The following is a 57,047-nucleotide window of genomic DNA, read 5'->3' as shown; positions in this document are numbered from 1 at the left end:
GCACTGTCGTGGCTGGAGGACAGGACCACCGACCTGGTGGAGGAATTTATCGGCATCGTCCGCGGGCGGACCGTCAACAGCACTCGGGGCCGCCCCCCGACCCCGCCGCAGCCGAAGACCAAGCGCGCCGGTGCGGACAGCACACGGCAGAAGCCCGCCGCCGGCAAGTCGGCCGGCAAGAACCCTCGGGGCGGTTCCGGCGGCCCCAAGGGCGGCAAGAGCGGCAAGCCCCGCCGCCGTCCGTAGCCCCGGCGACGCGCGCCCCTGAGACGGCGCAGGGCCGCGCGCTGCCCTGCGCCGTGGCCGGATCTCGCTCTGGCCGCCGGCGGCGGTGACACGTGAGGATGCTCTGCGGCCGGGACACCGGATACCCCGGATGTCTCGCCGTGCAACGTGCGGGCGGCCACGCGTGGACCACGGCGCGGCCGTTCGGCCTGGCGCCCGGCCCGTACATGGGAGGTGTGGTGCTGTTCAAGAAGGCGGACGGCAGCATCGACGCCTTCGCGTCCTCCAGGACGCCCGGCCGCTCGATGGAGGTGCGCCGCCGGCAGAGCCCCGGTGATATGTGGGGGCCGGTGGAGTCGCTGGGGCAGGTCCCCGAGGCCAACATCGGGCTGAGCCGGCCCAAGACGGTCACCGAACTGCCCGACGGGCGGCTGAGTCTGACGGTTCATGAGCGGAACCGGGACACCCGCTACTGGCAGATCACCCAGGCGTCGCCGCAGGGCCCCTGGGGCCCGTGGCAGCTGTGCTCGGTGCCCCAGTGCGCCTGAGCAGCGTGCGTGCGACGGCGCCCGCCGGCCCCCGTCACACCACTCCCCCGGGGCCCGCGGCGGGCGCCCGTGACCGGGCGCGCCACGGTGAGTGCCCGGGACGGGGGCCGACGCCTCGATGTGGCCCGCCCAGCGCGCCGAACCGGGGTGAGATGCTGGTGTGGTGTCTTTCACGTGGCTCGTTCCTGAACCGATTTCGGCCGACCCACCCCACTCGACCGTCAACCCTCTATTGACCCAGTCGTGGCTGGACCTGGCGTTCCTGCATTGGGCGGTGGACCCGGCCGAGGTGGCTCCGCTGCTGCCGCCCGGAACCGTTCCCGACACCTTCGACGGTGTGACCTACGTGGGACTCGTCGCCTTCCGCATGCACCGCGTCGGCTGGTTCGCCCTCCCCGGGGTGCCGTACCTGGGCACCTTTCCCGAGACCAACGTCCGGCTGTACTCGGTGGACGCCCAGGGGCGGCGGGGCGTGGTCTTCCGTTCGCTCGACGCGTCCCGTCTGATACCGGTGGCGGTCGCGCGGGCCCTGTTCCGGCTGCCGTACCTGTGGTCCGGGATGACCGTCCGGCACGGCGAGGACACCGTGACGTACACCAGCACCCGGCGCTGGCCGGGGCCGCGCGGCGCGTACAGCAGGATCACCGTCCGCCCGGGCGAGCAGGTCGAGGAGCCCACTCCTCTGGAGGATTTCCTGACCGCCCGCTGGGGCATGCACAACACGTTCTTCGGGCGGCAGATGTACCTCCCGAACACGCACCCGCGCTGGCCCCTGCACCGGGCCGATCTGCTCGAATGCGACCAGGACCTCATCCGGGCCGCCGGTCTGACCGCGCCGGTCGGCGAGCCGGTGAGCGTCCTGTACTCGCCCGGTGTGGCCGTGCGCTTCGGGCGGCCCGCCCGCCCGGGAGGCATCCCGACCCCCTGACCCGCTGCGGCCGAGGACAGGAGCAAGGGCAAGGGGCAGGGATTTTGTTGATCTTCTCCAGGTACGCCGGCCCGGGGACGTCAGCGGGCGCCGAAGACCTGCGTCCACCACGGGCCGCCGGAGGCGTCGTGCACGCCGAGGCCGATCTCCTTGAAGGAGCAGTTGAGTATGTTCGCGCGGTGGCCGGGGCTGTCCATCCACCCCTGCATCACCAGGCCGGGGGTCTGCTGACCGCGGGCTATGTTCTCGCCGTACGTGCTCCAGGTGTACCCGGCGGCGGTGACGCGTTCCCCGGGGCCCCGACCGTCCGGGTCGCTGTGGTCGAAGTAGTCGCGGGCGGCCATGTCCTCGGAGTGGCGCTGGCCGGCCGTGTCCAGGCGGGCGTTCTGGGTGACCGGGGCGCAGCCGCTCTTGCGCCGCTCGGTGTTGACCAGGGCGGTCACCTGCTGGGCGAAGGAGGAGGGTGCGGCGCCCGGCTGCGCGCTGGGGCGGGGATCGGGTGTTGACACCGGTCGGGGAGGGGCCTTGCTCGGCGCCGGCTTCGGCTTCGGCCTGGGCTTCGCCTTGGCGGTCTTCTTGACCGGGGTGGCCGAGGCGCTCGGGGCCTTGGACGGCGAGGCCGACGCTTTCGGAGAGGGCGACTTCGTCGAGGGGGCGGCGGTCGGCACGGCCGCGCCGACGGCGGCCTGTGCGGGGGCCACCTTCCGGGCCTCGTCCGGCTTCAGCAGGGTCAGGCCGGCGTATGCCCCGCCCCCCACCAGAAGCACGGCCGCCGAGGCCGCCACGGCCCGCCGACGTCGTATCGCCCGTCGGCTGACCCGCTCCTGGCGGCGGCCCGAGGACGCGAGCTGGACGGGGAGGTCGTCACCGTACGCGGCAAGGGCGGGCGAATCGTGGCCGCCGGGAGCGACCGCGTCGGCGAGCGCGGCGGACACGGGCAGCAGCCCCAGACCCACCAGCAGCCGTTCGGCCGGTACCAGTCCGGCGCCGTAGCCGGAGCAGACCGTGCAGTCGCGGGCGTGCCGCGCAAGCCGCTTGCGCCAGAGCGTCGACGGGTCCCCGCCCCACGGCACGATGGCATCGCCCAGCAGCGCGCACCGCGGTTCGGCCGACAGTGCCCGTACGACCACCCGCGCCGTCTCCAACTGCGCCTTCACCCGCTGTATTCGTACCGCCGTGTGCTGGGGTGACAGTTCCATCGCCGCGGCCACCTCGGCCCGGGTGAGCTCGCCCGCCGCCTCCAGCCACCAGAGCGACAGCAACGCCCGGTCGTCGGCGTCCAGCCAGCGGGTCGCCTCCGCGACTTCGCGGCGCTGGCCCGACAGGCCGAGCCGCAGGATCGTCAGGTCCACGAAATCCGCGCCGGGGTCGGCCATGTCGCGGGCGTCCGGCAGCTCACCGCTGACGGGGGCCGTGCGATGGGACTGCCAGTGGTCACGTATCTGATTCATGGTGATGGCCACCAGCCAAGACCGGAAGCTGCCCGGGTCGCGCAACGTGCCGAGGCCGCTCAGCGCGCGGATCAGCGTCTCCTGCACCACGTCGTCGACGTCGGCGTGCCCGCTCAGCGCCCGGCCCACGATGTTGTAGACGAGCGGCAGGTACGCGGCGACAAGCTCGTCCTGCGCCCGCTGATCCCCACCCTGCGCCGCCTCGATCACTGCGGTTTCGCGTTCGCTGCCCACGCTCGACACTCCTCCTCGGGCTGTGCCCGGTCCCGACTGTTCCATCCGACACAGAGGGAGACCGGTCGCTGGGGCCGCGATAACGAAAATTCCGGGACCCGATGCTGCCGGATGCTACGTCGCCGCCCGCGCATCTGCCGCCCGTCGAGTACGTGACTTGTGCGACTCCCCGGGCCGAAGGTCGATTTGCCCCCGAACATGGGTGTGGCGTGCCGCGGCTGGATTGCCGTGGCACGCCGTGCGGGTGACTGCGGGGGTTTCACTCCCTCAGGGCGTTGCCCTCAGGAATGTGACCGCCTGCTCGAATCAGCGGTGGTGACCGCGCCCCCAGGACTCGGTGTCGATGACCCGGCCGCGGTCGTTGCGCAGGATGGCCTTGTCCGAGCGGTTGTCCCAGACGTAGTCGCGACGGTCCTGGAAGACATCGTGGCGGCTGTCACGGCCGAAGCCGGTGTGGACCTTGATGGCGGAGCGGCCGTGCAGCCGGACGTTGGTGAAGCGGTAGCGCTGGCCGTCACGGTTGGTGAGCGTGAAGTTCCGCAGGTTCACGGTGTGGCGGCCCTTGTTCTTCACCTCGATCCACTCGTTGTTCAGGCTGCGGTTGGACTGGTCGTCGTGGCCGGGGCTGTCGTACTGGACATCTCCGATGACGACGGCCGACCGGTCCCGGTCCCAGTCCCTGTCCCTGTGGTCGGCCGAGGCCGGCAGGGCTGCTGCGCCGATGACGGCGCCGGCGGCCAGGACTGCGGCGGCGATACGGCGGGCGTTACGAGAAGCAGACATGGAATTGCCCCCTCTGAGCGTGCCGCCGGCACTCAGGAAGCGAACCGGCGGGCAGTGCAGGTTCCCGGCTTGTTGCCGAGGAGCCACACTTTGGCCCCACGGCCGGGGTGTCTGCGGGCGTACCGGCTTGCGTTACTGAAGGCGGACATTTCCGTAACCCTCTTCTGTATCGCGCACGAATCCGGAACGAGCACCAACCAAAGGTTCGCTGGGAGTTACACCTACCCGTTGAGCGCTCAACAACAACCGCTTTCCAGCACCGCTCACTCCCTCCGCTCACTCCCCCCGCGCCGGTCTGCGCAGCCCGGAAGTATTGGTAACAGACACGGAGGCCGATCTCTCGTACGCAGAGGAGCAAAGTCGCTCTGACGTGCGGTTTCATGGGGCCGCAGGGAAGTCCGGGGCGTGGGCAAGGCGGTGCCCACGCCCCGGACCAACCGCGCCGGGTTCATTGCCTCGGGGCGGCGCCGATCGACGGCCCGCCCGCCCAGAGCCCGCGGTTTCCGGATGTACGACTCAGGCCCACTCGGCGTCATGGACGCTGCGGGCGGTCAGGGCAGCGGAATACCGCGGGCCGTGATCCACAGTTCGTACCACTCCTCGTGGGAGAGGGCGGGTTCCTGCAGCGCCGCGTCACGGCAGGCGCGGATGCGTTCGGGGCGCGCGCTGCCGATGACCGGGGCAATCCTCGCCGGGTGGCACTGGAGCCACCACAGCAGAATGCTCTCCGGCGTGGTGCTCTTCGCCTCGGCGAGCGAGGCGACGAGGCGGGCGGTCGCGTGTTCGCTCGGCGCTTCCTGGCGGCCGGTGAAGCGGCCCTGCGCGAGTGATCCCCACGCCTGGAGGCGGATCCCGTTCGCCCGGCAGTACTCGATCGTCCCGAAAGGAAAGCCGTTGGCCGCACCTTCGGGGGTGTTCACCAGGACACCGGATTCGACCCAGTCCCTGCTCCGCAGGCTCATTTCCAGCTGATTCTCGACCAGCGGGAAGTCGATATGTCGCTGAAGGTGCGCGATCTGTTCCGCGCCCATGTTCGACACGCCGAACCGTCGGACCAGGCCCTGCTGATGCAACGCCGTCAGCGCTTTTCCGGTGTCCTGCGGATCGGCCAGGGGATCGGGACGGTGCAGCAGCAATACGTCGATGACATCGGTGCGCAGCCGCGTCAGGCTCTCCTCGACGCGCTGGACGATGCTCGGGCCGCGCAGGTCGTAGTGGCCGGGGCGCTTGCCGTCCGCGAGGCGGATGCCGCACTTGGTCTGCACCGTGACGCGCTCACGAAGCCCTGGTGTGCGGGCGAGTACCTCACCGAAGACGGCCTCGGACTTCCCGTGCCGATAGATGTCGGCGTGGTCGAACGTGGTGATGCCGATGTCCAGCGCCGCTTCGATCGCCGCCTCGGCCTCGGCGATGTCCGCCGCACCATAGGGCGTGGTGTCCCAGCTGCCGCCCAGACCCATGCACCCGTACATCAACCGATCGCTGCCTGCGCCCGCCACATCCCTGGTCGTCACGCCGTCACCCTACGGCGCGCCGGACGGGCGGCCCTCCTCACGGGGCACCGGGACAGGCCCCGACTCCCACCGCCGCGATGAAACGGTGGGAGTCGGGGCCTGCCACGCAGCGACTACCTTCCCCTCGCGCTGCCCGCGGTCGCCAGCGGCATCTGGTCCGACGGGGGCGGGCCGTCCGCGCCGTTGTGCTGTGCGGCCCAGCTGTCGAGAGCCGTGCGGCAGGCGTGGTCCAGGTGGCGGAGCTCGGACAGGTCCAGTTCCACGGGCCTGTCCGCGGGCAGCGCCTCCAGTGCGTCGAGGATCTTGGGGAGCCGGAGGAAGGTCGCGTTGCCGGTGACCGCGACGACCAGGCGTCCCCCGGTCAACTCGCGTACGTCGAGGTTGACATGGGAGGTCTCCCAGGCGGTCTTCACCACAGCGAGCAGCAGCCCCAGCAGGACGCCCTCGAACATGTTGGTGACGACGATGGCGACCGCGGTCACCCCGAGGATCAGAGCCTCTCCGCGGTGCTCGCGCCACAGCGGTCGCAGCTGACGTACGGGCACCAGCTTGGCCCCGGCGTACACCAGGACACCCGCGAGCGCCGCGAGGGGGACGACGCCGAGAGCAGCCGGGAGCAGCGCCGCGAACAGCAGCAGCCAGAAGCCGTGGAGGATACGCGAGAGCTTGGTTTGGGCACCGGCCTGGACGTTCGCCGCGCTGCGTACGATCACCGCGGTCATCGGCAGGGCACCGAGGGCGCCGCACACGGCGTTGCCCACGCCCTGGGCCATGAGTTCCTTGTCGTAGTCCGTGCGCGATCCGTCCGTCATACGGTCGACCGCCGCGGCACTGAAGAGGCTCTCCGCCGACGCGATGAGGGTGAACGCGAGCACCGTACCGATGACCGACACCTGGGCGAGAGCGCCGAGTTCGCCGAGGCCGGGCGGCTGGATGGACTCCAGCAGGCCCCGCACCTCCACCTTGGCGATGGGCAGTCCGAACGCCGCCGTGGCGATGGTCGCGAAGGCGATGGCCGCGAGCGGGCCCGGCACCAGCCGCACCTTCGCGGGCATCCGGGGCCACAGCACAAGGATGGCGAGGGTGCCCGCGCCGACGGCGAACGCCGCGAGCGCCCCGGGGCTTCCCAGGATGTGGGCGACCAGACCGGGCAGCCCGGCGAGCTTCCCCGGGCCACTGTCCGGCTGGTCGGCGTCCGCCATCGCGTAGACCTGGCCCAGGACGAGGATGAGGCCGATCCCGGCCAGCATGCCCTGGACCACGGCCACGGAGATCGCGCGGAACCAGCGCCCCCAGCGCAGCGCGCCGAATGCGAGCTGGAGGAGGCCCGCGGCCAGCACGATTACGCCGAGGGATGCGAGCCCGTACTCCTGAACGGCCTCGTGCACCAGGACGGTGAGTCCTGCCGCGGGGCCGCTGACCTGGAAGGAACTGCCGGGCAGGCAACCGACGACGAGCCCGCCGACGATGCCGGTGATCAGGCCGAGTTCGGCGGGCACACCGGAGGCGACGGCGACACCGACGCAGAGTGGGACAGCGACGAGAAAGACAACGAGGGACGCGAGGACATCACGCCGGACAACGGTGGGGCTGAGGTTACTGATCTTGCCGAGCATAAAGTTCTTGCGGAGCACGAATTCTCCGGTTCGTCGACATTGGTGAGCGAGAGCTGCGCCGAGGGGCGCGGGCCGTGGGGACGCCGCGCCGCGCCTACAGCGGCTGGAAGGTTCCGGTCTCCGGGCGGTGGCGACGTACAGCTCCGGTGTGCACTTCGTAGAACCAGGCGTCCAAGGAGAGCTGCCCGGCCGTGATGCCTTCGCGTACGCAGGGGTAGGCCCGTAGCCGCTCCAGCTGGGCAAGCGCGTGCCGCTGCACGGGGTCGGTGAGATCGGGTGCTGCGGCGACCGCGGCGTCGTCGCTGTTGCGCAGCCGCTCCGGCGCGGCGTTGTCGAGCCAGTCGCGCACCGCCGGTACGGCACGCAGGTCGTCGTCGCGCACCATGGCGCCAACGGCTCCGCAGTGGGAGTGCCCGCAGACGACGACGTGGCGTACGCCCAGGACGCGTACCGCGTACTCGATGGTCGCGGTCTCGCCGGCGGGCTGTTCATTGCCGTATTCGGGGACGATATTGCCGGCGGTGCGCAGCTCGAACAGGTCGCCGGGGCCCGCCCCGGTGATCAGCGACGGCACGACGCGCGAGTCGGAGCACGTGATGAAGAGGACCTCCGGTGTCTGCCCGCTCGCGAGCCCGCTGAGGTCTTCGCTGCGGGTTCCGAAGGAACGGGCGTGCGCGATGAGTTGCTGCAAGGTGGCCTGCCTCCTACACGCCGATGAGCGCGTGGTGTGGTCGGGTCATGGGTGGTCTCGGTGCAGGCAGGGCTGCCGCTTCATCGACATTGACGAGGCGGGGGCGTCGGCCGGTGCGGGGCGGACCCACTGGCGACGGGTGCCCGGCGAGCACTTGATCCACACCATGAACCAATGATCCTGAAGCGAACCTGAAGCGCAGTCGAACAGATAGGAAATGCGCCGCGAAGAGCGGTTTGGCGTTGTTCAGCTCAGGTATCGGCAGATCACGGCATAAAGGGCCCTGGCTTCCTCGCCCGGCTCATTGCCGATGTCCGCGAGGCGGACGGGCTCGGGCCCCTGCGGGGACGGGAACACGGTGTGGTGCCAGGAGCGGTCCCTGGTCACGATGACGGGGTCCCGGCCGGGGAACTGGTCGGCGGTGATGTCCACCAGGACTCCGTCGCGCTCCAGCCAGGCGTGGGTCTGCCGGTCCGTGCGCGCGCCGCGGTACTGGCCCCACCGGCCGAGTCCGCACTGGGCGAAGTAGTCGGCCAGCAGCACGGTCGTGGGCCAGCACGTCCCGGCGGGGAAGCTCCTGAACGGCAGATACACGAGGTCCGGCCAGTTGTCCCGGGAGGCCTCGATGCCATGGCGGAAGCGCTCGGCGGCGCTGCATACGTCGTCCACAGCTCTCATCGTCCACCGCGTACGCCGACCGCGCCCGGCGGGAGCCTCCCACCGGGTGAGCACTCGGCCCGCACCGTCCCCCACAGCCCCGGACCAGTCCCGCACAGCCCGGCACAGAACGAAGGGGCCGGCTCACGACTGGATGGTCGCGGGCCGGCCCCTTCGGCGGTACGGGTCGGGCTACTTCTTGAAGCCGTAGTCCATCAGCTTCTTCGCGTCCGCCGTGCGGTTCGCCGACGAGGAAGAGGTGAGGACCGTGCCGATGACGGTCTTGCTGCCACGGGTGGCGGCGAAGACCAGGCAGTACTTGGCCTGCGGGCCGGAGCCGGTCTTGACGCCGATGGCGCCCGAGTAGGTGCCGAGCAGGTTGTTGGTGTTGGTCCACGACATGTAGCGGTATCCGCCGCTCTTCGTCGTGACCTTCTGCTTGGTCGACTTGGCCTTCACGATCGTACGGAACGTGGAGTACTTCATCGCACTGCTGGCCAGCTTCGTCAGCTCACGCGGCGTCGAGTAGTTCGAGCCGTTCCCGATGCCGTCGAACGAGTCGAAGTGGCTGTTGTTCATACCGAGGCTCTTGGCCGTGGTGTTCATCTTGCCGATGAACGACTTCACCCGCGCGGCCCGCGTGGAACCGCTGCCGAACTTGTCAGCCAGTGCGTACGCCGCGTCACAGCCGGACGGGAGCATCAGCCCGTACAGCAGCTGACGCACCGTGACCTTGTCGCCGACGATCAGACGTGCCGACGACGCGGTGTTCGCGACGATGTAGTCGCTGTACGCCTTCTGGACCGTGACCTTGGCGTCAAGGTTGAGGTTCGGCTGCGCGAGCACCACCCTGGCCGTCAGGATCTTGGTGGTGGAGCCGGTGGAGCGACGGGTGTCCGCGGCCTTGCCGAAGAGAGTCTTGCCCGTGCCGTTGTTCATCACAAAGCCGCCCTTGGCGACAATGCTCGGCGCCGGGACCGCGGCGGCCTGCGCCGGAGTGGTCAATACCCCGGCCGACAGAACGGCCCCCGTGGTAATCGCCACTGCGGACGCACGACGCATGCTCATAGCGCTAATTTTCAAGATGAATACCCCAAATACCCCTGTGGTGCGGTCACATGAGAGTGCCCCTGGCTCAATGAACGCACGAAACGGCACAATAGATGCGCGTTCTGCCATGACATCTTCACCCTGCCCGCACAATGATCCGGCGCCCAGGAGTTTAAGCCCGCCCTGGACCGGGTCCTCCCGCGCACCTGCTCTGTAGCGGGAATGTGACGGCCCGGAGGAGAGTGCGGGGGCCTGACACCTCGGCGGACGGCATCGGCGACGAGGCACGCGCGCGCAGGGGGATCCTGGGAGCCGCCGAGCGCTGTACGCACCTGTGCCGGGGGCGGCGATGTCTCGCCGCCCCCGGCACAGGTGAATCCGGCAGGAGCTGGTCAGAGCGCCCCGGAGTCAGCGATGGTGATCTTGGCGCTGGTCTTGCCGTTCGAGGAGCCGTAGCCCTCGATCTTCTTGACCAGCTTCAGGCTGTCCTCGTCGGCGACCTCACCGAAGACGACGTGCTTGCCGTCGAGCCACGAGGTCACGATGGTGGTGATGAAGAACTGGGAGCCGTTGGAGTTCGGCCCACTGTTCGCCATCGACAGCTGGCCCGGCTTGGTGTGCTTGAGCTTGAAGTTCTCGTCGTCGAACTTCTCGCCGTAGATGCTCTTGCCGCCGGTGCCGTTGCCCCGGGTGAAGTCGCCACCCTGGAGCATGAAGTCCGGAATGACACGGTGGAAGGACGAGCCCTTGAAGCCGAAGCCCTTCTCGCCGGTCGCCAGCGCGCGGAAGTTCTCCGCCGTCAGCGGGACCACGTCGTCGAACAGGTCGAAGGTGATCCGCCCGGCGGGCTCGTCGTTGATGGTGATGTCGAAGTAAACCTTGCTCGTCATACCGACATCCTGACACTTCCCGGACGCCCAAGTCTCCTCGGGGGACTCGGCGGGCGTCCCGTGTCCCGCCGAGCGCGTAACCCGTATTGGCGTGTACACGGTCTGGACCTCTGTGCCCTCCGGGTCCACTGTGGTCCCTGATAGCCGGACGGAGGGAGCTGCTGTGAGGCGTGGACGGGTTGCGGCACTGGTGGTACTGGCGCTGGTCTGGGTGACCGGCTGCTCGGATCCCTCGGACGGCCCCACCGCTCCCCCGGCAGCCGCTCCCAGTCCGCCGGCCGCCGGGCGGTCCGCGGAATCCGGGCCGGGCACGCCCGCCCCGAAGGCATCGAAGCAGCGGGAACAGCGGCCTCGGGAGAAGTCCAGCGTCCTGTACCTCGGGGACTCCCTGGCCATGGAGAGCCAGGCGGCCCTGGCCGACCGGGTCTCCGCCACCGGGCGGGCGACCGTACACAGTGCGCCGCATTCCGGTACGACCCTGTGCGACTACCTGACCGAGACGCAGCACGATTCCCTGGTGCCGCCCCGGGACAAGGCGGCCGCCCTGGTCGGGGCCGAGCGGCCGAGCGTCGTGGTGTTGCAGTTCTGGGGAAACTCCTGGGGCTACACGCCGTGCATGGGCTCGATCCCGCAGGGCGGCAACGCGCGGTACTACACGCGGTACGCGGCCGACGCGAAGGCTCTCACCCGACAGATCGCGGCGGCGGCGCGCGACGCCGGGATCCCCCGTCCCGGGATCGTGTGGGTGCTACAGGCCCCGGACGCCTTCTCGCCGGACCGGGTCCGCCGGGTCAACGACATCTACCGGGCCCAGGCCGCGTCAGGTCCGGACACCGTGGCGGACGCGGGACGGCGGGTGAGCCCGGCGGGCGACCGCTACACCTGGACACGACAGGTGCCCTGCAACGACGAGGAACGGGCCCGCGCGCGAGACTGCGCGGGCGGGCTCACCGCCCTGCACCGCGAGGACGATCATCTGCACTTCTGTCTCGCCCCGACCACGAAGAATTCCCGCCCGTGTCCGGTGCGCTCGCCGGGCATCGTGCGCTATACCAACGCGATCGCCGAGGTCGTCGACGTATCTCTGCGCGGCAAGACCTGACCGTTTCCGCGCGGCAGGACCCGACCGGAAAAATTCTTGGGCAGACTGTCGATCCGCCCGCACCTCGATCGACGCAGGGGTGAGAGCGAGCCTATCGGCGGTCCCGCGCATGGGCTCCGCAGGCCAGATTCCGGACGCACCAAGGAGAACACCGTGCCCAAGCTGCGCGTACACAACCTCACGATCTCCCTGGACGGTTACGCCGTCGGCACCAATCAGCGTCTGGAAGCGCCCTTCGGCGACGGTGTCGAGGACCTGCACGCGTGGATGTTCGCCGCGATGAGCGACCGTGCCGAGGGCAAGACGGGGATCGACATCGACCACCTCGACCGGAGCGAGCAGAACATCGGTGCCACTGTCATGGGGCGCAATATGTTCGGGCCGCAGCGGGGTCCGTGGGACGACGAGTCATGGACGGGGTGGTGGGGCCCCAACCCGCCTTACCACCATGAGGTGTTCGTCCTGACGCACCATCTGCGCCCGTCGGTGCCGATGGAGGGCGGGACCACCTTCCATTTCACCGACGAGCCCATCGAGACCGTGCGGCAAAGGGCGTTCGAGGCGGCCGCGGGCCAGGACGTACGGATCGGGGGCGGTCCGACCACCGTTCAGCAGTTCCTGCGTGCCGGGCTCGTCGATGAGCTGCACCTGGCCATCGTCCCGATCCTCGCCGGCGGGGGCGAGCGGCTGCTCGACAACCTGGGGGCCGGTATCGACGGCTACCGCGTCGCGGATCAGGTCAGCTCAGCGGCCGCGACCCATGTCCGGCTGATCCGCCGCTGACCCCACCGCCACCTTGCGCACGACGTTCACCAGCGGGAGTACATCCCATCGCCGCCCCGGGAGGCAATCGAATTTATTGCCCGGGGCGGCCCTTCGGGCGATCAGGTGGGCCGGCGCCGGGCGCTCACGCGCTCACGCGCTCACGCGGCGGATTTTCAGGGTGTTGTCCGTGCGAGTGCCCGGCTCCCCGTCGGGAGCGGTCTGGATCCGCTGGTGTTCTTCGCTGATGAGCACCTCCCACTGTCCTTCGGGGAGTTCAAGCGCTTCGAGGACCTCCTTCGTCATCGGGAAGTGCACACCGGGTTGAGGGTTGTCCTCCCAGGAGGGCCATCCCGCGTGCCCGACGACCAGGAGCATCCCGCCGGGCGCGACGGCCGAGGCGGCGGACCGCAGGATCTCCTCGCGCGGCATGTCGCCCAGGGAGTGCAGGAATTGGGCCGATACGAGTTCGAAGGCGCCCTTGGGGAAGGACGCTCCGAGATCGTGCTGCTGCCAGTCGATACGGTCGGCGACCTCCTCCGCTGCCGCATGCCGGGCCGCACGGGCCAGGGCGACCCCGGAGATGTCGGTGGCGGTGACGCGCCAACCCTGCCGCGCGAGCCAGATCGCGTCGGCCCCTTCACCGCACCCCAGGTCGAGGGCCTTGCCCGGCCGCACTCCGGTGACTTCGCGGACCAGGGCGGTATTGGGGTTCCCGCTCCAGATCCGGTCGCTCTGCTCATAGCGGCTGTCCCAGAACGCCTCGTCAGAGGTGCTGGTTTCGTCGTCGGCCATCGAGGTCTCCTGGTCGGGGTCGGGGTCGGGGTTGAGGTTGAGGTTGAGGTTGAGGTTGGGGTCGCTCATGACTCGGTCTTCGTTCCACTGCGGCGTGCGACAGCCCGGCGGGTGTCGTCGACGGTCAGGTCGGCGTTGACCGCCGCAGCGGCACGCACACCCGCGGCGGCGGCGCCGATGACCGTTTCGGTCAGGTTGGCCACATTGCCTGCGACCCACACCCCGGGCACCTGTGTCGCCCCGGAGGCGTCGGAGGCGACGTAACTACCGAGCGCGTAACCGTCCTTGTCCAGTTCCGTCGTGCCGAGGCCCAGGCTGGTGAAGATGCCTGCGCGGGCGATGGAGCGCGGGAGGACCACCACGGCCCGGCTCGGGATCACCCGACCGCCTTTCAGGGTCACGCCGGTGAGCCGGTCGTCCGTCACCTCCAGGCCGGTCACCTCGCCCTCGACGACGGCGATGTCGCGGGCGGCGAGCTGTTCGTACTCCGCGTCGCCCGGCTCGGGTCCGGTGTGCAGGAAGAGGGTCACCTCACGGCTCCACTGCCGCCACATCAGTGCCTGGTGCACCGCGAGCGGGCCGGTGGCCAGGATGCCGATCGGCTGATCGCGGACCTCCCAGCCGTGGCAGTACGGGCAGTGCAGGACGTCGCGTCCCCACCGCTCGGCCATGCCCGGCAGCCGGGGCAGCTCGTCGATCAGGCCGGTGGTCACCAGCAGCCGGCTCGCGGCGACCGTGGATCCGTCCGCGAGTACGACGCGAAAGCCCCCGGCGTCGACGCGCTTGGCCTCGACCACATGGCCCTCGACGAACTCGGCCCCGTAACCGGTGACTTCGGCACGGCCCGTGGCCAACAGCTTCAAGGGCGCGGCTCCTTCGTGTGCCAGGTAGTTGTGGATGTGCGAGGCGGGGGCGTTGCGCGGCCGGCCCGCGTCGATCACGAGCACCGAGCGGCGGGCGCGGGCCAGGGTGAGCGCACCGCTCAGCCCGGCAGCCCCGCCACCGATCACCACGACGTCGTAGTGCCGCTCGGATTCTGTGTATGCGGTCATGCGAAGTACCTCCATCCGTCGTCCAGGGGAGATGCTCCGCCCTGTCCACGCCCGACGGCAAACGTTCTTGCCGAAACGGCAAGTGAATCGTGTGGTCCGCGGAAGTGACCCGTCCGTACACCAGTACGCTGACGTACCTATGCGCCGCTTCCCCCACACCGGCCCCCCTGACCGCGGGCGGCTCCTCCTGACCGCCCTGGCCGCCGGTGCGGCCCTGGTGGGGCTGACGGCCTGCGCGTCGGAGACCGGAGCGCGCGACGATGGCGTGGCACCCCGCCTCTCCCCACCGGTCAGCGCGTCGCCGCTGTGGCCGGACTACGCGCCGCCGGTTCCGCCCAACGCGGGCGGGCCCACTCCCCCGACCCCCCAGTACCCGGTCCTCGAAGGTGTCACCGTGCCCACGGGCGGGCTGCGCAAGGTGCCGGTGAAGGAACTGCTGGAGAAGGATCCCAGCGTGCCGCGACTGGTACGGGACGCGCTGACGGACTGCCCCGGCACGGACTGCGGCCTGCGTCGGCCCGTGTACCGGGACGTGACGGGCGACGGGCACGACGAGGTCGTGGTGGCATGGGACGAGACGTCCGCGGGGCTGACCCTGATCCACGTCTACCGGGCCTCGGGCAGCACGGTCCGGCCGGTGCTGACCAGCTTGGGGTCGCTCGGGCTCACCGGGGAGACCCTGGGCCACGACCTGGTGATCACCTCCACCGCCGACAACGGCCGCTTCACCGTCCGCTACCGCTGGAACGGCACGGTGCTGGCCGCCGTCACACCGCAGGGCGGGGCCGGTACCCCGTCCGGTGCGGTCTCGACGCCGAGCCCGGCCGTGACCACGACCCCGCACACAGGCCCCCAGCCGAGCCCGCAATCAAGGACGCCCCAATGACGATCTCCTTCGCCCCGCCCGGCTCCGCGGCCGAGGCGCACCTGTTGCTCGTCGAGGACGACGAGGTGATCCGTAACACCGTCCGCATGCTGCTGGAGCGCTACGGCTTCACCGTGTCCACCGCAGGCGACGGACTGACCGGTCTGGAGATCTTCCGCGACACCAATCCGGACCTGCTGCTGCTGGATGTGATGCTCCCCGACCTGGACGGAATCGGGCTGTGCCGCCGGGTCCGCGAACTGAGTCTGGCGCCGATCCTGATGATGTCCGCGCGGGGTGACACCCTCGACATCGTGTCCGGTCTGGAGGCGGGCGCCGACGACTACGTCGTCAAGCCGTGCGAGAGCGCGGTCCTCGTCGCCCGCATCCGCTCCCTGCTGCGCCGCGCCTCGTTCGCCCCCGCCGCCGAGGCGGACCGGGAGGCTTCGGGCCACGACGGGATGCTGGTATTCGGCGACCTGACCATCGACACCCGTGGGATGGAGGTACGACGTGCGGGACAGGTGGTCGCCCTCACGCCGACCGAGCTGCGGCTGCTGCTGGAATTCGCCGCCTCGCCCAGTGTCGTACTGGAGCGAAGGACCCTCCTCAGCCGAGTGTGGGACCACGCCTGGCACGGCGACACCCGGGTGGTCGACCTCCATGTCCAGCGTCTGCGCGCCAAGATAGGCGCCGACCGGATCGAGACGGTCCGCGGCTTCGGCTACAAGCTGCGGCGCTGATCATGGCCCTGAGATGGCGGATCGTGGCCCTGGTCGCCGCGGCCGTCTGCGCCGTCGCCGCGACCGTAGGGGTGCTCGTGCACCACGCGTCGCGCGAGCGGGAACTGTCCCAGGCGCGCGACGCAGCCCGCACCACACTGGACCGGGCCGCCGCCACCTACGCCCGCACCGGCTCGGTCCAGGGCTCCGGTGCCGAACTGGGCGCGCCCGGCCTGCCCGAGGACCTGCGGGGGCTGGTGGCGAAGGGGCGCCGGGGCACCGAGTTCACGGCCGGACCGGGCGGTCCCGCGATGTGGTCGGCGCGCCCGGCCGGCGGCCAAGTCCTTTCCGTACGCGTCGACATGACCACCACGATGCGCGACATCGGCGCGCTCGACACGAACATGGTCCTGGCCGGGGTGACGACCACCGCGGTGGTGCTGCCCCTGGGCGTGCTGACCGCCGGACGGATGAGCCGCAGGCTGCGGACCGCCGCCAGGACCGCGCGTCGCATCGCGGCCGGGGACCTGGACGCCAGGATCTCCGCGGCGCCCCGCCCGCACGACGAGATCGCCGAGATCTCCACGGCCGTGGACACGATGGCGGCCGCCCTTCAAGAACGGCTGCGCGGCGAGCAGCGCTTCACCGCCGATGTGGCCCACGAACTGCGCACCCCGCTCATGGGGCTGGTCACCTCCGCCGAGCTGCTGCCCGAGGGGGAAGCGGCCGGGTACGTACGTGACCGGGTACGCGTCCTGAGCGCCCTGGTCGAGGAGCTCCTGGAGATCTCCCGGCTGGACGCGGGAGCGGAGCAGGCCGATCTGTCACCGTGCGCCCTCGGCCCGCTGCTGGAGGAGATTGTCACCCGGACCGGCCTGCCCGCCCGGCTCAGCTTCGAGGGTGCTGAGAAGCCGGTGGGTGCTGTGGATGCTGTGGGTGGTGCGGGTGGTGCGGGTGGTGCGGGTGGTGCGGGTGAGCCTGCCGCGTACGGATCCGAGGGGGCCGTAACGGTCTGGACGGACCCGCGCAGGCTGGAGCGGATCATCACCAATCTGGTCGTCAACGCGCACCGGCACGGCCGCTCTCCGGTGACGGTCACCGTCACCGTCACCGTGCCGGGCGGGACTGCACGCACCGGAAGGACCGTGACCGTACGCGATCACGGTCCCGGCTACCCGGACACGCTGCTCAAGGACGGCCCGCAGCGGTTTCGTACCGGCGCCCGCGAACGCGGAACGGGCCACGGCCTGGGCCTCACCATCGCGCTCGGCCAGTCCGAAGTCATTGGCGCCGAGCTGACCTTCACCAACGCGCCCGACGGGGGCGCCCTCGCCACCCTCCGACTGCCCGGCGGCCCCTCCTGTGCCGAGGCAGAGCCGATACACCGCTGATACACCTCCGCGCGGCGACCGATGCATCCCTTGCGGTTGACCAAGATCTTCGGCCCCGAGGATGGCGCCATGGGTATCAGGCGGAGTCCGGAGCGGACGGCGGAGCGGCGGAGGGCGGACGAAGCCGGCGAGACCGGCGAAGCCGATGGGGTCGGCGAAGTCGGTGGGGTCGGCGAAGTCGGTGGGGTCGGCGAAGTAGATGGGGTCGGCGAAGTAGATGGGGTCGGCGAAGTAGATGGAATCGATAAGGCTGGAGCGAACAGAGAGGTCGTCGCGACGCGAGAAGTCGGCGACCAGAACTCGGGCAAGCACCGACGACGACGGCCGAAAGCCGCCAGGCGGTCCGGGAGACGCCGTCTCGTCACCTGGCGCAAGGCACTCGCCGCAGTCCTCACCGTGTGTGTCCTGGTGGGCGCGGCCTTCACCTTCCTGTACATCGCCATCGACATCCCCCAGGCGAACGCGCAGGCGAAGGCCCAGAGCAACGTCTACCTGTTCAGCGACGGCACCCGCCTCGCCCGTACCGGCGACGTGAACCGGGAGAGCGTCCCGATCGGCCGCGTCCCCAAGGACGTACAGCGTGCCTTCGTCGCGGCGGAGAACCGGGGCTTCTACAGCGACTCGGGCATCTCCCTGACGGGCACCGCCCGCGGCATCGCCAACACGGTGACGGGCCAGGGCAAGCAGGGCGGGTCGACCATCACTCAGCAGTACGTCAAGAACTACTACCTCAGCCAGGAGCAGACCGTCAGCCGCAAGGTGAAGGAGCTGGTCATCTCCCTCAAGGTCGACCGGCAGAACTCCAAGGACGACATCCTCGCCGGCTATCTGAACAGCAGTTACTACGGGCGGCTCGCGTACGGCGTGCAGGCGGCGGCCCGCGCGTACTACAACGCGGAGGTCGAGGACCTCACCGTCGAGCAGGGCGCGTACCTCGCGGCACTACTGCAGGCGCCCAGCCAGTACGACTGGGCGGTCGCGGCCCCCGCGGGCAAGCGGCTGGTGAAGGCGCGCTGGGGTTACGTGCTCGACAACATGGTCGAGGAGGGCTGGCTGAAGCAGGCGGAACGCAAGCGGATGACATTCCCCGTGCCGGCGGCCCCCAAGCCCGGCGCGGGCCTTTCGGGGCAGGCGGGTTATCTGGTGGACACCGCCAGGCGAGAGCTGACCGACGCGGGCGTCAGTGAGCAAGAACTGGCGGGCGGCGGCTGGACGATCACCCTCAATGTGGATCCGGCCAAGCAGCGCGCACTGGAGCGTGCGGTCACGACGGGACTCGCCGCCGCGGGCCCGAAGCCCAAGTCCGTCGCGCGGAAGCCGAAGCCGGATCCCGACCGGCAGGCCGGGGCGGTCTCGGTGGATCCGAGGAACGGGCGCATTCTGGCGCTCTACGGCGGTCGCGACTACACGCAGCACTACCTCAACAACGCGACCCGCTCCGACTACCAGGCAGGCGTCACCTTTGAACCGGTCGTCCTTGCCACCTCGGTGGACGGCAAGGTGGACGGCAAGCACAACATCGGCCCCGCCGCCATCAGGCGGACCGCGACAAGCCTGGGCATGCGTACGGACCCGAGCGCCTTCGCGTCGGCGCAGGCGACGTCGCTCGGGTTGATGGGGGCCGCTCCGCTGGAAATGGCCGGTGTGTACGCCTCGTTCAGCAACCAGGGCAAGAAGGTCACCCCGTCGATCGTGAAATCGGCGCAGCGCGGTGACGAGCGCACGCGTCTGCCAGCGGCAGTGGGTGGCCGGGCAATCACTCCCCAGGCTGCCGAACTGGTCAACTCCCACCTCGCCACCGCCTTGACCCGCGGCGTGGACGGGAGCGACGCCGTCGTCGCCACGAGGGTGGACAGGAGTGGACAGTTCGTCGCAGGGACTTCCGGTCTGTCCGACGACGGGAAGGCGGAGTGGTTCATCGGCGGCACACCGGACCTGATCACCTCGATCGGGCTCTTCGGTGAGGACGCCAAAACCCAGAAGCAGGTCACCCTCAAGAACGTCGGTGCCGGCCACCCCGCCCAGATCTGGGCGATGTACACCGAAGCCGCGTCGGGAGGCGTGCCGCCCACGGCCTGGCCCGTGACCCGCCGCTGACTCATCACGCTGGACACGCCCCGAGGACGCTCTCGCGGGGTCACCCCGGCCTGCCTGGGGTGGGAGTTTCGAATGCGTGGCGTGCAGTCGGGCTCCGTGACAGCGCGCGCACAATAGCCCGCGCATGCAATTATACGCGTACGCAACTAGTGCGGGCGCATCCCTGGGGACCAGCCTCGGCGCCGAATCATCCTCGGCGCCGGGTCGCCCGTTGGTTCGCCTCGCGGATCACTCGCCGGTCGGCCCACGGGGCCGCCCCTCCGTACCGAAGGCGTGATCACGCCATGGCACCGTCTCCCACCGCCCTCGACCGCCTGGTCTCCTCCGACGGCCGCCTCACAGTCGGGCTGGAGCTTCCCCTGGACAGCGACTGGGGAACGTCCCGGCTGCTCACCGACCGGGCGGCGGGCCGATCCTTCGGCGTGCCTGCCCTGACCGAGCACTCCAGGCTGGCGCAGCTCGCCGACCGGCTGGGTTTCGCGGCCCTGTGGGTACGCGACGTTCCGCTCTTCGACGTGGAGCATTTCGGCGACGCCGGGTCGGTCTTCGAGACCTTCACCCACCTGGGGCATCTGGCCGCGACGACGCACCGGGCCGTTCTCGGCACCGCCGCCGCCGTCCTGCCCCTGCGCGAGCCCCTGCTGGTCGCCCCGCTCCGGGCTCTCTCGACCCCCTTTAGTCCTGTACGTCAGTGCTGCACCGCGGGGGTGCACGTACGTCAGTGCTGCACCGCAGCTCGGCACCTCGCGGACCCAGGCCGTAAGGCCCGCGAGGAACCCTGCCCGCCGGCTCACGGTCAGGCCGTCCCGGCCCTCCAGGGCGTGCAGGAAGAGACGCCGGAGGCGTGCGCCCCTGACCAGCGTGGCCCCGAGAGCCGCGCCCTAGCGAGCGTCCACGTGAGTTGGCCTCCTTCGGTGCAGCCAGCCGCGGATCCCTCGAGGGGGCTCAAGAGGGTGAGCCGGAAGTGACCGTTCACCGTCCGGGCAGGCGGCGGAGGTCTGCAACGGTCGGCCGCCCGCCGGTTGGGCACAGGCCGGCAGCGGGTGCCCGGCGTCCTGGTGGGCGGGAGCCGGCAACGGTCGCTGGGCGTCCGGGCATGGGGCGGACCGGTGTTCACGGGCGTCGTCCAGCAACAGGGCCAGGCTCACCCGTTGCCAGAGGATTTCGTCCGGGTCGTCGGCCAGCAGCAACTGACCGGCGACCTCGCGCGCCGCGGCCGACTCGCTGTGCCCCACGGCAGGTTCGGGCCGGAGCTTGTGGAGGTACGCGCGTTCATAGGGGTCGTCGACGACCTCCGCGAGCTGGACGGGGTCGAGCACGGAGCTGATGATCGCCGCCCGCTCCCAGGGATCCCTGGTCTGCCGCGTCAGCAGGCCGAGGCGCCGGGCGCGCCAGTTGCGGGCCCGCCAGTCCTCTCCCGAATCGAGCATGCTGCGCATCGCATCCGGGGACCGGCCAGTGAGCAGGCCGGGCTCGCGGGAGGCGAACGCCCGGAGGTCTTCCGCGAGATAGAGCCAGACGACCGCCCGGTAGCGGTTGAGGTAGAACTTGACGGGACTGATGTATCCGGTGCGGGCCAGCCGGGTGAAACGAGCCGGGCTGATGCTCATGAGCAGGGCGCCTTCGGTGGTGCCGACCGTTCGCACCCGCTCCCGCAGCGCCTCGGGGGTCCCGTGCGCCGCCCGCAGTCTGTCGATCTCCTCGCGCGCGAATCGGCGGCGCCCTGTCGCCGGATCCGCGCTCGCCCGGATGTGGCCGAGCTGGACGACGAGGTCCAGCTCGGCTCGCTTCAGACCCAGTTCCTGCGCGGCCCTGGCTGCGGCCAACGGCTTGCTCGGCGGCGGCGGCGGTGGCGGTGGCGGTACCGATGCCTGTGACTGTGACTGTGACTGTGACTGTGGCGATGCTTGCGCCCGTGCCGATGACGGTGCTTGCGCTCGCGCCGGCGCACCGGCAGCGTCCGTAGCGTCGGCAACGGCGCGGTGTGCTTCCTGTACGGCCATGACGTCTCCCCGTGAGATGTGATTACTCTCGGTGACGACCGTAGCCCGTAAGACCCGATCCTCGCCCGGCCTGTGGATAACTCCACGGCCAGGCAAGTCTGCGCAGGTCGGACGTGGGTCGAGCGAGTGGCCGAGCAGGTCAGACGTCCGTGCCGGCGGTGAAGCCCTCCGGTTGCCTGGCTGCGACGCCGAGGTGTTCCCCCACGCGGTTGACCAGCAGCGTCATCTCGTACGCGACCTGACCGATGTCGGCTTCGGCCGCGCTCAACACACACAGACAGCTACCGTCACCCGCGGCGGTGACGAACAGGACTCCGTCGTCGAACTCGACCATCGTCTGGCGGACCTTGCCCGCCCGGAAGTGGCGCCCCGACCCCTTGGCGAGACTGTGCAGCCCGGACGAGACGGCGGCCAGGTGCTCGGCGTCCTCCCTCGCCAGGTCCGTGCTCGCTCCGGTCACCAGACCGTCGTTGGACAGTACGAGGGCGTGCCGCACATGCTCCACCCGGCTCGTGAGGTCGTCCAGCAGCCAGTCAAGTCCCTTGTCCAGCGCCATCGTTCCGGCCCTCCCCGTTCATCTGTTCCCCATCACCCCTGATGTGCCGCAAGCCTTCCCCACTGTCGCCGTGGCGGCAAGCGTGTCGCCACCTGCATTCGCACCTGCATCTGCCTCCGTATTTGCACTCGCGTCCGCACTCCCCTCCGCATCTGCGTCCCCGTCGGGCTCGACGGGCTCGACGGGCTCGACGGGCTCGACGGGGGCGGCCGTATCGGGGCTAGCCCGCTGAGTCGAGCCACCGGGCAGTGTGCATCCGCCCCGCGTACTCGACCAGGCGCACCAGCACTTCCTTTCCCGAGTCCCGGTCCCGTGCGTCGCACAGCACGACCGGTGTCCCCCGGTCCAGGTCGAGGGCGCGTGAGACTTCGTGTGCGCCGTAGGTCCGCGCCCCCGCGAAGCAGTTGAGCGCCAGGACGAAGGGGATGCGCCGGTGCTCGAAGTAGTCGACTGCCGGGAAACAGTCTTCGAGGCGGCGTGTGTCCGCGAGGACTACGGCACCCAAAGCGCCCTGGGACAGCTCGTCCCACAGGAACCAGAACCGGTCCTGCCCCGGTGTGCCGAAGAGGTAGAGCGAGAGTCCGGACCTGATGGTGATGCGTCCGAAGTCCATGGCGACGGTCGTGGTGGTCTTCCGGTCGACGCCTCCGGTGTCGTCCACCGTCCGGCCCACTTCGCTGAGCAGTTCTTCGGTACGCAGCGGCCGGATCTCACTGACGGCGCCGACGAGGGTGGTCTTGCCGACCCCGAAGCCACCGGCGACCAGGATTTTCAACGCAAGGGCGGTCGTCTGCCCGCCCTTGTCGTCAGAGCGCTCGGAGCCCATCGATCACTTCTTTCAGGATCTTCTCATCGGGTAGCTGGGCAGGGGGTACAGGCCTGCTGACCTCTACGTAGCCGGATTCGAGCAGGTCGCCGAGGAGTACCCGCACCACACCGACGGGCAGGTCCGCGTCGGCGGCGAGCTCCGCGACGGACTGAGGCTCCGCGCGGCACAGCGCGAGCAACGAACGGTGCTCGGGGCCGAGCAGCGACTCCTCGGCGCTGCCCGGTGCGCCGTCCACAACGACAACCAGAGCGATGAGGTCGAACCGCACTCCACTCGGGCCCGGCTTCGTCCTGCCCCCGGTCATCGCGTACGGGCGTACGAGGGGGCCCGCGTCCGCGTCGTACCACTGACTGCCCCGGTCGGTGGGGTCGAGGCCCCTGTCCCCGGTCACGTGCGGGGCGGCGCGTACAAGTGCTCGCCGACACGTTTGACCAGCCGGGCCATTTCGTAGGCGACGAGGCCGATGTCCGCGGCGGCGGTGCTCAGGACGGCCAGGCAGGAGCCGTCGCCCGCCGCGGCGACGAACAGGAAGCCGTGGTCCATCTCCACCAGCGTCTGGCGCACGCCTCCGACGTGGAACTGCCGCCCCGCGCCCTTGGCCAGACTGTGGAATCCGGAGGCCACGGCGGCCAGGTGCTCGGCGTCCTCGCGGCTGAGTCCACTCGACACGCCGACGGCCAGGCCGTCGTTCGACAGCAGGACCGCGTGCCGTATCTCGCCCACCCCGGCCACCAGGTCGTCCAGCAGCCAGTCGAATTCCCCGCGGGGATGAGCGGTCCCGGTTCTCTCGTGCTCGATCATGCGTGATCTCCTTCGCTGCCGCGGTCCGCGGAGCCGTGGGCTTCGCCCCTCCCCGAGCGGGAGCCGCGCGGCGCTGCGTGGCCGCGGGCCCATCCCTTGCGGTAGGCGGTCAGCCGGTCCCTTGCCTGCTCCGGGGTGCGCTCGTGTGGGTCGTCCGGGCCCTCGCCGGAAGAGGCGTGGGGTGCCGTGGTCTCGGGTGCGGCGACTTCGCGCAGTTGTGGCACGAGGCTGGCCTGCCTGACCCTGCGCGGGAGTTCCCCCTCGGACTCCCGGATCCCCGTCGCGTCCCCCTCCCGGTCGCCGTCGCCACCGGCACGGCCGCGCGGGCGCAGCGCGGTGACTCCCGCGGGCGCCGGTGGCCCCTGCTGTGTGGCGAGGGCCGGCCGGGTAGGCGACGATGGAAAAGCGGTGCCGTTCGTACGCCCTCGCTGCACGACAGCTGGGCCATGAGCCGGCCCGGACGGCGATGCGGTTTCCCGCAGCTCAGACCGCAGGTCAGACCGCAGCTCCGGCTGCTCCTCGCGTCCGGTGTGGCCCTCGTCCCGCGGAGGCCTGTCCTTCCTGCTGACGGCGCTCTGCAGCAGAGGGACCGGCAGCAGGACCACCGCGGTGGTACCGCCGTAGGGCGAGGTGCGCAGATGGACCTTGATGTCGTGGCGGGAGGACAGCCTGCTGACGACGAAGAGCCCGAGCCGGTCACTGTCGAAGAGGTCAAGGGCCTCGGACTGTTCGATCCTGCGGTTGGCCTCCGCGAGTACCTCCTTGCCCATGCCGAGTCCACGGTCCTCGATCTCCAGGGCGTACCCATTGCCGACAAGCTCGCCGCTGACGCGCACCTTGGTGTGCGGCGGGGAGAACTGGGCCGCGTTCTCGATGAGTTCGGCGAGCAGATGGGTGAGGTCGGCGACCGCGGCGCCGACGACCGCTGTCTCGGACAGTTGCCGTACCTCCACGCGCGCGTAGTCCTCGATTTCGGAGACCGCGGCGCGGACGACGTTCGTCAGCGGTACGGGCTTGCGCCAGGCGCGACCGGGAGCCGCCCCGGACAGGATGATCAGGCTTTCCGCGTGCCTGCGCATCCGAGTGGTGAGGTGGTCGAGACGGAAGAGGTCACTGAGCTCTCCCGGGTCGTCCGCGCGGCGCTCCATGCTGTCGAGCAGGTTGAGCTGACGGTGGACCAGGACCTGGCTGCGCCGCGCGAGGTTGACGAAGATCCCGGAGACCCCGCCTGCCAGTTCGGCACGTTCGGCGGCCGCCACGAGAGCCGCGCGGTGCACGGTGGCGAGGGCTTCGCCGACCTGGCCGATCTCGTCCTCGGCGGGTGGCCCCTGCGGAGCTTCCGCCTTGATGTCGAGTTCCTCTCCGGCGCGGAGCCGGTGCATGGCGTGCGGCAGTTTGCGCCGGGCGATCTCCAGAGCGTTGTTGCGCAGGCCGGCCAGTTCAACGACGAGGCCGCGGCCGATGCGTACGGAAATGAAGAGGGAGGCGGCCACGGCGGCGAGCCCCAGGAGCACGGCCGCGCCCGCGGGGGTCAGCACACTGCGGGCCAGCGGGTCGGCGCTACGGGCTGCATCCCTGTCGGCCCCCGTGCCGATCGCGCGTACGGCACGCCGCACACTGGTGTGGGCCTGCTCCCAGGTGTCCACCGGGACAGCGAAAGCCGCCTTCCGGCCGGGCTCGGCGGCGGCCACCTTGTCCTCGGCAGTGAGTACGGCGCCGTACGCGCTCCCCTTGGTGAGTGCGCGCCAGGCCTCCCGTTGGGGACCCGGCAGGTCGCTGACGGCTGACGCGGTCAAGTTCCTGCGGGTCTCGACTGTTCCGCCGAAGAGGCGCAGCCGCTGCGCGTCGAAGTTCCGGCCGAGTTGCGCGGAGGTGAGCAACGCGTCCTCGCGTGACAGCATCTCGCCGGCCCTGGCGAATTCGAACAGCACCCGCGCGTCGGAGCCCAGCCTGGCCTCCTGGATACCGGTGAGTGCTCCCGTGACGCGGAATGCGGCGTCGATGGTCCGGGTGTAATGCTCGTACGTCTTGTCCCGGTCAGCGACGCGGTCGACGACGCCGGTACGCAGGGCGCGCAACTCCTGCGCACTGGCGACGAACGCTTCGAGTCCGGCAGCCACCGGACCCGGCAGATCCGCGCCGACGGCGACAGTGTGGTCGTCGTCGAGCCGGAGCCCGGCCACTGCCGCATCGGTGCGCTTGCCCTGCTGCTCGAATATGTCGGCGCGCTCGTCGCCGGCCCCCTGGGGGGACGCCAAGTAGCGCACCGCTGCCCGACGCTCAGCCTGCAGCTCGGCGACGGCGGCGCTCACAGGGGCGCGGATCTGTTCGTCGACCCGCTGCACCTGCCGCTGTCGTGCCACGTCCTGCGCCGTGGTGACAGTGGCGAAGCCCCAGAGCACGAGGAGGGATACGACGGGCACCATCAGCAGCGAGACCACCTTCGCCCGCACGCTCCTCGGGCGAAGCCGCCACGTCACGGGGGCCACGACGGCGGACCGGGGGCTGTCCGGTGGCGGCCCCTGCACACGGATTTCGTCGGCGGGCGGGCCGGCGTGCGCCCTCCGTCCGCGCGCCGGGGGCGCGGACCGGGATAGTGCCTTGTCGCCCGGGGTCCTGCGGGGTGTGCGCATGGCCTCCTCGTTCCGGATACGTCTCGCGCGGACCAGCCGCTGTGCGGGGCGGGGCTAGTGGACGGGCTCGGTTTCGGCCAGGCGTGCCGCCGTGGCATCGGCCTCCCGCTCGCGCGCGGTCGGGGACAGCGCGACGAAGGCTGAGGTGAGGAAGAGGTACGACCCGAGGCCCACCGCGAGGGGGAGGATGAACTGCATCGCCGTGGCCCCCGGGAGCTCCCCGCTCGACGGGTCCACCCGTACGCTCACCGCCACCATTCCCGTGTAGTGCATGCTGCTGACCGCCGCGCCCATGACAAGCGAGGCGACGGCGACGGCGACCGGCGACTTGATGTTCAGCGCCGCCCAGAGAGCGGCGGTCGCCGCGACGACGGCGATGACGACGGACAGCGCGACAAGCACCGGATCGTAGGAAACGTCACCGTGCAGCCGCAGCGCCGCCATGCCGAGGTAGTGCATGCTCGCGACGCCGAGGCCCGTGGTGAGGCCGCCGAGCAGCAGCGCCCTTACCCGGTCACGGCCGTAGCCGACGGCGAAGACCCCTGCGCCCACGACGACCATCGCGACGGCGAGGCTGAGCACGGTGAGCGGCACGTTGTAGCGGATGGCGGTGCCGGTGACGCCGAAGCCGAGCATCGCGACGAAGTGCATCGTCCAGATGCCGGTGCCGATCGCGGACGCGGCGGTGAGCAGCCAGTTGCGGCGGGAGCGACCGCTCGCGGCCAGCGCTCGTACGGTGCAGCGCAGCGCGAGAGCGGCGCCGATGGCAGCCATCGCGTACGACAGCACGGGGGTAAGCCAGCCGAAGGCGGCGTGGTCCAGGTGTCCCATGGCTCAGGGACGCTAGTCCTGAAGGGGGCGCATATTGGGGGCGCGTTTCGAAAACTGCTGGAATATGACAGAGATCCGCTCTCGGATGATCGAGCCACGCTCGAACATGCACATCACGTGGACATCGAAAGCTCCGTAAATCTCCGGAGATCCTGAGGGATCATGTCCGTATGGCCGATGACCACACGCACGTTCAGGAATTCTTCACCCCCCGGGCAGCGGGCTGGGACACGCGATTCCCGGACGACGATCCGGCGTACGCGGCGGCGGTCAAGGCCCTCGGACTGCGGCCCGGCGACGCCGTGCTCGACGCGGGCTGCGGCACCGGACGCGCCCTGCCGTTCCTGCGGAACGCCGTGGGTCCCGACGGCGCGGTGCTCGGCGCGGATCTGACACCGGCGATGCTGGACGAAGCGGCGCACGCGGGGCGTGACCAAGCGGCGCAACTGCTCCTCGCCGATGTCGCCCGCCTGCCGGTCGCCTCCGAAGCGCTCGACGCCGTCTTCGCCGCGGGCCTGATCGCGCATCTCCCCCGGCCCGCGGAGAACCTCCGCGAGCTGGCCAGAGCGGTGCGCCCCGGCGGCCTGCTGGCACTCTTCCACCCCATCGGCCGGGCGGCGCTCGCGGCGCGGCAGGGGCGCCGACTGGCCGCGGACGACTTGCGCGCCGAGCCCAATCTCCGTCAGCTGCTGGCCGGTTCCGGCTGGCGGATGACGTCGTACGTCGACGAGGAGCACCGGTTCCTGGCGCTGGCCGTCAACCAGGGCAGCGGCGTCAGCCAGGGCGAATCCGTCAGTCAGGCCTGACCCGCCACCGCGCGCGTGAAGGCTGCCGCGTTGTCGAACATGACGTTGTGGCCAGCTTCCGGGACGGTCTCGACACACACGCCGGCGGCCATCAGCTCGGCCCGGCCATCGAGTTCACCGCTCAAGGCGCCCAGCAGGTACCTACGGTCGATGTCCAGGCCCACCCGCAGGTCCAACACTACGTTGGGGGGAGATACTTGGAAGATCGGTGATCGAACCACTCAGGGGGAAGGTGGCCGCGGTGTTGGACAGGCTCCGGAAGCTCTTCGAGCGGGGTACGGGTCCGGGTGTGCGGCCCGCGTGCCGGGACACCCGGCAGCACAATATCTTCGAGGCCGCGGCGGCCTATGTGTCCGCGTGCGCGGAGGACGATCAGCAGCGGATCGACGAGGCCGCGGGCTGGGTCTCGCCCGAGGCGCTCTCCTTCGGTGTCAACGAGCTGGCCTGCCGGGCGGTCATCGCGCTCGCGCGCGAGCGCGATGAGTCCCCGCAGCGGGTGGCGCGTACGCTCCTTGGCCTGCCGGCCGCCTGACCGAGCAGGCCGAGGCTGGTGACAAGAGGCCCGCGATCCCCTTAAGGTGCGCCGACGACCGATCCGATGGGGAGGCTGCCGTGACCGGGCCGGACACCGCCGAGGACACCGAGGACGCACTGCTTGTGCTGACCGCGGTGCTGCTGACGCCCGCGAAGTTCCCGAGCGTGCTCGGTGACGACTATCCGCAGGCCTGTGCGGCGCTCAGCCTTGAGCCGTACGCCGAGGGGTACGGGCTTGTCCTCGGCCAGGACGGCGCGGGTGCGCGGTGGACCGTGGTCATTGACGACGTGTCGCTGGTGGCCGTCGCCATCGCGTCCTGGGACTGCGGCATGGAGTACGACCTGTCGCCCGACGAGCGCACGATCGTCGCCGGACTGCCCGGCTGGCCGCTCATGCTCGCGGTCGCCGCGCCCGGTGTGCCGGCACCGCACGATCCCCCTCCGGACGATCTGGAGGGAGGCGAGAACCGCCCCCCTCTCACGCCCCCCGACACCGACCAGTGGGGAGCGGCCCAGCGGCGCCTCGGTGCGGACGAGATCGCCCAGCAGTGGGCGGCCTGGCGTGAGCAGATCGATGACGCGGAGACCTTCGCCGCTCCCGGGGACGCGCGGCACGCGGGCGTGCGGCACGTCATCGAGGAACTGCGTGCCTATGTGGAGACCCCGCCGCCACCGGGGCGGGTGCGCTCCACGTTCGCCTCGGGTGAGGCTCGTATGCTCCGCGCCGACGGTCCCGGCTGGTCGGTGGTCGCGAGGACCGACGACATTGCTTTCGTGCTCCTCGACGACCAACCGGGAGAAGTCCTGCCGATCGGCCGGGGGCCCGAATTGCCGGGGTTGCTTGAGGCGCTCGACAAGATGGCCGTACGGCCCGCCTGACCGGCGTCTCAGCACGCCGCCCGGTCGTTCAGGGGCCCGGTGGTCATGGGGGCGTCGGGTCGGCCAGGGCCCGGGATCAGACCCGGTCGAGGGGGCGGCTTGACCGTCACGCCCGCGTGTACGTCGCCCTCCACGCCGAGCCCGGCCAGCGAGGTGATCCTGTCGCGCGTCGGTTTGGTGAACGAGTACTCGGCGTTGCTGCTGACCGCCGCGACCGTGCCGCCCATCGCGTGGGACTCCCTCATCCGTGCTCCCCCACCGGTGATCCACCGGGACCGGCAGGGGCAGGACCTGGCCGGATCAGCGGCCGATCTCCTTGCGCGAGATCCGGCGCAGCCTGCGCCGCTGCGAATCGTCCAGCATCAAGTAGGCCACGACCGGAACTCCGATCATGATGAGCAGTCCCGGCCAGAAACCGACCATCATCATCAGTGCGATGCCCACCACCACACCACCGGCGGCGACCTTAGCGCTCTTCGACATCTTCGACGCCTCCTTCGCGGCTGTTGCCGCTCCCTGCTCCGACAACGTGCGCGACCGCCCCGCAGTTCCGCTATGCGGTCGCGACCGGTTCCGGTACCGCCCTGAGCGGCTCGCCGACCTCGTGCATGTGCTGCAGCGCCTGACGGTAGGACTCGATCAGACCGGTCTCCGCGTACGACATACCCAGCGAGCGGCAGTGCTCACGCACCAGCGGCTGGGCGCGCCTCAGATACGGGCGCGGCATGCTCGGGAACAGGTGGTGCTCGATCTGGTAGTTGAGGCCGCCGAGGAACCAGTCGGTGAGGATCCCGCCGCGGACATTGCGCGAGGTGAGTACCTGGCGCTGCAGGTGTCCCCAGCGCCCGCCGTCCGGGTCGGGCATCTCCATGCCCTTGTGGTTGGGTGCGAACGCCATGCCCAGGTGAAGTCCGAAGATCGCGTGATGCAGCAGCGCGAACGCGACGGCCTTGCCCACCGACATGGTCGTCAGCAGCAGGGTGGCGTATCCGGCGAGGTGCGCCACCAGCAGTGCGCCCTCCAGGATCCGCTCGCGCGCCCCCTGGCGGCGCAGGTCCTGGAAGCCGGAGATCTTCAGCGCGATGCCTTCGAGCAGCAGCATCGGGAAGAACAGTCGCGCCTGGCTGCGTGTCAGCCAGCGGGCGAAGCCCTCGCGCTGCGCGGCCTGGTTCTGGGTCCAGACGAGCGCGCCCACTCCGACGTCGGGGTCCTTGTCGATGTGGTTCGGATTGGCGTGGTGGCGCACGTGCTTGTCGTTCCACCAGGCCTGGCTCATGCCCAGCAGCAGGTTCCCGTGGATGAGCCCGATGGCCCGGCCGAGGCCGCGGCCGGCGGTTATCTGCGAGTGTCCCGCGTCGTGGCCGAAGAAGGCCGTACGGCCCCACAGCACCGCGAGGGGCAGTGCGAGTGCGAGGGTCCACCAGGAGTCGCCGACGAGCACTATGCCGGTGAAAACAACGGCCAGAGCGAGCAGGTTGGCCGCGATTCCCATCGTGTACCAGCCGGTGCGCCGCTCCAGGAGACCTTGCTCCCTGACGGCTCGCAGAAGTGGGGCGAAGTCGCTCCCTGACGTCGCTGCCGTGGATTCCGCGACAGTGGCGGCCTGGGGCATAAGGGTCTCCGGATCTTTAGGACAGGCTTTCGACCTGATGAAACTACGTAACGGATCCCTTGTTGACCATGGCACTACCCCTATGACTTCAATCCCGACTTCACTGACGCCGGCACCTTGACGCGATGATGGTGGACGTGCAGGTGGGGCGGAAGTGAACCGAACGACAATACGTGATCCACCTCATGGCCGCCGCACCCGCGCGAAGGGTGCGCGCTGCTGTACCCTCGGCCGCTCAGTAGCACTAGTCAAACTTGAGGAATGCTCATCGCTGTGCACAGGCATCCTTCAGCAACGACGTCCGAGATCACCGAGCTCATCCGTTGCTCCGCCCTCTTCCTGCCCGGTGACCCACCCCGCACCGGCCGGGTCGCCTTCTGGCGGGCGGACGGGAGCGAGCCGCCGTCCGCACCAAGCCCGGTCGAAGAGCTGACCGTAGTCGCGGCCGATGTCACGCTGCGCACCGTACGGGCGGCAGTCCTGCCCGTACGCGCGGCTCTGCCCGTCCTGACCAGGGCGCGCTCGTCCGCGCACGCCGATCCCGCGGCCGCCTTCTGGGGCGCGGCGGCGCTCGTCGCCCTCCAGCTCGCCGCCCGCGGGCGCCTGCTGCCCGGACTGACCGCCACCGATCACGACGCCTGGCGGGCCGGGCCGCTCGCGGCCGAGGATCTGGACCGCGTACGGGAGTTGGCGGCCGCCATGCCGCCCTCCGCGCACGCCGTACCGCTCGACACGAGCGAGGAGCCGCTGCGGCTGCCCGCGCCCGAGCAGCTCCTGCGGGCCTTCCTGGACGCGGTCGCCGACGGCCTGCCGCGCACACCGGCCGCGGCGGTCGCCGCCGCGGCTCCCGCGTTCGCCGCGGCCGAGCCGCAGCGGCTGCCCGAACAGCGGGCCTGGGCATCGGATGTGGCGGCCGGGCACGACGCGGGCGTACGGATCTCGCTGCGGATCGAGCTGCCGGGGCTCACCGCGGCGGGCTCCGGAGCCGGCCGGGGCGGCGAGGAGGGCGCGGCCGGAGCGGACGGGCTCGTCTTCCGTGCCGTCCTCCAGATGCACAGCGTCAGCGATCCCTCGCTGGTCACGGACGCCGCCGAGGTGTGGGCGGGCAACAGACAGACCGGTACGGCGTTCGGGCCGCGCGCCCGCATGGACGCCCTGCTCGCCCTGCGCCGCGCCGTCCGTGCCTGGCCGGCGCTGGCACCGCTGCTTTCGACCGCCGTTCCCGACACGATCGAGCTGGCCGACGAAGAGGTCACCGAACTGCTCGGAGAGGCCGCCCGCGCGCTCGCCGCCACCGGGGTCCAGGTCCACTGGCCCAGGGAGTTGGCCCGCAAGCTGTCCGCCCGCGCCGTCGTCGGCCCGCCGGGTACCACCGGCGAACCCGACGGGGACGAGAGGGGCCACGAGGACAAGGGGGCGCGGAAGACGTCGTCCGACATGCCGTCGTTCCTGTCCGCCGAGTCCCTGCTCGCCTTCAACTGGTCGTTCGCACTGGGCGATCAACAGCTCACCCGGGCCGAGCTCGACCGGCTGGCCGAGGCCGGCAGACCGGTGGTGCGGCTGCGCGACCAGTGGGTGCTGATCGATCCGGAGGAGGCCCGCCGCGCGCGGGACCGCCACGACCGCAAGGTCACTCCGATCGACGCCCTCAGCGCCGCGCTGACCGGCCACGCGGAGGTCGACGGACAGCGGGTCGACGTACAGGCCTCGGGCTGGCTGGCGCAATTGCGGGACCGGCTGGCCGATCCGGAGGCCCCGGGGCTCCAGACCGTCGCGCAGCCCGCCGCCCTGGCGGCGACCCTGCGTGACTACCAGCTGCGCGGCCTCAACTGGCTGCACCACATGACGTCCTTGGGGCTCGGCGGCTGTCTCGCCGACGACATGGGTCTCGGTAAGACCATCACGCTCATCGCCCTGCATCTGCACCGGCAGACCGACGAGCAGGCCGCAGGGCCGACCCTCGTGGTGTGCCCGACATCCCTCATGGGCAACTGGCAGCGCGAGATCGAAAGGTTCGCACCGGGCAGCGCCGTCCGGCGCTTCCACGGCTCATCGCGCAGCCTGGAGGACCTGGCGGACGGCGAGTTCGTGCTGACGACGTACGGCACCATGCGCCTCGACGCACCGCGGCTGGCCGGGGCGGGGCCGTGGGGCATGGTCGTCGTGGACGAGGCGCAGCACGTCAAGAATCCGCACTCGGCGACCGCCAGGCAGCTGAGGACGATCGGCGCCCACGCGCGCGTGGCGCTCACCGGCACACCTGTGGAGAACAATCTCTCCGAACTTTGGGCGATCCTCGACTGGACGACACCCGGTCTGCTCGGCCGCCTGGGGACCTTCCGCAGGCACTACGCGCAGGCGATCGAGAGCGGCGACGATCCGGCGGCGGCCGAGCGGCTTTCCAGGCTCGTACGTCCCTTTCTGCTGCGCCGCCGCAAGTCGGATCCCGGTATCGCGCCCGAGCTGCCGCCGAAGACGGAGACCGACCGGGCCGTCTCGCTCACGGCGGAGCAGGCCGGACTGTACGAAGCCGTGGTGCGCGAGACGCTCGCGGAGATCTCCGGGGCCGACGGATTCGCCCGCCGGGGTCTTGTGGTCAAGCTGCTGACCGCGCTGAAGCAGATCTGCAATCACCCGGCGCAGTTCCTGAAGGAACTCGGCCCGCAGGATCGCGGCTCGCACGGCGGCCGGGTTCGTATCGCGGGCCGTTCTGGGAAGCTGGAGCTGCTGGACGAGCTCCTCGACACCATCCTCGCCGAGGACGCGAGCGTGTTGATCTTCACGCAGTACGTGCAGATGGCGCGGCTGTTGGAAAGGCATCTCGCGGCGCGCGGCGTGAGCACCCAGTTCCTGCACGGCGGTACGCCCGTCCCGCAGCGCGAGGCCATGGTGCAGCGGTTCCAGGACGGTGAGGTCCCAGTGTTCCTGCTGTCGTTGAAGGCGGCCGGCACCGGGCTCAACCTCACCCGGGCCGCCCATGTCGTGCACTACGACCGCTGGTGGAACCCGGCCGTCGAGGCGCAGGCCACCGACCGCGCGTACCGCATCGGGCAGACCCAGCCGGTGCAGGTGCACCGGCTGATCGCCGAGGGGACCATCGAGGACCGCATCGCCGACATGCTCGCGCGCAAGCAGGAGCTGGCGGACGCCGTCCTCGGCTCCGGCGAGGCCGCGCTGACCGAACTGTCCGACGCCGAGCTGGCGGATCTGGTGGAGCTGCGAGGGGGCGCCCGGTGAACGAGTGGAGCGAGAGCGAAGCGTACGAGCCAGGGTCCGAGCGCACCTTCGGCGCCCTGCCTCCCGCGCAGGGGCGCGGTTTCGCCCGGACCTGGTGGGGTCTGGCCTGGATGAAGGCACTGGAGGACACCGCACTCGACGGTCAGCAGCTCAAGAAGGGGCGCAGGTACGCACGCGAGGGCGCGGTCGGCGCCGTGTCCGTTCGGCCGGGCCGGATCACGGCCGTGGTCCGCGAGCGGGACGGCTCGGCGTACCGCAGCGATGTGCTGCTTCAGCAGTTGAGCGAGGAGGAGTGGGACAGGTTCATCGACATGACGGTCGACCGCTCCGGGCACATCGCCGCACTGCTCGACCGGGACATGCCGCCGCATCTGGTGGAGGACGCGGCGGCGGCCGGAGTCGAACTGCTGCCGGGCGTGGGCGACCTGGAGCCCCAGTGCTCCTGCGAGGCGTGGGACCACTGTCCGCACACCGCGGCGCTCTGCTATCAGGTGGCCCGGCTGCTGGACGAGGACCCTTTCATACTGCTGCTGATGCGGGGGCGGGGCGAGCGCGGGCTGCTCGACGAGCTACAGGTACGCAGTGCCACCAGGGCGGCGCCCCAAGAACCCCGGGGGGCGCGTGAGGACGAGCGCGCGCCGGAGGGCGTACGCGCCGACGAGGCGTACGCGGCCTGGCGCACACCGGCGGCTCTGCCCTCTCCCCCACCGCTCCCGGACGAGCCGGGACAGCCGCCGGTCCTCGACACGGAGACGGGGCCCGCGCCCGGGGTCGGCGCGCCGGGAATCGATGTGCCGACGCTGGAGTTCCTGGCGCGGGAAACGGCTGTCCGGGCGCGGCGGATGCTGGCGGTGGCGCTGTCGGCCGGGCATGAACAGCACCCGGTGGAGGAGGAGCTGACAGCGCGGCAGGATGCGGTGCGGCTGGCCGCGAGTGGTCCCGAGCCACGGATCGTCGCGCGTCTCGCGACGGGGACCGGGCGAGACCGGGCCGAACTGGCCCTGGCCGTCCGGGCCTGGGGGAACGGCGGGTGTGCCGCGCTCGCCGTCCTGGAGGAGGAGTGGTCGCCGGAGCCGGAGACGCTCGCGCGTGCCAGGACCCGGCTGGCCGAGGCGTGGGAGGAGGGCGAGCGGCCGCAGCTGCGGGCGCTGCGCAACCGGTGGACCGTGGCCGGCTCGGACGCGCAGCTGCGGTACGGGCACGACGGCCGTTGGTGGCCCTACCGCAAGGAGCGCGGTCGCTGGACGCCCGCCGGTCCTGCCGACCAGGACCCGGCGGCGGCACTCGCCGTGGTGCTCCTGGAAGACGGGTGACGGATGACGGATGACCGGTGACGGATGACCGGTGACGGGTGACGGGCCGCCCCTTCTGCCGTCGGCCAAGGTCGGCGGCAGAAGGGGCAGCAGCAAGGGCGGCTGCGAAGGGTCAGCCCCGCGCGGCCAGCAGATGGTCCATGGCCAGCTGGTCGAGCCGCTCGAACGCCATACCGCGCTCGGCGGCGGCCGTCGCGTCGAACTCCTCGTAGGACCCACGGTCCGCCAGCAGAGCCGCCAGGCCGTCCGCTGCGGTGGGCTGCGCCAGCTCGTCGAGACGGGAGGCGATCAGTGCCTCCCGGACCTCCGGGTCGGCGCGGAAGGCGGCGGCCCGCTCCTTGAGGATCAGGTAGTTGCGCATACAGCCGGCCGCGGAGGCCCACACACCGTCGAGGTCCTCGGTGCGCGGCGGCTTGAAGTCGAAGTGCCGCGAGCCCTCCCACCCCGAGGTCTCCAGCAGGTCGACGAGCCAGAAGGCCTGACGCAGGTCGCCCGCGCCGAAGCGCAGATCCTGGTCGTACTTGATGCCGGTCTGGCCGTTGAGGTCGATGTGGAAGAGCTTGTCCGCCCACAGCGCCTGTGCGATGCCGTGCGGGAAGTTGAGCCCGGCCATCTGCTCGTGGCCCGTCTCCGGATTGACGCCGTACATCTCGGGCCGCTCAAGGCACTCGATGAACGCGAGAGCGTGCCCGATGGTGGGCAGCAGGATGTCGCCGCGCGGCTCGTTCGGCTTGGGTTCGATGGCGAAGCGCAGGTCGTAGCCCTGCTCGACGACGTACTCGCCCAGCAGGTCGAAGGCCTCCTTCATCCGGTCCAGCGCGACCCGGACATCCTTGGCGGCTCCCGACTCCGCGCCCTCGCGCCCTCCCCAGGCGACGTAGGTGCGCGCCCCGAGCTCGACGGCGAGATCGACGTTGCGGATCGTCTTGCGCAGCGCGAAGCGGCGCACGTCACGGTCGTTGGCGGTGAACGCGCCGTCCTTGAAGACCGGGTGGGTGAAGAGGTTCGTGGTGGCCATGGGCACCACCAGGCCGGTCTCGTCGAGCGCCTGCCGGAATCGTTTGACGTGGGACTCGCGCTCGGACTCCGTAGCGCCGAACGGGATCAGGTCGTCGTCGTGGAAGGTCACACCGTACGCGCCGAGCTCGGCCAGCCGGCGTACGGACTCCGCGGGCTCCAGGGCCCGCCGGGTCGCGTCGCCGAACGGGTCCCGTCCCTGCCATCCCACGGTCCACAGGCCGAAGCTGAATTTGTCCTCGGGGGTGGGCTGGTGGTTCATACACGCTCCCTCGACTATTTCGTCATGGCCCTTAACAAATTAGTATCCGGGGGCATCCTTGGGAAGGCTTGGAAACGGAGAAATCATGGCTGCTGCATCGGACGGGCCGCTCGTCGTGGGGGTCGACAGTTCCACCCAGTCCACAAAAGCGCTGGTCGTCGATACCGCGACCGGCGAGGTCGTGGCGCGCGGCCAGGCGCCGCACGCGGTCACCGGGGACGGCGGAGCCCGGGAGAGCGACCCCGAAAGGTGGTGGCAGGCGCTCACCGAGGCCCTGCGCAAGTGCGGGGCCCCGGCCCGCCGTACCTCGGCGATCGCGATCGGCGGCCAGCAGCACGGCCTGGTCACCCTCGACGAAGCGGGCCGCGCGGTGCGGCCCGCGATGCTCTGGAACGACGTGAGGTCCGCGCCGCAGAGCGAGCATCTGATCGAGCGTTTCGGCGGCCCGAAGGCCTGGGCGGAACGGACCGGCAGCGTGCCCGCCGCCGCGTTCACCGTCACCAAGTGGGCATGGCTGTGCGAGAACGAACCGGACGCCGCGCGCGCAACGGCGGCCGTCAGGCTGCCGCACGACTACCTCACCGAGCGGCTCACCGGCCGGGGCACCACCGACCGGGGCGACGCGTCGGGCACCGGCTGGTGGGCGACCGGCACCGAGGCGTACGACGAGGAGATCCTCGCCCTCGTCGGCCTCTCCCCCGACCTGCTCCCCGAGGTCGTACGCCCCTTCGACGCGGCGGGTACGGTACGCGGCCTGCCGGAACTCCCGCTGGCCGAAGGCACCCTGGTGGCTCCCGGCACCGGCGACAACGCGGCAGCCGCGCTCGGCCTCGGGCTGCGCCCCGGCCTGCCGGTGATGAGCCTAGGAACATCGGGCACGGTGTACGCCGTCTCGCCCCGCCCCTCGGCGGACCCGACCGGCACCGTGGCGGGTTTCGCCGATGCGCGCGGCGACTGGCTGCCGCTCGCCTGCACGCTGAACTGCACCCTGGCGGTCGACCGGATCGCCGCGCTGCTCGGGCGGGACCGGGAGGCGGTCGAGGCGGGCGGCAGCGCGGTGGTGCTGCCCTTCCTGGACGGCGAGCGCACACCCAACCTGCCCGCCGCCTCCGGTCTGCTGTACGGGCTGCGCCACGACACAACGCCGGGACAGATCCTCCAGGCGGCCTACGACGGCGCCGTGTACGCGCTGCTCGCAGGCCTCGACAGGGTGCTGGACGCCGACGCCGACCCCGCGGCGCCCCTCCTCCTCATCGGTGGCGGCGCGCAGGGGACGGCCTGGCGCGAGACCGTGCAGCGGCTGTCGGGCCGCGCCGTGCAGGTGCCCGCGTCCCAGGAACTGGTCGCCCTCGGCGCCGCCGCGCAGGCGGCCGCCCTGGTCACCGGCGAGGACCCGGCGGCCGTCGCACGGCGCTGGGACACGGCGCGCGGGCCGCTGCACGCGCCGGTCGAGACCGACGAAGCCGCCCTGAACAGACTGCGTACCGTACTGACGGGCGCCGACGCCCTGTTGCGCCAGGAGGGAAGCTCGTGACCACCACGCCCGCGCCATCGATCCAGCCGCTGACCCAGCAGGGCATCCGACGGCGCAACCTCTCCCTGGTGCTGCACGCGGTCGCCGCGCACGGCCCCGTGTCCAGGGCCACCGTCGCAGGCCGGGTGGGACTGACCCGCGCCGCCGTGTCGTCCCTCGTCGACGAACTCATCCGCACCGGACTGCTCATCGAGCTCGGACGCGAACAGTCCGGGACCGTCGGCCGCCCCGGCAGCGCCCTGGCGCTCGCCCCCAACGGTCCGGTCGGCATCGGCGCCGAGGTCGGCGTCGACCATCTCACGGTGTGCGCCGTGGATCTGCACGGCAAGGTGCGCGCCCGCGCGACGGTGGAGGGCAGCAACCGGGGCCGCGAGGCCGAGCCGGTGCTCAAGGAACTCACGGAGCTGCTGCGGCAGGTGACGGACACCGTCAAGGCCGAGGGGCTGCGGCCCGCGGGCACCGCGGTCGCCGTGCCGGGCCTCGTCGCGCGCGACACCCACACGGTTGTCCGCGCCCCCAACCTGGGCTGGACGGACATCGACGTCAGCGAGTTCCTGCCGTACGCACCCGTGCTGAGCGTCGACAACGAGGCGAACCTCGGCGCGCTCGCGGAACTGTGGCTCGGCGGCGACCCGGCGCCCCAGGACTTCGTGCATGTCTCGGCGGAAATCGGCATCGGCGCGGCCGTGGTCGTCGAGGGCCGCCTGCTGCGCGGAACACACGGCTACGCCGGCGAACTGGGCCATGTGCCCGTCCGACCGGAGGGTCCCCCCTGCCCCTGCGGTGGACGCGGCTGCCTGGAGCAGTACGCGGGCGAGGAGGCCGTGCTGCGCGCGGCCGGGCTCACGGCCGGGACCCGGCCGGTCGACCTGCTAGCCACCCGCGCGGCCGAGGGCGATCCCGCCGTACGTCGCGCCCTGCGCGCGGCGGGATCGGCACTCGGCGTCGCGCTCGCCGGCGCGGTCAACCTCCTGGACCCGCAGGCGATCGTGCTGGGCGGCGCACTGTCCCGGCTCGCGCCGTGGCTGCTGCCCTCCCTGGAGCGGGAGCTGACCCGGCGCACGACAGAATCCGCGCGCCCCACGCTGACCGTCTCGCGCCTCGGCTCGGACGGGCCTCTGCTCGGCGCGGCGCACTCGGTCGTACGAGCGGTACTGGACGACCCGGCGGCGTACGGCCACTGACCGGGCGCAGACGGGCGCCGCCCAGGGGCGTGCTCGAACTTTCGCCTGCCCCGCAGGGCGCACACCCTCACGGCCGGACGGCCGTGAAGCCCTGCGAAGATCGAGGGGTGGACGACACCGAGAAGCACCTGGCAGTACTGCAACTGGCCGTGAAGCGGCTGCGGGACGCCGAGGCCGCGCTCAACGCCGCGCGGCTGGACGTCGAAACGGAAGCCGTGGCCGCGGTGCGGGCGGGCGCCGATGTGCAGAAGGTCACCGGTCTCTCCGGCATCAGGCCCGGCGACATCGCACAGCTCGGCGCGACCATGGCGGAGAACCCACCCGTGTAGCCAAGCGCCCGAGAACCCCAGGGGCAGCGGGAGCGCGCGGGGCGGGCGTTGACAGAACGGCCGGTGCAGCGCTTGTCGGGCTCCCCGGGCACGACGACGATGGCAAGAACCGGAATCGTCGTTGGGGAGGCCGAGTTGACCGACGCGTGGGTGGCTCTTCAAGCGGGCGCCGATCCGGCCGCGCGCCTCGGTGCCCTGCGCCGGGCCCACGACACGTTCACCGCGGCGGGGCGCGTCGAGCGGCCCGTGCGCTCAGTGGTGGCGGACTCCTGGCGACGCTCGGCCAGGGCGCGGGTCAGTCCCGACGGGCACGCGCGCGTGGAGCTGTGCGACGACGATCTCGGCTCGTACCGCGACGGCCACCCGTTGGCGCGCGCCATGCCCGTCGTCCGCGAGCTGATGGGTACGTACGCCATGGACGGCGAGCACCTGGTGGCCGTGTGCGACGCGCAGGGGCGACTGCTGTGGGTGGAGGGGCACGCACGGACGCGGCGGCGCGCCGGGCGGATGAACTTCGTGCCGGGCGCCCGCTGGGCCGAGGCCGCCGTGGGCACCAACGCCCCGGGCACGGCGCTGGCCGTGGACCGTCCCGTGCAGGTGTTCGCCGCCGAGCACTTCCGGCGGCCCGTCCAGCAGTGGACCTGCGCTGCGGCTCCCGTCCACGATCCGCGTTCCGGGCGGCTGCTGGGCGCGGTGGACATCACCGGTGGAGACAGCCTCGCCCATCCGCACAGCCTCGCGTTCGTGCAGGCCGTGGCGCGCGCGGCGGAGGCGCATCTGGCGCTCCTCGCACCTCCACCACCGGTCACCGGCTCCGCCCTGCTGTACGCACTCGGGCGCAACGAGGCACTGCTGGTGGCGGGCGGACACAAGCTGCGCCTCAGCCGCCGCCACAGCGAGATCCTGGTCCTGCTGGCCCGCCACCCCGAGGGCCTGACCGGCGACGAACTACTCTGTGAGCTGTACGAGGACGAGTCGGTCACCCCGGTAACCTTGCGCGCCGAACTGTCCCGGCTACGTCGTCTGCTCGGCCCCGAGCTGCTGCACTCGCGCCCGTACCGCCTCACCGCGGTGGTGGACGCGGACTTCGACACCGTCGCGCGACGGCTGGGGTCCGGGGCGGTCGCCGCCGCCCTGAGCGCGTACGCAGGCCCACTGCTCCCCGGGTCGCGGGCGCCTGCGGTGGCGCGGCTGCGGCGGCGCCTGGAAGGCCAGTTGAGGGCGGCCGTGATCGCTCGCGCGGATCCGGGGCTGCTGGCCGACTGGGCCTACAGCCCGTGGGGCGAGGACGATCTGGCGGTGTGGCAGGCGCTGGATCGCGTACTGCCCGCGCGTCAGCGCCCCGCGGTGCACGCGCGCGTGCGGGAACTGGACACGGAGCTGGGCGCCGGGCCGGGCCGATGACCGGGCGGCCGAGGGTCGGGGCTGCCGGGCCGGTCGCCGGTCGCGCGGGCGCAACGGAGTTGCAACGTCCGGCTCCCTAGTCTCCGTCCGGGCGCTGTCCAACGGCGGGCGGCGCCGTTCGAGGGAGGCCACCGCGATGACCCGATACTCCGCGCCAGGCAGCGAGGGCGCGATCGTCTCGTACCAGCCCCGTTACGACAACTGGATCGGCGGCGAGTACGTACCGCCCGTCCGCGGCGGGTACTTCGAGAACCCGAGTCCGATCAACGGCCGTCCGTTCACCGAGATGGCCCGCGGCACGGCCGAGGACATCGAGCTCGCGCTGGACGCCGCGCACGCCGCCGCGCCGGCCTGGGGACGGACTGCGGCCGGTGACCGTGCGAACATCCTGCTGAAGATCGCCGACCGGATGGAGGCCCATCTGGAGGAGCTGGCGGTCGCCGAGAGCTGGGAGAACGGCAAGCCGGTACGGGAGACCCTCGCCGCCGACATCCCCCTCGCCATCGACCACTTCCGCTACTTCGCCGGTGCGCTCAGGGCCCAGGAGGGCACGCTCAGCGAGGTCGACGACGACACCATCGCGTACCACTTCAATGAGCCGCTCGGGGTCGTCGGCCAGATCATTCCCTGGAACTTCCCCATCCTGATGGCGACCTGGAAGCTGGCCCCGGCGCTCGCCGCGGGCAATGCCGTGGTGCTCAAGCCCGCGGAGCAGAGCCCCGCGTCCATCCATTTCTGGATGAGCCTGATCGAGGATCTGCTGCCGCCCGGCGTCGTCAACATCGTCAACGGATTCGGTGTGGAGGCCGGCAAGCCCCTGGCATCCAGCCCGCGCGTCGCGAAGATCGCCTTCACCGGTGAGACCACCACAGGGCGGCTGATCATGCAGTACGCCTCCGAGAACATCAAGCCTGTCACCCTCGAACTGGGCGGCAAGAGCCCGAACATCTTCTTCGACGACGTCTGGAACGCGGATGACGACTTCCGTGACAAGGCCCTCGAAGGCTTCACGATGTTCGCGCTCAACCAGGGCGAGGTGTGCACCTGTCCGTCGCGCGCACTGATCCAACGCGGCCACTACAGCGATTTCCTGGAGGCGGCGATCGCCCGCACTGAGCTGATCAAGCCGGGGCACCCCCTGGACACCGACACGATGATCGGCGCACAGGCCTCCAACGACCAGCTCCAGAAGATCCTTTCGTACCTCGACATCGGCCAGCAGGAAGGCGCCAAGATCTTGACGGGCGGTCAGCAGGTGCAGTACGGGGGCGACATGGCGGGTGGCTACTACGTCCAGCCGACGATCTTCGAGGGGGACAACCGCATGCGGGTCTTCCAGGAGGAGATCTTCGGTCCGGTTGTCGCCGTCACCTCTTTCGCCGACTTCGACGACGCGATCAAGACAGCGAACGACACCCTGTACGGGCTGGGGGCCGGAGTCTGGACGCGGGACATCAACACGGCGTACCGCGCGGGTCGCGCGATCCAGGCAGGCCGCGTCTGGACGAACTGCTACCACGCGTACCCGGCGCACGCGGCCTTCGGCGGCTACAAGCAGTCCGGGATCGGCCGGGAGAACCACAAGATGATGCTGGACCACTACCAGCAGACGAAGAATCTTCTCGTGTCGTACTCGCCGAAGAAGCTCGGGTTCTTCTAGGGGCACGAGAAAAGGTGCCTGACCTGGACTTTCACCCGTCAGGCACCTGCCGCTCGGTTCAGTGCCCTGTTCGCCGCGATGCGACACATACTGGCACCTGACCCCGAGCAGCACCTGAAGGACCCGGCCTGGCTCAACTCCGTTCTGGAGGGCCGAGCCATGGCGCATGAGCAGCGCGGACTATCTCAACGGTGTCCGTGCCGACACCGATCATGTCCCGCTCGGCGGCAAGTCCCAGGACACGTTGTGGGACCCGAAACTCGCCGAGACCATGGCAAGGGAGAATCTCGCCGTCTACGAGGAAGCCGTCGCCGACACTCTTCTGAAGGACTGGGCCCCTGCCGCTCGCCGCCCTACGGAAGAATCTGGATAGCCGAGCCTGTCTTACCACCTTTATGGCTCAGAGCTGCTGTCAGCAGGCCTGAGCCATAAAGGTGTGCGTTTTCCACCCGCGCACCCCCTGCGGCGTGCACGGGTTCTCGATCCGATGACATGACCGACGACATGGGCCTCCTCTCCTGAGAACGCGTAGACATGGTGTGACAGGCATGAGCACAAGCCATGAACCAGTGGGAGCGCTCCCACTGTGACCGCGGTACCCATGAGGGTCAAGAAGCGTGAAGAGTCGAAGATATTCGATTGAGGAAACTCAGAACTCCACTGTTGCTTGACGGTAGTTGGCGCTACCGTCGTGGCCCACCAGTGGGAGCGATTCCATCAGTCGGCGTGCCCGAGGCACGCCCGAGCTGTGAGGAGTCGCTCATGCGACATCTCCTGCGCCTGCCCCTGCTGTCTGCCGGAGCAGCGCTCATCGTGTCCGGTCTCCTTCCACTCGATCCGGCCTCCGCCGCCGCACCCGCCTGCACTGTGGAGTACACGGCCACAAACCAGTGGGCCGGCGGCTTCCAAGGATCCGTCAAAGTCACGAACAACAGTGCACTGCTCAGCAGTTGGGCACTCGGCTTCAGCTTCCCGGGCGGCCAGCAGGTGACTCAGGGCTGGGGCGCCAAATGGTCCCAGTCCGGCCGGGTGGTCATCGCCGCGAACGAAAGCTGGAACGGTGCGCTCGGCACAGGCGCGAGCGTCACCATCGGATTCATAGCTTCGCGGTCGGACACCGACCGGCCGCCCACCGTGTTCACCCTCAACGGCACGGTGTGCAACACCGACACTGATCCGACCGACCCGACCGACCCGGTGGAAGGCGCACCACAGCTGCGTGCGGAAGGCAACAGGCTGACGGACGAGAACGGCGCCACCAGGCGCATGCTCGGCGTCAACCGCTCGGGCGGTGAGTACATGTGCGTCCAGGGCCACGGCATCTTCGACGGCCCGGTCGACGACGCCTCCGTGAAAGCGATCGCGGACTGGAAGGCCAACACCGTACGCATCCCCCTCAACGAGGAGTGCTGGCTGGGACTGGACAACATCAAGCCCGAGTACCGGGGCGCCAACTACATCAACGCGGTCAAGGCCCTGGTGGCGCGGGTCGCAGCACATGGCATGACCCCCATCGTCGAACTCCACTGGACGTACGGGCAGTACACGGGCAACTCCGCGGGCTGCTCCGACGTTCACGCCAGCTGCCAGAAGCCGATGCCCAACGCGCAGTACACCCCGTCCTTCTGGGCATCGGTTGCCAACACCTTCAAGGATGACCGGCGCGTGGTCTTCGACCTCTTCAACGAGCCCTATCCGGACCGGGCCACACCCACCTCGGCCCAGGCCTGGAGCTGCTGGCGGGACGGTGGGACCTGCCCCGGCATCGGGTACGAGGTGGCCGGGACGCAGGACCTGCTGGACACGGTACGAGCAACCGGAGCCCGCAATCTCGTACTGGTCCCCGGCATCGCGTACTCCAACGACTTGAGCGGGTGGCTCGCCCACGCGCCCACCGACCCGGCCGGCAATCTCGCCGCCGCCTGGCACGTCTACAACTTCAACACCTGTTCCAACGAGAGCTGCTGGGAGGCCACACTCGCTCCGGTCGCCGCAAAGGTTCCGCTCGTCGCGGGCGAGATCGGCGAGAACACCTGCGCTCACGGGTTCATCGACCGCGTCATGAAGTGGTTCGACGACCGCGGGCTCTCCTATCTCGGCTGGACCTGGAACACCTGGGACTGCGCGTCCGGTCCGGCCCTGATCAGCGACTACGACGGCACACCCACCGCATTCGGAATCGGGCTGCGCGATCATCTGCGCGCCCTCGGCTGAGAGGTACACACCATCATGAGCCGAACCACCACCGCACCTCCCCGAAACCGCACGGCCCTGATCGCGGCCTGCGCCGTGATCGTGGCAGCCGCCGGGACCGCCGCAACACTGAGCTCTCCGGCCCGGGCCGCCGCACCCGGTTGCACCGTCGACTACAAGGTCACCAACCAATGGGACGCCGGGTTCGGCGCCGCCGTCACCGTCACCAACACCGGTGACGCCGTGGGCAGCTGGACGCTGGAGTGGTCCTACGCGGGCAACCAGAAGGTGACACAGGGCTGGAACGCCACCGTCACCCAGACAGGTGCCGCGGTCACCGCCAAGAACGCCTCGTACAACGGCAACCTGGGTACGGGAGCCTCTGCGTCCTTCGGCTTCAACGCCTCCTACAGCGGCAGCAATGCTTTGCCTGCTGTCTTCAAGCTCAACGGCGTCACCTGCAACGGCGGCCCGACCGATCCGACCGACCCCACGGATCCTCCCGGTGACCGGGTGGACAACCCGTACGCGGGTGCCAAGGTCTATGTGAACCCGGAGTGGTCCGCCAAGGCGGCGGCCGAGCCCGGCGGCAGCAGAATAGCCGACCAGCCGACCGCGGTGTGGCTGGACAGAGCCGCGGCGATCGCGGGCGTGAACGGCGGCATGGGCCTGCGCGCCCACCTCGACGAGGCACTCAGGCAGAAGGGCAGCGGCGAGCTCGCCGTCCAGCTAGTGATCTACAACCTGCCGGGACGCGACTGCGCGGCGCTCGCATCCAACGGCGAGCTCGGCCCCAACGACATCAACAAGTACAGGACGCAGTACATCGACCCGATCGCGGGGATACTCGCCGACCCCAAGTACGCGGGTCTGCGCATCGTCACCACGGTCGAGATCGACTCGCTGCCGAACCTGGTCACCAACACCACACCCCGGCCGACCGCCACACCCAACTGCGATGTGATGAAGGCGAACGGCAACTACATCAAGGGCGTCGGGTACGCGCTGAACAAGCTGGGCGCGGTCGGCAACGTCTACAACTACGTGGACGCGGGACACCACGGCTGGCTGGGCTGGGACGACAACTTCAGCGCCTCCGCCGAGCTGTTCAAGCAGGCGGCGAACGCGGAGGGCGCGACGCTCGCCGACGTCCACGGCTTCATCGTCAACACCGCCAACTACAGCGCGCTGAAGGAGAACAACTTCACCATCGACGACCAGGTGAACGGTGTCTCCGTACGTCAGTCGAAGTGGGTGGACTGGAACCGCTACACCGACGAACTCTCCTACGCACAGGCCATGCGCGCCAAGCTGGTCTCGCTCGGCTTCGACTCCGGCCTCGGCATGCTCATCGACACCTCCCGCAACGGCTGGGGCGGCACGGCCAGGCCCGCAGGACCGGGGCCGAGGACCAGCGTCGACACCTTCGTGGACGGCGGACGCTACGACCGGCGCATCCACCTCGGCAACTGGTGCAACCAGTCGGGCGCGGGCCTCGGTGAGCGGCCGAAGGCGGCACCCGCCGCGGGCATCGACGCGTACGTCTGGGTCAAGCCGCCGGGCGAGTCCGACGGATCGAGCACGGCGATCCCGAACGACGAAGGCAAGGGCTTCGACCGGATGTGTGACCCGACATACGCCGGCAACCCCCGGAACAACAACAACATGTCGGGTGCGCTGCCAGGCGCACCGCTCTCCGGGCGCTGGTTCTCCGCCCAGTTCCAGGAACTCCTGAAGAACGCCCACCCGGCGCTGTAGCCGCCCGGGGCCCCCGCCGGCCACGGTCGGCGGGGGCTCCGCCATGCCGTCGCGGAATCCGTCACGACACACCGAACGGAGCGGCGTCACAGGCGCATTGGCCAGCAACCGGCGTTCAAGCCATTGACAGCCCCGGAGTGCGTGAATACGGTCACGCCACGATTTCGAACGAGTGACGAAATATCGAACAACGCTCTCGCGCAGCCGCCCTGCGCGTCAACAAATCAGCACGCACGCCGTCGCAACCCCGTCGCGATCCCACCTACGCATTGGAGTCACCCATGGACACGACCAGACGCACCGTACTGGTGGCGGGAGCCACCGCTGGGCTCACCGCGGCCTCCGCCGCCACCTCGCACGCATCAACCGCGACTGCGGGCCGTAGACCGGTGAAGGAGCTCTTCGGCAAGCTCCCCGACGGCACCAGGGTCTACCGCTGGACCCTGCACAACGGCAGCACCCGGATGAAGGTGATCTCGTACGGCGGCATCGTCCAGTCGCTGGAGATACCCGACCGCCACGGCCGGTACATCAACGTCTCCCTCGGCTTCGACAACCTCGACGACTACCTGACCGCCACGACCTTCTTCGGCGCGCTGATCGGCAGGTACGGCAACCGCATCGCAGGGGGCCGCTTCACCCTCGACGGAGCCGTGCACCAACTGTCCGTCAACGACGGCTCGAACAGCCTGCACGGCGGGGCCAGGGGCTTCGACAAGCGGGTGTGGGACGTGGAGCCGTTCGTCGACTCCACGGGTGTCGGACTCGTCCTGCGATACGTCAGCGGTGACGGCGAGATGGGTTACCCGGGCACACTGCGGGTGAAGGTGACATACACCCTGACCGCGCGCGGCGACTGGCGGATCGACTACGCCGCGACCACTGACCGGGCGACCGTGGTGAACCTCACCAACCACACCTACTACAACCTCGCGGGCGAGGGCAGCGGTGACATCCTCGGCCACGAGCTGCTGCTCGCCGCGTCCCGCTACACACCGACCGATGCGACGCTGATTCCCACCGGGGAACTCGCCGGGGTGACGGGCACGCCCTTCGACTTCCGGCGGTCGAAGATCATCGGTGAGGACATTCGCGCGGCGCACAGGCAGTTGGTCACGGCCAAGGGGTACGACCACAACTGGGCGCTGGACAAGGGCATCACGGACCGTCCCGAACCTTTCGCGGCGCTGCGCGACGCGGGCTCCGGACGCACGATGAGGATCGCGACCACCGAGCCGGGAGTGCAGTTCTACTCCGGCAACTTCTTGGACGGGAGCCTCACCGGCTCGTCGGGGCGGACCTACCGGCAGGGCGACGGTATGTGTCTGGAGACCCAGCACTTCCCGGACTCACCGAACCAACCGTCGTTCCCCTCCACGGTGCTGCGCCCCGGTGACACCTACCGCTCCAGCACCGTGCACAGCTTCTCCGCGCGCTGAGCAATCGGCAAGTCTGTCGACGACGGGTGTCCGGTGGCACGGGAACCACGCCGGTGTCCGTGCCACCGGGCCGGCGCGCACTCGACCCGGCTCCGGGCCTCCGGGCCGAGCCGGTTCAGCCGCCCAGGGCCAGCGGTGGTGCCACCGCGCTCCGGCCGGTACTCTCGCGAACCGTCAACACCGGTTCCAGCAGAACGACTTCGCCCACTCCGCGACCCTCAATCCTGGCAACCACCTGCTCGACCGCGTGACGTCCCATTTCCTGGGCCGGCACCGCGACCGAGGTGAGCGGCACCGAGGCGCTGGCGGCGACCTGGTCGGGACAGATGGCGACCACCGAGACGTCCTCGGGCACCGCCAGGCGCCGTTGGTGCAGCAGCGCAAGCAGCGGGTCGGTGGCGGCTTCGTTCTGCACGATGAAGGCGGTGGTCCCGGGGCGCTCCTCGTGGATGCGGGCGAGCGTGGCCGAGACCCCGGCGTAACTGCCCTCACAGGGGCGGTGCAGCAGCCTCACCCCCAGCTGGTGGCTGCGGTCACGCAGCCCCGTCAGGGTGCGTTCGGCGAATCCGGTGTGCCGCTCGTAGACCGCGGGCGCCTCGCCGATGACGGCGACCTCCCGGTGCCCGAGCGCGGCCAGGTGTTCCACACACAGCGCACCTGCCGCCGTGAAGTCGAGGTCCACGCAGCTGAGGTCGGTGGTATCTGTGGGCAGCCCTATGAGCACCGCGGGCCGGCCGGTCTCCCGCAGCAGGGGCAGCCGGTTGTCGTGCAGTTCGACGTCCATGAGAATCATCGCGTCGGCAAGAGCACTGCCTTCGATCCGGCGAATGGCCTCCGGGCCCTCCTCGCCGGTCAGCAGCAGCACGTCGTATCCGTGGGCGCGTGCCGTGGTGGCGACCGCGATGGCGATCTCCATCATCACCGGCACATACATGTCGGTACGCAGCGGCACCATCAACGCGATAATGTTGGACCGGCTGCTGGCGAGCGCACGGGCCCCTGCGTTGGGGTGGTAACCGAGGTGGTCGATGCTGCGCTCGACCCGTTCCCGGGTGGTGAGTGAGATGGAACGCTTGCCGCTGAGCACATAGCTCACGGTGCTCGCGGAGACCCCGGCATGCCGAGCGACATCGGCGAGGGTGACCATTCGGCTCTCCAGAACAGACGCGCGCGAAGCGCTTCGACACCATGGACGACCGAATCTTAGGGGGAGTTGCAAGCGCCTGTCCAGAACAGGGTCGAAGCGTTTCGACACGATCGGCAGGTCGGCCGCTGCCGCTGCCGGGGCGCGAGCCTACGGCATCCGGGTCCCCCACCAGGGCCAGATTCTCCCGGGGGCGAGGTCGGTGTGGCAGACCACGGGAGCCGTACCGGTGCAGGCGTCGATACCGGCGTCCGCATGGGCGGGTACCGCCGCGAGGCCGGTGACCGTGGCGAGGACGGCCAGAACGGCGATGCTCCTGCGACGCATCAAGCACGCCCCTTCCCGAGCGGGCAGACCGGTCCGTCTGCCACGGGAACACCGAAGTCGGGAGTGCCGTCCGGCTTCCAGCCGAGTCGCTGGATGCGGGTGTGGCGATTGGGATCGTGCAGCGGGTCCCCGGTGATCTCCTTGTACTGGCGGGCGTGGTAGACGAGCACGTCGGTGCGTCCGTCCTCGGCCACGGTGAACGAGTTGTGCCCCGGACCGTACTGGCCGGTCGTGTCGTTGCTGGTGAAGACGGGAGCCGGGGACTTGGCCCAGGCACCGGGGGCCAGCAGATCGACGTTGTCCGCTGCGGTCAGCAGGCCGAGGCAGTAGTTCGCATCGGTGGCACTCGCCGAATACGTCATGCAGATGCGGCCGTTGCGCCGGATCACCGAGGGCCCCTCGTTGACCTTGAACCCGATGCGCTCCCAGTCGTACTCCGGTGTGGTCAGGCGCACTTGGGGCCCCGTCAGGGTCCAGGGACTGGACATCCGGGACAGGAAGACGCCCGTGTTGCTGTCCGTCGTCGGCTCGTGCTGTGCCCAGGCGAGGTAGCGGGCGCCTCGGTGGGTGAAGGTGGTGGCGTCCAGCGAGAAGGTGTCCCAGGCGGTGACGATCCGGCCCCTCTCGGTCCACGTGCCCCGGAAGGGGTCGGCGTTCCGGTTCTCCAGGACCCACATGCGGATCTTCCACACGTCGTCGGCGGGGGCAGCGGCGAAGTAGACGTACCAGACCCCGTTGATGTGGTGGATTTCCGGCGCCCAGATGTGCGCGGCCATGTCACCGCCCGTGTGCCTGCGCCAGACGACGGCCTCCTCGGCCGCCGACAGGCCGGCGAGGGTGCGGGAGCGGCGCAGGATGATCCGGTCGTACTCCGGCGCGGTGGCGGTGAAGTAGTAACGCCCGTCGGTGTGGCCGTGGATGTGCGGGTCTGCCCGCTGCCGGACCAGCGGGTTGCCGACGGCTCGGCCGGCCTGCTCGTCGGCGTGGGCGAGGCCGGCGGTCGGTACGGCGGCGGCGGCGCCGAGCGCCAGAGCCCCCTTGAGCATTCCCCTGCGACTGGGTGTCTGACTGTGGCTCACGCCGAGGCCTTTCCACGAGGGTTCGATATACCGGACGGCGTACGAGATGCTGTGCAGCCGAGACGGTAACCGGGCCTCACGGTGCGCGCCAGACCCCGAACCGCTCAGCGATCGGCACCAGGGGGCAACCGCCAGGCGCTTCCGGGCGGGGTGGGGGCGACCGCGGGATCCTGACCCGGGTGGGCGGCAACGTCGGTGTGGTCTGCGGCGACTCACAGCACACACCCCCACTCGCCCACTCGCAGGAGGGCACCGTGATGCACCCACATCGCAGACCTGCCCGCCCACGCCTCCTTCCGGCCGCCTTCGTTTCCGGCACATTCGCCGCCGCGGCCCTGATCGCCTGCCGGACGCATCCACTGCCGCGCCGGCCAGGCAGGCAGGCCGAAGCACTCGACCGGGGCGTCGTCAGCGTCCACACCGATGCCGGAAACCTGGTCAGCCGGCGCTGGCTGGGAACGGACGCCGACAGTGTCGCGTTCAACGTCTACCGGGCCGGGACGAAGCTCAACCCGGCACCGATCGCCTCCTCGACGAACTACTTCCACTCGGGCGCGCCGTCCCAGGCCGACTACACCGTGCGCGCGGTGGTGAACGGGGTCGAGCTTGCTTGATGGCACCCGGATCGACAAGTACGGCGCCTCTGGCGACAGCCGGCTGCTGACCGGCGGCTCGGCGTCGTCCAACAACGGAACCAAGGCGACTCACGCCCTGTCCGGCAGCATCCTGGGCGACTGGCGTGAAGAGGTGGTCTGGCGTACCGCGGACAACAAGGCGCTGCGTATCCACTCGACCCCGCACGAGACGAACACGCGCATCACCACACTTCTGCACGACACGATGTACCGCACGGACCTGGCCTGGCAGAACACCGCGTACCACCAACCGCCACACCCGAGCTCCTTCATCGGCGCCGGCATACCCGTCTTCGTTGCTGAGCGCCTCACGCACTCCGCCCGGAACTGTCCTCGTCGAGGGTGGACACATACCTCCCCACCGACAGTTGCCGCCGGAGGCAGGCGGGTTGCCGCTGCGGCAGCACTCGTCACATGTGACCTATTGGGGCTCACATCTTGGCCGGTAACACACACTTCAGCGCGGGAGCGAGCTGGCTAGTGCGTTGGCCACGAACGTTCGCCGGGTCTGGCGACACGCTGATCGATGTTTAGGGTGCTGGGGTCGGTCGGCTTCACTCTGGATGCAACGTAGTTGTTGTTGAGGATGAGTGAGGTCGCAGATGGCAGAGCCGGTCAGGGCGCGACGGTTGACTGATCAAGAGGGGCAGAGGCTGCAGCAGATCGTTCGGCGGGGCCGCCACGAGTCCGTGCGGGTGCGTCGGGCACTGATCATCATGGCGTCGGCGTCGGGGACCACCGTGACGGCGATCGCGCAGTTGGTCGCCGCGCACGAGGACACAGTCCGGGACGTGATCCACGCGTTCAACGAGGAGGGCCTGGCCGCGCTGGACCCTCGGTGGGCGGGAGGCCGTCCCCGCCTGATCAGCGATGACGAACGCGAGTTCATCATCGCGACGGCCCGGACCCGCCCGGTCACGCTGGGACGTCCCTTCACGCACTGGAGCCTTCGCAAGCTCACCGACTACCTGGCCCGCAACCGGGTGAGGACGGTGAAGATCGGCCGGGAACGGCTGCGGCAGATCTTGCGCGAGAACGGGATCTCCTTCCAGCGGACCCGCACCTGGAAGGAGTCCAAGGATCCCGACAAGGACACCAAACTCGACCGCATCGAGCACGTGACCAGTCGTTTCCCGGACCGGTGTTTCGCCTTCGACCAGTTCGGCCCGCTGTCGATCCGCCCCTGCCACGGCTCCGGCTGGGCCCAGGAGAAGAAACCGGACCGGCTGCCGGCCACCTATCACCGCACCCACGGCATCCGGTACTTCCACGGCTGCTATTCCCTGGGCGACGACCAGCTGTGGGGAGTGACCCGCCGCCGCAAGGGCGGTGACCACAGCCTCTCGGCGCTGAAGTCGATCCGGGCCGCTCGCCCCGACGGCGCCCCTGTCTACGTGATCATGGACAACCTGTCGGCGAACAAGACCCCGACCATCCGGACCTGGGCGAAGAAGAACAAGGTCGAGTTGTGCCTGACGCCGACGAGCGCGTCGTGGGCCAACCCGATCGAGGCGCAGTTCGGGCCCCTGCGCAACTTCGTCATGGCCAACTCGAACCACCCCAACCACACCGTCCTCGCCCGCAAGCTCCAGGACTACCTGCGGTGGCGCAACGCCAACGCGCGGCACCCCGACGTCCTGGCCGCCCAGCGCCGCGAACGCGCCAAGGTCCGCAGCGAACGCCAGCAACGCTGGGGCCACCCACGCCCCAAGGCCGCATGACCAGACCCGGCACACGTTCGTGGCCAACGCACTAGAGTCATTGATCCAGCGAGGCTTGCCCGGTGCCTGACACAGAAACCACAGGTGCCCGGCACATGTCCGGGTACGCCGCTGGGCACAGCGTTCGGCACCGCCAAGAGGCCTCTCCTGTACGCCTCCACCGGCTCGCCCTCCTCAGCACCGCCTCCTCCCGGGAGAAACCCATGAGCCCGCACGCCCCACGACGCACCTCCTTGCCCCTCCTGACCCTGCTGGCGCTGGGACTCGGACTGCTCGCCCTGCCGGGCGGCAGCCGTCCGCACACCGAACCCGCCGCGCACAACATCGCGAGCGCCTCCACGGCACCCGCACCCGCACCCGCACCCAGGGCGAAGGAACCGAAGTACGCCGGCTATCTCTTCAGCTACTTCACCGGCGAGGACACCGCGGACGGCGAGCAGATCCGCATGGCCCTCAGCCGCGGCAACGACGCGCTCAACTGGCGCGGGCTGAACGGCGGCAAGCCGGTACTCACCTCGGTCCTCGGCACCAAGGGCCTGCGCGACCCCTTCATCATCCGCTCCCCCAAGGGCGACAAGTTCTACCAGATAGCCACCGATCTGCGGATGAACGGGGGAAGCGGCGGCAGCTGGGACCAGGTGCAGCGCACCGGCAGCAAGTCGATCATGGTGTGGGAGTCCACCGACCTCGTCCACTGGACCGATCAGCGGCTGGTGAAGGTCGCTCCCGACACCGCGGGCAACACCTGGGCCCCCGAGGCGTACTACGACGAGAAGCTCCGCTCGTACGTCGTCTTCTGGGCCTCCAAGGTGTACGCCGAGAACGATCCGCAGCACACCGGCTCCACCTACAACAAAATGCTGTACGCCACCACACAGGACTTCCGCACTTTCATCGGGCCCAAGGTGTGGAACGACCCCGGCTACTCGGTCATCGACTCGACGGTGATCCGCCACAACGGCAGTTACTACCGTTTCACCAAGGACGAGCGGGACCCGTCGTCGGCCAACCCCTGCTCGAAGTTCATCACCGCGGACAAGTCGGCCAACCTCACCGCGGATCCGTACCGGTTCATCGGCGACTGCATCGGCAAGGGCGCGATCGACCGCGGCGAAGGCCCTGCGGTGGTCAAGTCCAACACCGAGAACAAGTGGTACCTGTACATCGACGAGTTCGGCGGGCGCGGCTACGTCCCCTTCGAGACCACCGACCTCGACTCGGGCAGGTGGACGATGTCCAAGGACTACGCACTCCCCGCGGGCGCCAGGCACGGCACCGTACGCCCGGTGGCACCGCCGGGGTCCGGCGGTGCCACCGGGCGTGGTGCGGGTCTACCCGTAGCTGACGTCGGACGCCGAGTAGCGACAGTGCGTACTGTCGGGGCCCGAGCCTGTCTTCACCGGCTCCGCACCGGTGTTGTTGCCGGTCCAGCGTTCGCAGACGGCCATCTTCTTGTTGCTGTCGCCATGGATGCGTATGTTGCGCAGCGTGGCGCTGTCCCCGTAGTTGGTGTTGACACCGACGATCGACTTGCCGGGGGCGGTGAGGTCGACGTTGTTCACGGCGATCGTGCGCTTGTACTGCGTGGAGCAGTTGCCGCAGGAACGCACCAGCTTGCCGAAGTCGGACACCTGGAAGTTGTTGATGCTGAGCTTCCCTGCGCCGTTGAACTGGAAGACCTTGTCCGAGGCCTTCCTGGCGCCGCCGCCGTTGACCGTGTAGACCGAGCCGGCGGACTTGCCCTTGAAGGTGGCCGCGTCCTCACCGACGTCCTCCCACCAGACGTTCTCCAGCGTGCAGCTGCCCGCGCAGTGGATGCCGTCCGCGGCCGGGGAGCCGATGATGACGTTCTTCAGGACCGCACCGTCCTTGAGCTTGAACACCGGGTCCTGGTCCTCGTCCTGACCACCGTTGCCCAGATCACCGCTGCCGTAGAAGCGCTTGAGTCCGCCGTCGTACGGACCCGACACCTCGATCGTCTTGGAGACGGGCACATTGTCCTTGGGGGTGGGCCAGGCGGGGGCGGCGCTCGCGGGTGCCACCATGAGGCTGGTGACGACCGCGGCTCCGGACAGTCCGACGGCGGCGACCGCCGCAGCTGTGGCGCGGCGCCGTGTCAGGCGCTGCTTGCGGCCCTTGCGCAGTTCGGCTCGTTGACTCATGTGCCGTCCGTTCCTCGGATGTGGTGGAGGGGAGACCTTTCGCTTCCTGGTCGCCACCGCCCGGCGGGAAGTTGCCGGGCACCCGGGGAATTCCGGTGCATGTCTAGGCCGAGCCGGCGCCCGCCCCCGCCGCGGGGTCCAGCCGCCTGTAAAGCTCAGCCATCCCCTTGGAGGTCTGGCTCTTCACCGTGCCCACCGAGATGCCGAGGGTGTGTGCGGTGTCCTTCTCGGAGAGGTCGAACGAGTGCCGGAGCACTACGCACGCCCGCTTACAGAACGGCAGCCCGCGAAGCGCCGCCTGCACATCGATCACGGCCGGGACGTCGGGGTCGTCCGTCTTCTCGTTGCGGCACGACCAGAAGAGGGTGACCCGTCGGCGCTCACGCACGGCGCTGCGTATCCTGCTGCGCGCCATATTGGCGACCACCCCGCGTGCGTACGCGGCCGGGTACTCGGCGCCGCGCACCCGGTCCCAGCGGTCCCACAGTGCCAGCAGGGCGTCCGCCGCCAGGTCGTCCGCGCCGTCGGCGTCACCGGTCAGCAGGTGGGCCAGGCGCACCAGTTCGGCGTAGTGCCTCTCGAAGAAGGCATGGAATTCCGCGGTTGCGTCATCGACGACCGCACGCATGGGACACCACCTCAGTCACCGGCCCGGACACAGCTTGTTCGGTATTTCGTACGCCATCTGTGATGACGAACGCCGAACGGTAAACGGGTGGTCACCCGAGGTCAACCCGTGGGACGGAACCGACGGTTCCTCCGCCCACCGACCGCACCTGTACGGGCCGCTCGGACCCCTCCGCCGTGACCCGCACGAGGTCTCCCTCGCGCACCGCCCGGAAGACCGCGGCCGGGCGTCCGTCGAGGTCGGGAACGGTGACCGTGGCGTCGTACGTGTCCGGCGTCACCAGCAGCGTCAGGCCGTCGAGCCAGTCGCTGTCGGGGCGCTGGTCGTCGGCGCCGAACGGAATCAGCGCCCCGGGGCGTACGTACAGCGGCAGGCTGTCGAACCCGTGGACCTCCCGCCGCCACCCCGGGCCCTGCGCCGGCTCGCCGGTCAGGAGATGGATCCACTGTCCCTCGGGCAGATAGAACTCGACGTCCCCGCCTGCGCTGAAGACGGGAGCCACCAGCAGATCGGGGCCGAGCATGTACTGGCGGTCCAGCACGCGGCAGGCCGGATCATCGGGGAACTCCAGCAGCATCGGGCGCATCAAGGGGACGCCGCTGCGGTGGGCCTCGGCCGCCGCGCCGTACAGATAGGGCATCAGCCGGTGCTTGAGCAGGGTGAACTTCCGTGCCACATCGACCGCTTCCTCGCCGAAGGCCCACGGCACCCGGTACGAGACATTGCCGTGCAGTCGGCTGTGCGAGGAAAGCAGGCCGAAAGCCAGCCAGCGTTTGAAGACCTCCGGATCCGGGGTGCCCTCGAATCCGCCGATGTCGTGGCTCCAGAAGCCGAAGCCGGACAGGCTCAGCGACAGGCCGCCGCGCAGCGACTCGGCCATCGCGTTGAAGGAGGCGAAACAGTCGCCGCCCCAGTGCACGGGGAACTGCTGTCCGCCCACCGTCGCCGAGCGGGCGAAGAGCACGGCCTGCCCCATGCCCCGCTCCTTCTCCAGGAGTTCGAAGACGGTGCGGTTGTAGAGGTGGGTGTAGTAGTTGTGCATCCGCTGCGGGTCGGAGCCGTCGTGCCAGAGCACGTCGGTGGGAACCCGTTCGCCGAAGTCGGTCTTGAAGCAGTCGACGCCCTGGTCGAGCAGGACACGCAGCTTGCCCGCGTACCACTCGC

Annotated in this window: 52 protein-coding genes and 4 pseudogenes (2 of these 56 cut by a window edge); 28 read left to right on the top strand and 28 right to left on the bottom strand. The window is 70.1% G+C overall.

The annotated features are described in order from the left end of the window. From ABCR94_RS15570 to ABCR94_RS15560, 3 genes are all read left to right on the top strand, one after another. Positions 1–246 carry the 3' portion of a LysR family substrate-binding domain-containing protein gene (locus ABCR94_RS15570; protein ID WP_347119885.1) on the top strand. 516 nt of this gene lie to the left of the window's left edge, so only the last 246 of its 762 coding nucleotides appear in the window; its start codon lies beyond the left edge, outside the window; the stop codon is at positions 244–246. 140 nt (positions 247–386) lie between these two features. Then, on the top strand, positions 387–773 hold the full coding sequence (locus ABCR94_RS15565) for a PLL family lectin (RefSeq protein WP_347119883.1): 387 nt from the start codon (positions 387–389) through the stop codon (positions 771–773). A 163-nt stretch (positions 774–936) separates the two neighbouring features. Continuing rightward, positions 937–1,701, top strand: coding sequence for a YqjF family protein (locus ABCR94_RS15560; RefSeq protein ID WP_347119882.1), 765 nt, complete (start codon positions 937–939; stop codon positions 1,699–1,701). 80 nt (positions 1,702–1,781) lie between these two features. Here ABCR94_RS15560 and ABCR94_RS15555 read toward each other — a convergent pair whose 3' ends face one another. The 8 genes from ABCR94_RS15555 to ABCR94_RS15520 all read right to left on the bottom strand — a co-directional run bounded on the left by ABCR94_RS15555 (position 1,782) and on the right by ABCR94_RS15520 (position 10,587). Then, positions 1,782–3,386: a sigma-70 family RNA polymerase sigma factor gene (locus tag ABCR94_RS15555; RefSeq protein ID WP_347119881.1), complete on the bottom strand. Its 1,605-nt coding sequence runs from the start codon at positions 3,384–3,386 to the stop codon at positions 1,782–1,784. A 306-nt stretch (positions 3,387–3,692) separates the two neighbouring features. Next, positions 3,693–4,169, bottom strand: coding sequence for a lamin tail domain-containing protein (locus ABCR94_RS15550; protein ID WP_347119879.1), 477 nt, complete (start codon positions 4,167–4,169; stop codon positions 3,693–3,695). Positions 4,170–4,720: 551 nt separating this feature from the next. Continuing rightward, positions 4,721–5,683: an aldo/keto reductase gene (locus ABCR94_RS15545; RefSeq protein WP_347119877.1), complete on the bottom strand. Its 963-nt coding sequence runs from the start codon at positions 5,681–5,683 to the stop codon at positions 4,721–4,723. A 113-nt stretch (positions 5,684–5,796) separates the two neighbouring features. Then, the gene (locus tag ABCR94_RS15540) at positions 5,797–7,299 is read right to left on the bottom strand and encodes a SulP family inorganic anion transporter (RefSeq protein ID WP_347120145.1); all 1,503 of its coding nucleotides are present in this window, start codon (positions 7,297–7,299) and stop codon (positions 5,797–5,799) included. Between the two features lie 94 nt (positions 7,300–7,393). Next, positions 7,394–7,990 carry a carbonic anhydrase gene (locus ABCR94_RS15535; RefSeq protein ID WP_347119876.1) on the bottom strand — a complete coding sequence of 199 codons (597 nt, stop codon included), beginning with the start codon at positions 7,988–7,990 and terminating at the stop codon, positions 7,394–7,396. Positions 7,991–8,236: 246 nt separating this feature from the next. Next, a complete protein-coding gene (locus ABCR94_RS15530; RefSeq protein WP_347119875.1) occupies positions 8,237–8,668 on the bottom strand; it encodes a hypothetical protein in 432 nt (143 codons plus the stop codon). A gap of 171 nt (positions 8,669–8,839) precedes the next feature. Further along, positions 8,840–9,715: a D-alanyl-D-alanine carboxypeptidase family protein gene (locus ABCR94_RS15525; protein ID WP_347119874.1), complete on the bottom strand. Its 876-nt coding sequence runs from the start codon at positions 9,713–9,715 to the stop codon at positions 8,840–8,842. Positions 9,716–10,089: 374 nt separating this feature from the next. Continuing rightward, a complete protein-coding gene (locus tag ABCR94_RS15520; protein ID WP_347119873.1) occupies positions 10,090–10,587 on the bottom strand; it encodes a peptidylprolyl isomerase in 498 nt (165 codons plus the stop codon). A gap of 163 nt (positions 10,588–10,750) precedes the next feature. Between ABCR94_RS15520 and ABCR94_RS15515 the strand changes: the two genes are divergently transcribed. Both ABCR94_RS15515 and ABCR94_RS15510 read left to right on the top strand, forming a co-directional pair. Next, the gene (locus ABCR94_RS15515; protein ID WP_347119872.1) at positions 10,751–11,689 is read left to right on the top strand and encodes an SGNH/GDSL hydrolase family protein; all 939 of its coding nucleotides are present in this window, start codon (positions 10,751–10,753) and stop codon (positions 11,687–11,689) included. A 153-nt stretch (positions 11,690–11,842) separates the two neighbouring features. Continuing rightward, positions 11,843–12,472 carry a dihydrofolate reductase family protein gene (locus tag ABCR94_RS15510; RefSeq protein WP_347119871.1) on the top strand — a complete coding sequence of 210 codons (630 nt, stop codon included), beginning with the start codon at positions 11,843–11,845 and terminating at the stop codon, positions 12,470–12,472. A 132-nt stretch (positions 12,473–12,604) separates the two neighbouring features. Here the strand turns inward: ABCR94_RS15510 and ABCR94_RS15505 are convergent, their stop codons facing one another. Further along, positions 12,605–13,246 carry a class I SAM-dependent methyltransferase gene (locus ABCR94_RS15505; RefSeq protein ID WP_347120144.1) on the bottom strand — a complete coding sequence of 214 codons (642 nt, stop codon included), beginning with the start codon at positions 13,244–13,246 and terminating at the stop codon, positions 12,605–12,607. A gap of 65 nt (positions 13,247–13,311) precedes the next feature. Continuing rightward, positions 13,312–14,298 (bottom strand): NAD(P)/FAD-dependent oxidoreductase, encoded by a 987-nt coding sequence (locus ABCR94_RS15500; RefSeq protein WP_347119869.1) that lies wholly within the window; start codon positions 14,296–14,298, stop codon positions 13,312–13,314. A 139-nt stretch (positions 14,299–14,437) separates the two neighbouring features. Here ABCR94_RS15500 and ABCR94_RS15495 point away from each other — a divergent pair, with 139 nt between their 5' ends. The 5 genes from ABCR94_RS15495 (at position 14,438) to ABCR94_RS15475 (ending at position 20,341) form a co-directional block, all read left to right on the top strand. Then, complete coding sequence (locus tag ABCR94_RS15495) at positions 14,438–15,184, top strand: hypothetical protein (RefSeq protein WP_347119867.1); 747 nt, start codon at positions 14,438–14,440, stop codon at positions 15,182–15,184. Further along, the gene (cseB, locus tag ABCR94_RS15490; protein ID WP_347119866.1) at positions 15,181–15,906 is read left to right on the top strand and encodes a two-component system response regulator CseB; all 726 of its coding nucleotides are present in this window, start codon (positions 15,181–15,183) and stop codon (positions 15,904–15,906) included. The genes ABCR94_RS15495 and cseB overlap by 4 nt, the downstream gene beginning before the upstream one ends. 2 nt (positions 15,907–15,908) lie before the next feature. After that, the gene (locus ABCR94_RS15485; protein WP_347119865.1) at positions 15,909–17,276 is read left to right on the top strand and encodes a sensor histidine kinase; all 1,368 of its coding nucleotides are present in this window, start codon (positions 15,909–15,911) and stop codon (positions 17,274–17,276) included. Between the two features lie 69 nt (positions 17,277–17,345). Beyond that, positions 17,346–19,373, top strand: coding sequence for a transglycosylase domain-containing protein (locus tag ABCR94_RS15480; RefSeq protein ID WP_347119864.1), 2,028 nt, complete (start codon positions 17,346–17,348; stop codon positions 19,371–19,373). Positions 19,374–19,657: 284 nt separating this feature from the next. Beyond that, complete coding sequence (locus ABCR94_RS15475) at positions 19,658–20,341, top strand: LLM class flavin-dependent oxidoreductase (RefSeq protein WP_347119863.1); 684 nt, start codon at positions 19,658–19,660, stop codon at positions 20,339–20,341. Here ABCR94_RS15475 and ABCR94_RS15470 read toward each other — a convergent pair. The 7 genes from ABCR94_RS15470 to ABCR94_RS15440 all read right to left on the bottom strand — a co-directional run bounded on the left by ABCR94_RS15470 (position 20,255) and on the right by ABCR94_RS15440 (position 27,026). After that, entirely contained in the window at positions 20,255–21,199 is a 945-nt protein-coding gene (locus ABCR94_RS15470; protein WP_347119862.1) for a DUF6397 family protein, read from the bottom strand. The two genes, ABCR94_RS15475 and ABCR94_RS15470, sit on opposite strands and share 87 nt — an antisense overlap. A gap of 316 nt (positions 21,200–21,515) precedes the next feature. After that, positions 21,516–21,932, bottom strand: a complete 417-nt coding sequence (locus tag ABCR94_RS15465) for a roadblock/LC7 domain-containing protein (RefSeq protein WP_347119861.1) — start codon at positions 21,930–21,932, stop codon at positions 21,516–21,518. 220 nt (positions 21,933–22,152) lie between these two features. After that, complete coding sequence (locus ABCR94_RS15460) at positions 22,153–22,758, bottom strand: GTP-binding protein (protein ID WP_347119860.1); 606 nt, start codon at positions 22,756–22,758, stop codon at positions 22,153–22,155. Beyond that, positions 22,739–23,152, bottom strand: coding sequence for a DUF742 domain-containing protein (locus tag ABCR94_RS15455; RefSeq protein ID WP_347119859.1), 414 nt, complete (start codon positions 23,150–23,152; stop codon positions 22,739–22,741). The genes ABCR94_RS15460 and ABCR94_RS15455 overlap by 20 nt, the downstream gene beginning before the upstream one ends. Continuing rightward, a complete protein-coding gene (locus tag ABCR94_RS15450) occupies positions 23,149–23,562 on the bottom strand; it encodes a roadblock/LC7 domain-containing protein (RefSeq protein WP_347119858.1) in 414 nt (137 codons plus the stop codon). Before ABCR94_RS15450 ends, ABCR94_RS15455 begins: the two co-directional genes overlap by 4 nt. Continuing rightward, positions 23,559–26,195: a sensor histidine kinase gene (locus tag ABCR94_RS15445; RefSeq protein WP_347119857.1), complete on the bottom strand. Its 2,637-nt coding sequence runs from the start codon at positions 26,193–26,195 to the stop codon at positions 23,559–23,561. Before ABCR94_RS15445 ends, ABCR94_RS15450 begins: the two co-directional genes overlap by 4 nt. A gap of 54 nt (positions 26,196–26,249) precedes the next feature. After that, complete coding sequence (locus ABCR94_RS15440) at positions 26,250–27,026, bottom strand: MHYT domain-containing protein (protein WP_347119856.1); 777 nt, start codon at positions 27,024–27,026, stop codon at positions 26,250–26,252. Between the two features lie 170 nt (positions 27,027–27,196). On the opposite strand from ABCR94_RS15440, the gene ABCR94_RS15435 reads away from it, so the two are divergent. After that, positions 27,197–27,832 carry a class I SAM-dependent methyltransferase gene (locus ABCR94_RS15435; RefSeq protein WP_347119855.1) on the top strand — a complete coding sequence of 212 codons (636 nt, stop codon included), beginning with the start codon at positions 27,197–27,199 and terminating at the stop codon, positions 27,830–27,832. On the opposite strand, the gene ABCR94_RS15430 is transcribed toward ABCR94_RS15435, so the two are convergent. Next, entirely contained in the window at positions 27,823–27,996 is a 174-nt protein-coding gene (locus ABCR94_RS15430; RefSeq protein WP_347119854.1) for a hypothetical protein, read from the bottom strand. The genes ABCR94_RS15435 and ABCR94_RS15430 overlap by 10 nt on opposite strands. An 80-nt stretch (positions 27,997–28,076) precedes the next feature. Here ABCR94_RS15430 and ABCR94_RS15425 point away from each other — a divergent pair, with 80 nt between their 5' ends. After that, on the top strand, positions 28,077–28,364 hold the full coding sequence (locus ABCR94_RS15425; protein ID WP_521977139.1) for a hypothetical protein: 288 nt from the start codon (positions 28,077–28,079) through the stop codon (positions 28,362–28,364). 80 nt (positions 28,365–28,444) lie between these two features. Next, the gene (locus tag ABCR94_RS15420) at positions 28,445–29,245 is read left to right on the top strand and encodes a hypothetical protein (protein ID WP_347119853.1); all 801 of its coding nucleotides are present in this window, start codon (positions 28,445–28,447) and stop codon (positions 29,243–29,245) included. A 98-nt stretch (positions 29,246–29,343) separates the two neighbouring features. On the opposite strand, the pseudogene ABCR94_RS15415 reads toward ABCR94_RS15420, so the two are convergent. From ABCR94_RS15415 to ABCR94_RS15405, 3 genes and pseudogenes are all read right to left on the bottom strand, one after another. After that, positions 29,344–29,472: pseudogene (locus tag ABCR94_RS15415) on the bottom strand (MOSC domain-containing protein); the annotation flags it as partial. 73 nt (positions 29,473–29,545) lie between these two features. Beyond that, the gene (locus tag ABCR94_RS15410; protein WP_347119852.1) at positions 29,546–29,728 is read right to left on the bottom strand and encodes a tail-anchor membrane protein; all 183 of its coding nucleotides are present in this window, start codon (positions 29,726–29,728) and stop codon (positions 29,546–29,548) included. Positions 29,729–29,798: 70 nt separating this feature from the next. Beyond that, positions 29,799–30,857: a fatty acid desaturase family protein gene (locus ABCR94_RS15405; protein WP_347119851.1), complete on the bottom strand. Its 1,059-nt coding sequence runs from the start codon at positions 30,855–30,857 to the stop codon at positions 29,799–29,801. A 273-nt stretch (positions 30,858–31,130) separates the two neighbouring features. Here ABCR94_RS15405 and ABCR94_RS15400 point away from each other — a divergent pair, with 273 nt between their 5' ends. Both ABCR94_RS15400 and ABCR94_RS15395 read left to right on the top strand, forming a co-directional pair. Continuing rightward, positions 31,131–34,094: an SCO1167/SCO6262 family helicase gene (locus ABCR94_RS15400; protein ID WP_347119850.1), complete on the top strand. Its 2,964-nt coding sequence runs from the start codon at positions 31,131–31,133 to the stop codon at positions 34,092–34,094. After that, positions 34,091–35,407, top strand: coding sequence for an SWIM zinc finger family protein (locus ABCR94_RS15395; RefSeq protein ID WP_347119849.1), 1,317 nt, complete (start codon positions 34,091–34,093; stop codon positions 35,405–35,407). The genes ABCR94_RS15400 and ABCR94_RS15395 overlap by 4 nt, the downstream gene beginning before the upstream one ends. A gap of 112 nt (positions 35,408–35,519) precedes the next feature. On the opposite strand, the gene xylA is transcribed toward ABCR94_RS15395, so the two are convergent. Next, complete coding sequence (xylA, locus tag ABCR94_RS15390) at positions 35,520–36,686, bottom strand: xylose isomerase (protein WP_347119848.1); 1,167 nt, start codon at positions 36,684–36,686, stop codon at positions 35,520–35,522. 85 nt (positions 36,687–36,771) lie between these two features. On the opposite strand from xylA, the gene xylB reads away from it, so the two are divergent. The 9 genes and pseudogenes from xylB (at position 36,772) to ABCR94_RS15345 (ending at position 48,187) form a co-directional block, all read left to right on the top strand. After that, positions 36,772–38,220, top strand: coding sequence for a xylulokinase (gene xylB, locus ABCR94_RS15385; protein WP_347119847.1), 1,449 nt, complete (start codon positions 36,772–36,774; stop codon positions 38,218–38,220). Next, complete coding sequence (locus tag ABCR94_RS15380) at positions 38,217–39,404, top strand: ROK family protein (RefSeq protein ID WP_347119846.1); 1,188 nt, start codon at positions 38,217–38,219, stop codon at positions 39,402–39,404. The genes xylB and ABCR94_RS15380 overlap by 4 nt, the downstream gene beginning before the upstream one ends. A 107-nt stretch (positions 39,405–39,511) precedes the next feature. Continuing rightward, positions 39,512–39,733 carry a hypothetical protein gene (locus tag ABCR94_RS15375; protein WP_347119845.1) on the top strand — a complete coding sequence of 74 codons (222 nt, stop codon included), beginning with the start codon at positions 39,512–39,514 and terminating at the stop codon, positions 39,731–39,733. Positions 39,734–39,868: 135 nt separating this feature from the next. Continuing rightward, positions 39,869–41,137, top strand: coding sequence for a GAF domain-containing protein (locus ABCR94_RS15370; protein ID WP_347119844.1), 1,269 nt, complete (start codon positions 39,869–39,871; stop codon positions 41,135–41,137). A gap of 136 nt (positions 41,138–41,273) precedes the next feature. Continuing rightward, positions 41,274–42,797 carry an acetaldehyde dehydrogenase ExaC gene (exaC, locus tag ABCR94_RS15365; protein WP_347119843.1) on the top strand — a complete coding sequence of 508 codons (1,524 nt, stop codon included), beginning with the start codon at positions 41,274–41,276 and terminating at the stop codon, positions 42,795–42,797. 160 nt (positions 42,798–42,957) lie between these two features. Then, a pseudogene (locus ABCR94_RS15360) lies at positions 42,958–43,170 on the top strand (DUF2399 domain-containing protein); the annotation flags it as partial. Positions 43,171–43,559: 389 nt separating this feature from the next. Then, on the top strand, positions 43,560–45,011 hold the full coding sequence (locus tag ABCR94_RS15355; protein WP_347119842.1) for a cellulase family glycosylhydrolase: 1,452 nt from the start codon (positions 43,560–43,562) through the stop codon (positions 45,009–45,011). 15 nt (positions 45,012–45,026) lie between these two features. After that, positions 45,027–46,748, top strand: coding sequence for a glycoside hydrolase family 6 protein (locus tag ABCR94_RS15350; RefSeq protein ID WP_347119841.1), 1,722 nt, complete (start codon positions 45,027–45,029; stop codon positions 46,746–46,748). Positions 46,749–47,029: 281 nt separating this feature from the next. Then, entirely contained in the window at positions 47,030–48,187 is a 1,158-nt protein-coding gene (locus ABCR94_RS15345; protein ID WP_347119840.1) for an aldose epimerase family protein, read from the top strand. 115 nt (positions 48,188–48,302) lie between these two features. On the opposite strand, the gene ABCR94_RS15340 is transcribed toward ABCR94_RS15345, so the two are convergent. From ABCR94_RS15340 to ABCR94_RS15330, 3 genes are all read right to left on the bottom strand, one after another. Continuing rightward, positions 48,303–49,334, bottom strand: a complete 1,032-nt coding sequence (locus tag ABCR94_RS15340; protein ID WP_347119839.1) for a LacI family DNA-binding transcriptional regulator — start codon at positions 49,332–49,334, stop codon at positions 48,303–48,305. 147 nt (positions 49,335–49,481) lie between these two features. Further along, complete coding sequence (locus ABCR94_RS15335; RefSeq protein ID WP_347119838.1) at positions 49,482–49,658, bottom strand: hypothetical protein; 177 nt, start codon at positions 49,656–49,658, stop codon at positions 49,482–49,484. Further along, complete coding sequence (locus ABCR94_RS15330) at positions 49,658–50,704, bottom strand: glycoside hydrolase family 43 protein (RefSeq protein WP_347120142.1); 1,047 nt, start codon at positions 50,702–50,704, stop codon at positions 49,658–49,660. Before ABCR94_RS15330 ends, ABCR94_RS15335 begins: the two co-directional genes overlap by 1 nt. Before the next feature lie 290 nt (positions 50,705–50,994). On the opposite strand from ABCR94_RS15330, the gene ABCR94_RS15325 reads away from it, so the two are divergent. From ABCR94_RS15325 to ABCR94_RS15310, 4 genes and pseudogenes are all read left to right on the top strand, one after another. Next, positions 50,995–51,351 carry a rhamnogalacturonan endolyase family protein gene (locus ABCR94_RS15325; RefSeq protein ID WP_347120141.1) on the top strand — a complete coding sequence of 119 codons (357 nt, stop codon included), beginning with the start codon at positions 50,995–50,997 and terminating at the stop codon, positions 51,349–51,351. Further along, positions 51,332–51,661: pseudogene (locus ABCR94_RS15320) on the top strand (rhamnogalacturonan lyase family protein); the annotation flags it as partial. The gene ABCR94_RS15325 and the pseudogene ABCR94_RS15320, both read left to right, overlap by 20 nt. 313 nt (positions 51,662–51,974) lie before the next feature. Then, entirely contained in the window at positions 51,975–53,093 is a 1,119-nt protein-coding gene (locus ABCR94_RS15315) for an IS630 family transposase (RefSeq protein WP_347116969.1), read from the top strand. Between the two features lie 203 nt (positions 53,094–53,296). Continuing rightward, positions 53,297–54,382 (top strand): annotated as a pseudogene (locus ABCR94_RS15310) (glycoside hydrolase family 43 protein); the annotation flags it as partial. Positions 54,383–54,424: 42 nt separating this feature from the next. Here ABCR94_RS15310 and ABCR94_RS15305 read toward each other — a convergent pair. From ABCR94_RS15305 to yicI, 3 genes are all read right to left on the bottom strand, one after another. Further along, positions 54,425–55,255 (bottom strand): pectate lyase, encoded by an 831-nt coding sequence (locus ABCR94_RS15305; RefSeq protein ID WP_347119837.1) that lies wholly within the window; start codon positions 55,253–55,255, stop codon positions 54,425–54,427. 103 nt (positions 55,256–55,358) lie between these two features. After that, a complete protein-coding gene (locus ABCR94_RS15300) occupies positions 55,359–55,883 on the bottom strand; it encodes a SigE family RNA polymerase sigma factor (protein ID WP_347119836.1) in 525 nt (174 codons plus the stop codon). A 91-nt stretch (positions 55,884–55,974) separates the two neighbouring features. Beyond that, a protein-coding gene (yicI, locus tag ABCR94_RS15295; protein ID WP_347119835.1) for an alpha-xylosidase crosses the window boundary here: on the bottom strand, positions 55,975–57,047 show its final stretch. 1,183 nt of this gene lie beyond the right edge of the window; the window shows 1,073 of its 2,256 coding nt (coding positions 1,184–2,256); the start codon falls outside the window, past its right edge; it ends in the stop codon at positions 55,975–55,977.

It is taken from the genome of Streptomyces changchenzhani (assembly GCF_039766235.1).
Taxonomy (GTDB): Bacteria; Actinomycetota; Actinomycetes; order Streptomycetales; family Streptomycetaceae; genus Streptomyces.
This window is presented reverse-complemented; position numbering and strand designations above follow the sequence as displayed.

Bases quoted from the DNA above. Each gene is read 5' to 3' on its own strand.
- ABCR94_RS15550 (WP_347119879.1), bottom strand. From the start codon at position 4,169: ATGTCTGCTTCTCGTAACGCCCGCCGTATCGCCGCCGCAGTCCTGGCC.
- ABCR94_RS15540 (WP_347120145.1), bottom strand. From the start codon at position 7,299: ATGCTCGGCAAGATCAGTAACCTCAGCCCCACCGTTGTCCGGCGTGAT.
- ABCR94_RS15530 (WP_347119875.1), bottom strand. From the start codon at position 8,668: ATGAGAGCTGTGGACGACGTATGCAGCGCCGCCGAGCGCTTCCGCCAT.
- ABCR94_RS15525 (WP_347119874.1), bottom strand. From the start codon at position 9,715: ATGAGCATGCGTCGTGCGTCCGCAGTGGCGATTACCACGGGGGCCGTT.
- ABCR94_RS15520 (WP_347119873.1), bottom strand. From the start codon at position 10,587: ATGACGAGCAAGGTTTACTTCGACATCACCATCAACGACGAGCCCGCC.
- ABCR94_RS15505 (WP_347120144.1), bottom strand. From the start codon at position 13,246: ATGGCCGACGACGAAACCAGCACCTCTGACGAGGCGTTCTGGGACAGC.
- ABCR94_RS15500 (WP_347119869.1), bottom strand. From the start codon at position 14,298: ATGACCGCATACACAGAATCCGAGCGGCACTACGACGTCGTGGTGATC.
- ABCR94_RS15495 (WP_347119867.1), top strand. From the start codon at position 14,438: ATGCGCCGCTTCCCCCACACCGGCCCCCCTGACCGCGGGCGGCTCCTC.
- cseB (WP_347119866.1), top strand. From the start codon at position 15,181: ATGACGATCTCCTTCGCCCCGCCCGGCTCCGCGGCCGAGGCGCACCTG.
- ABCR94_RS15485 (WP_347119865.1), top strand. From the start codon at position 15,909: ATGGCCCTGAGATGGCGGATCGTGGCCCTGGTCGCCGCGGCCGTCTGC.
- ABCR94_RS15480 (WP_347119864.1), top strand. From the start codon at position 17,346: ATGGGTATCAGGCGGAGTCCGGAGCGGACGGCGGAGCGGCGGAGGGCG.
- ABCR94_RS15475 (WP_347119863.1), top strand. From the start codon at position 19,658: ATGGCACCGTCTCCCACCGCCCTCGACCGCCTGGTCTCCTCCGACGGC.
- ABCR94_RS15465 (WP_347119861.1), bottom strand. From the start codon at position 21,932: ATGGCGCTGGACAAGGGACTTGACTGGCTGCTGGACGACCTCACGAGC.
- ABCR94_RS15460 (WP_347119860.1), bottom strand. From the start codon at position 22,758: ATGGGCTCCGAGCGCTCTGACGACAAGGGCGGGCAGACGACCGCCCTT.
- ABCR94_RS15450 (WP_347119858.1), bottom strand. From the start codon at position 23,562: ATGATCGAGCACGAGAGAACCGGGACCGCTCATCCCCGCGGGGAATTC.
- ABCR94_RS15445 (WP_347119857.1), bottom strand. From the start codon at position 26,195: ATGCGCACACCCCGCAGGACCCCGGGCGACAAGGCACTATCCCGGTCC.
- ABCR94_RS15440 (WP_347119856.1), bottom strand. From the start codon at position 27,026: ATGGGACACCTGGACCACGCCGCCTTCGGCTGGCTTACCCCCGTGCTG.
- ABCR94_RS15435 (WP_347119855.1), top strand. From the start codon at position 27,197: ATGGCCGATGACCACACGCACGTTCAGGAATTCTTCACCCCCCGGGCA.
- ABCR94_RS15410 (WP_347119852.1), bottom strand. From the start codon at position 29,728: ATGTCGAAGAGCGCTAAGGTCGCCGCCGGTGGTGTGGTGGTGGGCATC.
- ABCR94_RS15405 (WP_347119851.1), bottom strand. From the start codon at position 30,857: ATGCCCCAGGCCGCCACTGTCGCGGAATCCACGGCAGCGACGTCAGGG.
- xylA (WP_347119848.1), bottom strand. From the start codon at position 36,686: ATGAACCACCAGCCCACCCCCGAGGACAAATTCAGCTTCGGCCTGTGG.
- xylB (WP_347119847.1), top strand. From the start codon at position 36,772: ATGGCTGCTGCATCGGACGGGCCGCTCGTCGTGGGGGTCGACAGTTCC.
- exaC (WP_347119843.1), top strand. From the start codon at position 41,274: ATGACCCGATACTCCGCGCCAGGCAGCGAGGGCGCGATCGTCTCGTAC.
- ABCR94_RS15355 (WP_347119842.1), top strand. From the start codon at position 43,560: ATGCGACATCTCCTGCGCCTGCCCCTGCTGTCTGCCGGAGCAGCGCTC.
- ABCR94_RS15350 (WP_347119841.1), top strand. From the start codon at position 45,027: ATGAGCCGAACCACCACCGCACCTCCCCGAAACCGCACGGCCCTGATC.
- ABCR94_RS15345 (WP_347119840.1), top strand. From the start codon at position 47,030: ATGGACACGACCAGACGCACCGTACTGGTGGCGGGAGCCACCGCTGGG.
- ABCR94_RS15340 (WP_347119839.1), bottom strand. From the start codon at position 49,334: ATGGTCACCCTCGCCGATGTCGCTCGGCATGCCGGGGTCTCCGCGAGC.
- ABCR94_RS15335 (WP_347119838.1), bottom strand. From the start codon at position 49,658: ATGCGTCGCAGGAGCATCGCCGTTCTGGCCGTCCTCGCCACGGTCACC.
- ABCR94_RS15330 (WP_347120142.1), bottom strand. From the start codon at position 50,704: ATGCTCAAGGGGGCTCTGGCGCTCGGCGCCGCCGCCGCCGTACCGACC.
- ABCR94_RS15325 (WP_347120141.1), top strand. From the start codon at position 50,995: ATGCACCCACATCGCAGACCTGCCCGCCCACGCCTCCTTCCGGCCGCC.
- ABCR94_RS15315 (WP_347116969.1), top strand. From the start codon at position 51,975: ATGGCAGAGCCGGTCAGGGCGCGACGGTTGACTGATCAAGAGGGGCAG.
- ABCR94_RS15305 (WP_347119837.1), bottom strand. From the start codon at position 55,255: ATGAGTCAACGAGCCGAACTGCGCAAGGGCCGCAAGCAGCGCCTGACA.
- ABCR94_RS15300 (WP_347119836.1), bottom strand. From the start codon at position 55,883: ATGCGTGCGGTCGTCGATGACGCAACCGCGGAATTCCATGCCTTCTTC.